Origin of the sequence: Flammeovirga agarivorans (assembly GCF_012641475.1) — a bacterium.
In the GTDB taxonomy this organism is placed as follows: Bacteria; Bacteroidota; Bacteroidia; order Cytophagales; family Flammeovirgaceae; genus Flammeovirga; species Flammeovirga agarivorans.
The window spans coordinates 980,415-1,038,085 of sequence record NZ_JABAIL010000001.1; the positions used below are offsets into that span (position 1 = coordinate 980,415).

Consider the following 57,671-nt stretch of genomic DNA (forward strand, 5'->3'; position numbering starts at 1 on the left):
TCCAAAGAGATAATGGAGGAGGTAGCTTTGTGGATATTGCTATCGATGATGAAATTCCTGTTGGAACTGATATTCGATATGAAGCAACTTCTATGGTTGGTACTGACCCTATCAACTATGATAGCATTCATTTTAAAGTGGTAGATAATCGAGATATCCAGAGTGTTGATGAGTATACTTTTACAGTTAGTTTATTAATTGATTTAGTCATTTTAGACTTTTATAAGATTGGGCAAAAAAATACAGACCTACCTTTCAATAGTGATGAATTCAATAATCATTATCACAACATTACACCAACAGTTGATATACAAAATGTTATTGTCAAATCATTACCAGCGAATGGCACATTAGTTTTTAATGGTTCAGACGTTGCACTAAATCAAAGCATACCATTTACTTCCATTGATCAACTACTCTTCAGACCAGATACGTATTGGCATGGTTTAACCAGTTTTAATTATGCTGTAGAAGACGAAAATGGTGATATGTCTTCTGAAGATGCAAGAATATTTATTTTCATAGAAAACAATAGGCATAATCCAGTCGCTTTAGACGATTTCTCAACAACAGTCGCCAATCAATCAATATTCGTTGATGCTCTAGTTAATGATACAGATGCTGATGGAGATTCCATTTACATTAGGAGAATTAATGCTACTTCACATGGTTCTGCATCTATTGTAGATGGGCAAGTTTATTTTGTTCCTGAAGATGGTTATGTAGGAAGTGATGTTAATGGAGGTAGAGTTAGCTATACGATTACTGATGGTATAGATGGAGAAAGTACAGCAATTATTAGTATCAATATTCTAAATGATGCTCCTACTGTAGGTGACTTATACTATGGTGGTTATGTTGGAGATACAATCCATTTCACTTATAATGATTTCAATGCTAGATTTTCTGATAGTCAGGATTTGGATAAGATTAAATTCACATCATTACCTTCTGAAGGGACAATCTACATGGAACCCTCTACAGCGATTACTGTCGGTCAGGAAATTGATGCCGCAGATATAAGTTCACTCTTTTATATCGATGACTTAAGAAACTTGGAGGTGTTAGAAAACTTCAATTGGAATGGTTCAGATGGAATACAATATGCAGATGTTGATGGAAACGTTCGTATCCAATTATATACAAAAACACACCCTCCAACAGCTATCGATGATCAAGCACAGACATTTGATAATACCCCTGTTTTAATCGATGTATTGGACAATGATTTTGATCAAGATGGCGACAGCTTGATTGTGACAACAGCTTATATGGCTGAAAGAGAAGAGGAAAATGGAGTAGTAAAAATCATCAATAATCAAGTTGAATTTACGCCAACAAGAGACTTTAGAGGCCTTACCTATGCAAGGTATTATATTACAGACGATAGGGACGGATACTCAGAAGCACTAATCAGAATTATAGTATCAGACTCCCCTGACTCACCAGAAGCAACACCGTTTGAAAAATATGGACAAGTGAATGAAGATTTACCCTTATCATTAGTTGATTTTGAAAATCATTATTCTGATCCAAATAACCTGGCATTGGATAGTGTTGGCATAGAGCAACTATCTAGAGATGGACAGATGTTTTTGGGAACTACTGCTGTGACTTTAGGACAAAGGATCCATAGAAGTCAATTAGATCAGTTGTTGTATAGACCTAATACCGATTATGTTGGGGATGATCACATTTTGTATAGTGTAAATAATGGTTCCCATTGGAGTGGTACTTCTAGTCGAGTTACATTCCATATTGTCGAAAACCTAGATGATATTATACCTGTAGTAGTTGATATCAGTAAATCAGGAGATGAGAACCAAGATATTCCAATAACATTATCGGATTTCCAAAATGCATTTACCGACCCAATGGATTCAGCCATGGTATCCATTGTTGTATTAAGTCTTCCAGAAAATGGTGAACTAACTTATAATGATGAACCTGTAGAGATAAATGAAACATTCTCAGTAGATAGTTTGGATCAGTTGATTTATACTCCTGATTTTGATTTTGCCGGTGATGATCAATTTGAATGGAATGCTACAAATGGAAGATTATATGCAGAAGAATCCGCTTTTGTATTAATTGACATCGGTCCTGAATTAGTGATTTATTCATCATTTACTCCTAACAATGATGGCATAAATGACTATTGGCACATTAAGGACATTGAATTTTACCCTAATAATGAAGTAACGATTTATAACCGTTGGGGTAATGTTGTTTATAACTCAAATGGTTACAATAATGCTGACATAAGCTGGGATGGCACCAATAACGGAAATGGGGCTGGAAACAACGTATTGCCAGCAGCTACATATTTCTATAAAGTGGATTTAAAAGATGGTAGTCCTGTTCGTTCGGGATATGTAGTTCTTGCAAAATAACCTAAACCTAGAATACTCATTTTATGAAAACTATACATCAAATATTGTTGCTTTCAGTGGTGTTTATGGGAATTACGTTTACAGTTAATGCTCAGCAAAATACACTATACTCACAGTATATGTTTAACGGTATGACGATAAACCCAGCATATGCTGGTAGTCAGGGAGGTATCAATACATCATTAATTTACCGACAACATTGGACGGGTGTTGGAGGCTCTCCACATACGTCTACAATAGCGATAGATTCCCCTTTAGGCAATAAGCGATTGTCAGTTGGAGGATTGTTTTCGCAAGACAAAATTGGAGCAACAACAACACAAAATTTTAATGTAGTTGGGGCTTATCGTATTAATCTTGGTGAAGGCACTCTATCATTTGGATTACAAGGAGGTTTAAATAGTGTAGCTGTTAATTTTGCAGACCTTACCTCTCATGTACCAGACCCGTCTTTACCAAATGAAAGAGTAAGGAGGAATGCTCCGAATTTTGGAGGAGGTTTGTTCTATAATACGGACAATTACTATGTGGGATTTTCGGTGCCAAGGTTATTGAATTCAGACTTGGGAGATGCTAATTCGACGCTTGTTGTAGAAGAACAACGTTATTATTTTGTGACCGCAGGTTATGCATTTTTTATCAACCCTAATTTAGTATTAAAGCCCAATGCATTAATTAGAGTAACTGAAGGTGCACCGGTTCAAGCAGATATTAATGTAAATGCTTTATTGATGGAGTGGTTGTGGTTAGGAATGACCTACAGAACTCAAGAATCGGTAGGGTTTATTACAGAGCTCCAACTGAATAAGATATTTAGAATAGGCTATTCTTATGATTTAATTACTAACTCAGCATCAAACATTACCAATGGATCGCATGAGTTCATGATCAATTTATTTTTCGAGAATAAAAAGAATAAAATCAAAACACCGAGATATTTCTAACAACGAATGAAAAAGTATATATACATAGTATTTCTGTTGATATCATCAATGACCTTAGGTCAGACAATGCAAAATCAAAAAGTTCAGAATATCGATGAAAGAAATGATGAACGTTTTGAAAATATGGACTATGCATCCGCACTAAAGCATTATAAAAAGCAATATGAAAAGGAAACTGATTTAGAAAAAAAGCAAACGTATGCTATTCATGTTGCAGAGTGTCTTCAGAAACTAAATAAGCCACAGGAATCAGTTCAAGTTTTTCATGAACTAGATAGCGCTGGAATTGAAATTTCAGGAGAAATAGCGGAGATTTATGCAGATGCGTTAAGTAATACCGGAGAGTATAAGGAAGCTAAAAAGTGGTACAAGGTAGCGTTTAATGAGCCAAATGGTCAGAACTCTGCAAGGATATATGGAAAGATGAAAAACCTTTCAATGATTGATACTCTTCAGCTAGATAAGGACTTATTTCTTGTGAATAATGCTCCATTTAACTCCGAGAATGATGATTTTAGTCCATTGGTATATAATGGTGGAGTTGTCTTCGCCTCTAATCGCCCCAAAGGAACGGGTGCAAAAAAATATGCATGGGATGGTGGATCATTTCTGGACCTTTTCTATTATGATTCTACTGGAAACATTAAAAATTTCTCTAAGAAGATCAATAGTAAATTTCATGAAGCTTCCGCTGCTATAAGCCCTGATGGGAACATGATTGTATTTACAAGAAGCGATAAAAAAGAAAAAACGGAAGACAAGCAAAGTAATTTACAGTTAATGGTCTCTTCTAAAAATCAAGATGGAACTTGGGGCAAACCTTCTGGTTTTTTATGGAACTCTGTAGATTTTTCTACAGGGCACCCTGCTTTCTCAACAGACGGTAAAAGGCTTTATTTTGTGTCAGATAGACCTGAAGGTGTAGGAGGTGCTGATATTTACTATTCTGAGGTTTCAGACGGAGGGAAGTTTGGTTCTCCGGTGTTGATGGGTAAAGAAATTAATACAGTAGGGAATGAGGTGTTTCCTGTGATTATTAACGATAAACTATATTTCTCATCCAATGGTTGGGGAGGTTTAGGGGGATTGGATATTGTGATGCAAGACCTCAATAATATACAGTCTAGACCAGTGCACTTAAAAGCTCCGATCAATTCTAGTTATGATGATTTCGGGGGTGCACAAATCGATATGAATACCTATTATATCTCTTCAAACAGAGCAACAACATCTTCATCAAATGAGAATGATAATATTTTAGAAATCAAAAAGAGCTTTTTCAAAGGAATTGTTATTGATAAGTTCACAAGGGAACCTATCGAAATGGCCGATGTTACAGTTCTTGGAAAAAGAGTAGCTATTTCAGATAGTGCTGGGTTATTTAAAGTGAGTTTTGAAGATTGGAATCAACAAGATATTATTGGTGGTAAAGATGGGTACCAACCCGATTCAGTTTTAAGCGAAGAGGCTGTGTCAAAAATCAGTACTGGAGAATTAATAGTTCTTGAATTATCCAGACCAATTATTGAAGGGGTTGTATATGATTCTTTGTCTAAAGAACCATTAATAGCAAGAGTTACGATTGCAGAAAGGTCTACAGGAAAAAAAATAGAAGTATTTACTGATTCAACAGGGTATTATCGAATTCCTGTGATGGCAAACGAACATTATGATTTTCTTTCAGAGAGGCCAAGGTATTTTACTCGAAGACAAGCTGCCAATACAGGAGTTCAAGTAATTACAGAACGTAATATTGCAATGAATCCTATTGTAGGTCAGAGAGTAAGAATCTACTATGATTTTGATAAGTTTGATATTCGTTCAGATGCATCACATTCTTTAGATACTGTAGTTACGGTAATGAAGTACAATCCTACAATTACCATTGAGTTGTCTTCACACACAGATATCAGAGGTAGAGAATCTTATAATCAGAAGTTATCTGATGAAAGAGCAAAAGAGGCATTTGATTATGCTGTATCAAAAGGGATTTCTGCAGATCGTATGACGTATAAAGGGTATGGTGAGACGATGCCGGTTATTGAGTGTAAAAACAAAAGGTGTTCTGAAGACGAACATCAGATGAACAGAAGAACAGAGTTCTATGTGACCGGATATATTAATGAAAAAGGGTATTTCGGAGATGATTATAACAAGTTCTATCCAGATTCATTATCGGAAGTATTAGTAGATAGTGATGGGGAATTGATGCGATCAACTCAGAATACGATTACAGGTATTTTTGAAAGTATGATAGGTGGTGTTGAAGGGTATGATGTTTTCGCTTATGATGACCAAAATAAACCTTTGGCAAAAGATAAGACGACTAAAGAAGGAGTCTTTAATTTAATTGTTCCTAATCAGTATAAATATAAAGTGGTGATAGAGAAAGAAGGTTTGGAAGTAACTCATCGATATATTAATCTCGAAGAGTTTGACGGAAAGAGTTCTTTTGATGTAGTCATTTATAAATAGAAATTATCAATAACAAAAAAGCCTAAGACCTTATTTCTTAGGCTTTTTTGTTATTGAATGATTTCTGATAATATTTAGTTTATCAGTACAAATGCTCCCCAATAATAGGGGTTAGGATATTCTTTCTTTAAAGCCAATTGAGCATTTTTGAAAGCAATATCTTTGTTTTTTGTCTCAAACCATTGCTTGTAAAATTCATTCATCAGCTTTTGAGTAGCTGCATCATCTACACTCCACAAACTCATGATAATTGAATTAACACCTGCGATGCTAAAAGCGTATTGAAGACCAGAGATACCATCTCCTGCAGAGATCTCAGATACACCTGTCTGACATGCTGATAAGATCAATAACTCTGTATTTTTAAGGTTTAGACCTTTCACTTCATAAGCAGTTAAGATACCATCATTACCAGAATCATAGATATCAGTCAGCTCTCTATTTTCTTTTTGTGAAACTTCAGTAAAGAACAACCCAGATTTTAATAGTGGGTTATTCAAAATAGGAAACTGTAATTCATCCAAATAGAAACCATGAGTAGCCACATGCATAATGTAAGGTGAGGTTTTCATTCCTTTTATGTTCTCTTCAGTTGCTTGGAATTGTGATAAAGAAGTCACATTCCACCCCTGTTTTTTGAACATTGTTTCAGCATTTTTTATTTCAGTATCCGTACCCGGTAAGTTATTAAGGTAGAAATAATAGCCACCGTCAGAATCTGAAGTAGCTTCTTCTGTCACTCCTCTGGATACACCTTCTCCTGAAGTACCATCATGTTGGAAAACGGGGTTGCCTACAAGAAGGATGTCTTTGGATACTAACTTCTTTTGTGTCTTGGTTTTGATATCAGCTGTACTTATTACTAAATGAATATTTTCTTCTTCAATAATATGTTTACCTGTAGCAGAGTTCTTCATGATATTTAAGTTAATACCATTATAGATACCATCTTTACTTAGGTAAATTTTAGTAGTAGTGATATTTAGAGTGTCTAAAACCTTACGAATAGGCTTCCAGTAGTAATCGTATGGATTCACCTTTTTCTTGGGTTTATTCGTAGACATAACCAAAGATCGACTATGTGGTGTAGTCAGACGGTTATAGATCGCCAAAAGATCAGTTTCCATAAGTCTTGCGTTTCCGATAGGAACAAACTTAGGGGACTTCAGTTCTTTCGAAATAATGATAGCGGCATAGGATTCTTTTGCTTTATTGATATTCTTCAACTTGATAATTTCAATAGCCACTTCTCCTTCTTCAAGGCTTTTTTGTGTATCCTGCCACTTTATAGACTTTTTGATACCTAATGAATCTTGTTTGGTATTGGTGGCATATACCAACGATTTTTCAAGATTATTGATTCTGTCCGTAGTCATGTAGGTATCAATACCGAGTGCCTTTCTTTCTGACTTAGACATAAAGTTAACAGTGGCTAACTTCGATTTTAAATGCTTAAGGTTTTCTGCATAGTTCGTAAACATTACAGAGTTTCTATACTCATTTAATTGTTCAATCTTATTCTTTCTCGTCATCGCTTCTTTTAAGAAGTACTTACGGTAGTTCGTATGAATATCGTAAGCCTTCGCTCTCATTAGAGGAGACTTTATGCCTCTTTCAGAAGCCATCATGCTGTAGAAGTAAACAAAAACCCCACTAGAGTAATGTATGAAGTTAATTTTCTCGTCTTCACTCGTAAACTTCAATTGCTCATCATATTGTTTAAAGCGAAGGTCTACTGCTTCCAATATCAGTTGTTCTGCTTCAGGCCATTTATTTTGAAGGGAATTGACATAAGCAATTCTGGCCATGATTCCAGGTTTGTAAATAGAGGTGTTGTCGAATGTGTTGACTACCTTCTTGTATTCGGCTAACGCTAGTTCGTACTTCTTCTGAGCGAGGTAAATATTCCCTTTGCAGTCAATGATCTCAATACGTTGGTATTCTTTTTCATCAATACCTTGTTTCTCTGCAAATTGATCTGCTTTTTCAAAGTACTCCAAAGCTAAATCAAACTCTCTATTTTTTAGGGCAGCTTTTCCAAGAATATTATTTCCTTTAATCAATAGGGTGTGATTAGGATTTAAATTGAGGATAACACTATCAATAGACTGTTGAGTTTCCTGAACTATAAGATTTATATCCTCATCACCTTCACTTAATTGAGCATTGAGAAGACTAAGTTTTACTTTAAAGTAACTCAAACCTCCCTGCATATTTCTTTTCTTGATGAATCGAAGCTCACTAGAACAGATATTTACAGCATCATTTACCCTACCTAGAGTTACGAAAAGAGAGCCTAACACCGCAACGGCATCACTGTAATGCCTAGTGAAGAATACTTTCTCTTGGCGAACAAGTGATATCAACTCCATTAGCTTTAACTCCGCTGAGATATAATCACCATTGATGAAATCTAATTCTCCGGCCACTTTTAAATAGAAGAAATCAAGATCCCTTTTGTTGTAATTATGCTCCTGAGATTTTGCAAGGTAATTGGTGGCATTTTTTGTATCACCTTTCATCATGTAGATATCTGCCAATTGGAGTAGAGATTCTACGTATACGTTGTTATCGCTATTATTTACATCAAAGTTTGAAATGATTTTTTCATAGAAACTGATAGCATTCTTAAAGTAATTTTGTGCTTTTAGTGTATTGGCGATCTTAAAATAAGCAACTAAAGTGGCAGGGTGTTTTGGTCCTAATGATGCTTCTAATAACTCTTTACAATCATCGTAATGAGTATAAGCCATTCGGTATTCGTTTTTTAACAAGAAAACATCACCAATTTCGAGAAGCATATCAGTAAATAAGGGGCTTTTTTCGAGATGTTGTGCAATAAGTGAACTTTGAACTTCTTCTAGAATTTTATTGGCCTTTTCAGGTTTAAACCATTTGGTGTACAGTTGAGCTTGGAGATTCTTAATCCATTCTATTTTCACAGTACTCTCCACTTTTGATTTCCCGAAGTTGGTATTGTAAGAAGATAGACTTTGATTAAAATATTCTTCACTTTTTTCAAACTCATTGAGATTGAGATGGATGATAGCCCTGTTGATTATACAAAGGTTATAATCAGGATGTTGCTTAGTAAGCGTTTTGGTATAAATCATCTCCGATTCATTGACGATCGGAATTGCTTTATAAGTATCTCCCAAGCTTAATAAACAGTAGGCCTTGTAGTTTAAGGCAAGCCCATAGTCTGGGTATAACCAGCCCGAAGAATTATCCATGATTTGGATACTCTCGTCTAGAAATGTTTGTGCGGTTTGATACTCTTTTCTAAGTATCGCTAGTTCTGAAGAAACAATAAGAGGAATTACTACTTCTACACTTTTGGATCCAAACTTACTTTTAACTTGTGAAACCCAGGCTTTCGACAGCTTCTTAGCATCAAGTAATTTACCTTGAAATTGGAGAGAATAGATAGAATCCGGGGTAATGATTCTTTCTGCTTCTTCTGCAATTGATAAATAGGTAAAGTTTAGGAATAAAGTAAGAAATAAGAATGCCCTTTTGACATTTTTATAGCTTAGCATCATTAGATATTCGTTGAAATGGAATTGAGTTAATAAGTGCAAAGATAGTGAATGATTACTTATTTATCATTAGGATGCTACTTTTTTCTTTAAATAATTAAACTTTACATGTGTAAGATGTATGAAGTGTTAGGAGTTTTCTTCTTTTTGTGTTTTGTACTCTTTTCGATACTGTGAAGGAGAAACATTGTACTTCTTCTTGAAACTAACTCTAAAGTACTTTGCATCAAGAAAACCCACTCTTAGCATTACTTCTGAAATAGGAAGGTTACTTTTTTCGAGTAATTTCTTAGCGTATTTAAGTCTGAAATTGCGGAGAAACTCAGTAGAAGACATTCCTGTTTGTTGTTTTATCTTTTTGTATAATGAAGACTGACTTAATCCCATTTCTTTTTGAATTTTCTGAACATTGAATTCAGGGTCAGCAAGGTGTTCTTCTATCAGGTTGGTGATCTTTTTGATTAATTGTTCATCCTCATTTAAAGGAACGACTTCTTTAGATTCCGATAGTACTTCTGCTCTGTATATATTCTTAAAATACTTTCTACTATTAATGAGGTTCTGTAAGTGAGTTTTAAGAATAGAAATGTGGAAAGGTTTAGAAATACACAAATCTGCACCAGCTTTTAATCCACTTACTTTAGTTTTTTCAGTAAGATTTGATGCGATTAAGATGGTAGGAATAATAGCCAGTTTAGCATCTTTCTTAAGCTTTTTAATCACTTCAATGCCATTATTGCCTTCTAAAGTGTGATCTATAATGATGATATCTACTGGGGTCTTACTTAAGAATCCCATCATGTCTAATGGGTTATCAAAAGTATGTAGGTGGTATTCGCTTAATATATTACTTAAAAAAGTGACAGCATCTTTATTGTCATCCAAAATCGCTATATGTTGATCTACTTTTATCACCTGTTCTGAAGTAGATTCGTAGATCTCAGAGTTAACAAACAAAGCACTACTTTCCTCAACATCCATCTTAATTTCTGATGTAGAATAACTCTCTTTATTGATTGGGAAACTAATTCTAATAAAATCGTTTCCTGTTTGTGGTAATTGAATACTTCCTTTATGTTTTTTGAGATAAAGTTCACTCATTGGAATACCTACAAGCGATGTTTTCCTTTTAGTTAAATCGATATGTTTTTGATGCATATTGGTATTTAAAAGGTGAATATCGATATGACAAAGCTCCTGTAACTCTTTAAATTCAGTATCCAACATTATCATAATATGGTCTGAAGAGGAAGAATTTTGCAATACAGAAAGGAATAAAAAGTGTAATACAGTTTCGATCTTTTCTAAATCAAACCAGCCTGAAACATCTTCTTCAGGTAGTTTTACTTCAATTTGAATACTTTGCTGTTGTGCCTGTAATTGGAAAGATTCCTTAAAGTTTAATAAAAATGTATTGAGATTGTATTGGTAAACTTCTAATTGTAACTCCCCTTCATCTTGAGTTTTATTAGTTAAGATAAATCGAAGGATATTATGCATTTTAGACGCATTAAAGAAAAGCATCTGCAACTGTTTTTTCAATTTTGAATTAGTGTTGCGTTTATCAAGAATCATGTTCTCTAATGGCATCAATAATTGATTAATAGGAGTATTCAGTTCATGGATGATATCCTTATAGACTTGCATGTTTTCTTGCTGTAGTTTATTCTGTTGAGCTTGAAGTTCTAATTGAGAATTAATTTTTGCTCTATTGTCAATAAACTTCTTCCAATAGTAAATCATCAGAATAAAAACTAAGACATAGATAAACTTCGCCCACCAAGTTCTCCAGATTGGAGGCTCTATCTGAATGGATAGAGAATAAGGAGTACTCCAAGGTCCGCCAGCTACTTTTGTGGCAATAAGTAGAGTGTAACTTCCTGGGGCTAGATTACTAAAACTTGCCACATTGTTTTTGCCTACATTATTCCATTCCTTATCCCATCCATGTAAATAGTACTTATACATTAAAGTTTCGGGGTGTTTATAGTCGATCCCTTGGTATTTTACAGAAAACTGATTTTGACTGTAGGATAAAATGATTTCATCAGTATCCGTAATACTATTGGTGAGAATTTGATTTTCCTGATGAGGAATAATTTTTTCATTCAACACCTTTAATTCAGTGAGTACAATGTTAGGAGAGTATGTTTGAGGAATGATTTCACTAGGAGTGAAGTAATTTAGACCTCCTGCACCGCCGAAATAGATATCACCTCTTTTAGTCATAGCTTTGGAGCCATCCATAAAATCGCTGGACTGTATTCCAACATCAATACTATGTTTGTTGACAATTTTTAATGGATAATCAAATTCTATAATACCATGGTTAGATGATAGCCATAATTTTCCGTTTTGATCTTGTTGTATAGCATGGATAATATTAGAAGTGAGTTCCTTGTGGTCCTTAAATTCTTCAAGTCTTTTTTCTTGGTAATGATAGGCAAGAAGTCCTTTGTCGTAGGTACCAATCCAAAGAATATCTTTTTCTTGATCAAATAAGAGATCAAAAATGATCTCAATATTTACAGGTAATTTGATGGGTTGTAGAACTTTTGAATCAATGTTATAATTAAATAAACCACCATCATCGAAAGTACCCAACCATAACTTATTGCCTTTACTACAAATAGATCTGATATCCATAGTTCTTGTTCTATCAATACTTACCGCTTTTTGCAAGTCTTCGTCATAGTAATGCAAACCACCTCTGTTCGTACCAAACCAAATTGTACCATTTTTATCTTCTCCAAATGATCTGATATCTTGGACTAGTAATCCCTGATCCATACCAATGCGTTGAAACCCATCTATTCGAGGTAAGTATAAATTGACACCCCCATTATAAGTACCAAACCAAAAACGGTCTTTTGAATCTTTAAAAGCACTAATAATATTATTATCAGAGAGGGAGGTCGTATCGTTGGGTATATGAATATATCGATGAGATGTTTTGTATTTTGTATTGTATGTGGTGATGCCTTCTCCATCTGTTCCGGCCCAAATTGTTTGATTATCATCCACAATAATACCCCAAATGATATTACTTTGAAGTTCTGTTTTACCTAATAATTTGAAGGTATGAAACTGATCCTTTAATACATAAATTCCATTTCTTTGAGAGCCAATCCACAGGTTTTGTTGAGCATCTTCAAAAATACAGCGTATGGTGGTGCTACGATCTGAGATATCAATTCTTTCTAAATATTGATTTTTTGAGGGAGTAATCTTCCATAAGCCATTTAGTTCAGTACCAACCCATATATTATTCTCACTATCTGTATGTAATGCAATAATTGGAGTATTAGAAAATGCTCTTTGGTGTACACTGTAGATAGTTTTGTTTTTAGAATCGTATTTAGAAATTCCTTTTTTTGTCCCAATCCAGATATTTCCATCATGATCTTGCGTAAAACTATGAATCACTTTCGATGGTATTTGATTAATACCTCTACCTATAGGAAAAGTAGTGACATACTTATTGGATAAGTTGATGAGGTCAATGCCAGCATCCTTAGTTCCCACCCATAATAATCCAGTTTTTTTATCGATTAAAATAGTTTCAATTAGGTTCGATGATAGAGGTAATGTTTTGCTGTCTTTATACCAATGCTCAATCACTTCATTATTATTATTGATGATATATAACCCAAAACCATTTACGGTAACTATCAAATTATTATTAGGTAGAACAGCGATATCTGAGATGTTTTTATTCGCTAATTCTCTAACAGGGTTTTCAATAATCTCTTTTTCTTGGTTAATTCTTCTTAGTCCTTTTGTTGTTCCAACCCAAATAGTTTCATTCTTATCAATTTCTAAAGTATTGACAAAGTGGGAAGGAAGTTGATCTCTGTAAGAACCTTGTGCTGTATTAAAATTTTGGCCATCAAAGTTACTTAAACCGCTTTCTGTTCCCATCCAAATAAAGCCATGTTTGTCTTGTAGAATCTCATATACGGTATTGTGAGACAGACCATCTATGGATGTGAAGTTTTGAGCTTTGTTTTGCCCCTTAATATTTGAAGAAATAAGGAGTAGTGTGAGTAATATTCGAATGATAACGGTATTATTTATGGAAGGCATTGGTAGAATACTTTAAGGAAAATAGTTTGTGCTTCTTTCTTTTGCGTGAAATTAACACTTAAATTAATATCTTTACAGCGGGGTGAAATGAATATAATTGTATTGTTTGTTAAGTTATTGATTTATAGTGTTTTAAAATTAATTTGAAAATATTTAATATTTAAATAGCCCTTTTTGTTTAACTAGAAATGAATAGGGTGAAATGATTTGACCCTTCTATAAAATTATTTATTAGACCCTTATTTCTAATTCACTATTTCATATTTGTTATCGAAAGCAACAGTAAAAGGAAACTTTTTTGTGAACTATTAAATTTAGTATGAAATAATGATGACTAAACTTTACTATTACCTATTAGGACTATTACTTATTATATCAGTACAGTCTTGTAAGGAAAAAGAAATTAATGATCCAACTAATCCTCAAATCAACTTAGAGGAAGAGGTGGAGGCCTTTAGAGGGGAAACCATGCAAATTCAGGCAGTGGTAACTCATGAGATGGGTGTTAAAGCAGTGAGGTTGTATCAACCTGATTGGAGTTTGGACAGAACAATTAACCTTGAAGAGGAAGGTTCTCCAAAAGAATTCAATTTAGATTATATGTTTGCAGTACCTACAGATGCTGCCGACGAAGTGACTATTGAAATTACAGCAACAAGTGTAGGGGATAATACAACTACAGCTTCTCAGAAAGTAATGACAAAAGCTTCTGAAAGTATGTATTTAATGGCACACAATCTTGAAGGAAGAGATGCCAATTGGGGAGATCCATCAACAGCGATTAAGATGGAAAAGTCTTCAGATAACCCAAATGAATATTCTACTGTAGTCACTTTTATGAGTGGTGGTGGTTCAGATGCTTGGGGTAGTGTACTTGCAATTATTGGCCAAACTACAGGAGTTTTGCCTTTCAATGCGGTTGTCGACTTTGAAAATGTTCCTGAAAAATATAAGGATTCAGAATGGTGGGGAAGCGATAACAATTACGTACAAGAAAGTAATTACCCAGGTTATGTAAAGTTTGATGATGAAGCAGGCACAATGGAGTTTGACATGGTTACACAAGAAGATGCATCAACTCCAATAGTAGAAGAACCGGGTTTCTATAACTTACATCCGTTAGCCTTTTATGATAATGGTGGAAAATATGAGGTGAAGTTCAATAAAGAAACAATGAAATTAACGATTTCATTAACTGAAGCAGTAGAGCCTCCTGTAGAAGCAGATATGTATATTGTTGGTGGTGGCTTCCCGGAATCTGGTCAATGGTGGGATCCTTCTAACGGAATTCCAATGACAACAACTGAAGAAGGTGTATACACAAAAACAAATATTGAAATTGAAGCGGGTGCTGAAATGAAATTTGTAGGACAAAGAGATTGGAGTCCTGATAATTTTGGTTGGATTGCTCAAAACGAAGAAGAGAATAATACTACAGATGAAACTCGAGCGATGCATAATGATCAAGGTTCTATTCCTTATCTATTTGAAGAAGCAGGTTATTATGATATCGTATTTAATAAAAACAACCTAACAGTTACAATTACAAAAGTAGGTGATGTGGCTCCGCCAGAGTTCCCAATTGCAGAAGAATTGTATATTATTGCTGGTGGTACACAAGAACTAGAAGACGGTTCATGGTATGATCCATCGCAAGCGTTACAAATGAACAAAGTAGCAGATGGAATTTTTGATGTAACACTGAACTTTAATGACTTAAGTGAAGATGATTGGGGAGTATATTTCTCTTTCGTTGGACAAACAGATGCTTATACACCGATCAATTTTGGATTAACGGGAGGGAATGATGATCCAACAGATAACGAAGTGTTTGATCTTACTAAACCAATTGAAGACCTGAACTATGAAAATATTGATAGTAAGCAGAGCTTTGTGTACTACTATAACAAGCCAGGTGAATACAAAATTACAGTCAACATTAATGATCAAACTGTATCGGTAGTTTCTACAACTGTTGAAACTTACTACCTAATGGGACATAACTTGGATGGCAGTAGTGCCAATTGGGGAGATCCATCAACAGCTATATTAATGACTCAATCTGAAAGTAATGCGAACTTATTCTCTACTACGGTAACATTTATGGCTGATGGAGGAAATGACGCTTGGGGATCAGTTTTAGCAGTTATTGGTCAAAATACAGCGGTAACTCCTTTCAATGCTGTGTTAGATATTGCTTCAGTAGACCAGTCTCATTATGATACAGATTCATGGTGGAATGGTAATACGTATGAGCAAGGAAATAATTATCCTGGCTATGTAGTTTACGATAATTCATCAGACGAAATGATTTTTGATTTAGTTACTGATGCAGCTGCCACAACTCCAATCGTTCAAGAACCAGAATTTTATAACCTTCAACCTTTAGCATTTTATAATTCACCAGGAACATATGTTGTTACCTTCGACAAAGCAAGCATGACATTAACCTTGGAATTACAATAGAAAAATCCTTACTCCCAACAGGCTGCACTAGTTTGTTGGGAGACTAATAAAGCAAGACTTAACATCGAATACCGGAATGAAAAAACAATTATTATTACTTATCAGTCTGTTGTTCAGCCTAACAGTATGGGCACAAGAGCGTCAGATATCAGGTACAGTGACTTCATTGGGAGAGCCCTTAATTGGAGTGACTGTAGTAGTCAAGGGTTCAACAATAGGAACAACGACAAATTTTGAAGGTCAATACTCTTTAAAAGTAAAGGAGGGAGCTGTACTACAGTTTTCTTACATCGGCTACACTACCAAAGAAATTACAATTACTACTCAATCTAAAATAGATATCGCATTGATTGAAGATGCAGAGCAATTAGAGGAAATTGTGGTAGTGGGATATGGTACTCAGAAGAAGAGTGAACTAACCTCAGCTATTTCTTCAGCAGACGGTGAAGATTTAAGAAAAATCTCTACTGGTGATGTTGTAACGTCACTTCAAGGTAGAGTAAGTGGTGTTCAGATTTCTCAGTCAGGTGCTGCTCCGGGTGAATCTCCAACAATTAATATTAGAGGTATTTCAACATTAAACGGTAACACACCACTATATGTAGTAGATGGAGCTCCAGTTGAAGATATTACATTCTTATCGCCAAAAGATATTGCTGATATTCAGGTATTGAAAGATGCTTCAGCATCAGCTATTTATGGATCAAGAGGTTCAAATGGTGTAATTATCGTTACGACAATTAAAGGTACTGAAGGTTCAATGAAAGTGAGTTTTGATGCTTCTGCAGGTGTTCAAAATATAGCGAAGAAACCAATGACGGCTGGTTCTGAAGAGTACCAACAAGCAAGAGCGTTAATTGATCCAAGTTACCAGTACATAGAAAATGCTCCGAACTCGAATTGGTTTAATGAAATCCAGAACAATGGGGCTCCAATTCAAGATTACAGTGTGAATATTACTGGTGGTTCTGAAAAAATCAGATACAATATGAGTGGTAACTACTTCTCTCAAGAAGGGGTTTTACAAGGGTATGACTATGAAAGATTCACAGGTAGATTTGGAGTAGACGTTCAATTAACGGATAAAATCACAGTGGGTCAAAGTGCTTCAATTACACCATCTACAAATGTAAGTGGACCGGGGTCTATGCCTTTTGATGCAGTACGTCTACGTCCTACGGATGCAGTATATAAGCCGGAAGATGAAAGAGAAGGATTAAATGAATACAGTATTTATGCTCCTTCGTCTAACGATGTAGCCAACGTAGCGGGTAGAGTAGCAAGAAATGATTATTCTCAAAAGGAAAATAAAATTTTCTCAAATACTTATCTGAACTATGATATTATCGATGGTTTAACCTTCAAAACTCAATTTAGCTATTACTACACCACTTGGCGTTCTGATACGTTCTCACCAACCTATTACATCGGACCAAACGATCTAAACAATGTAACTAGAGCAGAGCGTAGACAGAACATTAGAAGTAATTATGTATGGAATAATACTTTAACCTATCAGAAAGTAATCAACAAACATAGCTTCTCTGTAATGTTGGGTACGGCTACCGAAAGACTAGTACATCAGACATTAGGAGCATCAGGACAAAACATTCCTTCAAATGCACCACATTTAAGATATCCAGAAGCTGCACAAGATGGTTATTTAGGCTGGGGTACCAAAGAATGGAACTCTTTAGCTTCAGGTTTTGGTCGTTTCACTTATGCATATGATGATCGTTATTTTATGACTGCTAACTTCCGTATGGATGGTTCTTCTAGATTCCCTGAAAGTAATAAGTGGGCTGCGTTCCCATCGATTTCTGCTGGTTGGAATATTTCTAACGAAAGCTTTATGGAAGAGGCGACTTGGTTAAGTAACTTAAAAATTAGAGGTGGTTGGGGTACTATTGGTAACCAAGCTATCAACGATGGAGCTTATACGACAACACTTTCAAACTATGACTATGTATTTGGCCCTGATGGTCAAAGATATCCAGGTCTTGCACCAGATGTGATTGGTAACAGTAACTTGATTTGGGAAACTGTGGAAGATAAAAACATAGGCGTAGACTTTGGTTTCTTGAATGGTAAAATCACAGGTTCGGTAGACTTTTTTGAGAGAAATACGAAAGACATGTTGATGCAGAAAAATGTTCCTCCTCATTTAGGTTACCCTGGCTATCCTGGTGAAATTTGGGCGAACGTTGGTAGTATGACAACAAAAGGTTGGGATGCTACAGTAGCTTATAACATAGATAAAAAAGATTGGAGCTTTGGAGCTGTATTAAACTTATCACAAGCAAGATCTACAGTTACTCAACTGGCCAACGAAGGTGAAGTGATTTGGGGAGGTAACTCACAAAGAGTAAATAACATGACTCGTACTGAAGTAGGTGGTACAGTAGCAGGTTTCTACGGCTATGTTCATGATGGCATCTTCCAAAATCAAACAGAAATCAACAGTCATGCAACAAAAGAAGGTCAACTAATTCAACCAAACGCTAAGCCAGGTGATATCCGATTTAAAGATCTTGACGGTGATGGTCAAATCACAGATGCAGATAGAACATATATTGGCAATCCAGAGCCAGATTTGGTATTTGGCTTAACATTAAATGGAGCTTACAAAGGTTTTGATATTTCAATGACCTTCCAAGGAACATATGGAAATGATGTGATCAATGCTATGGCTCCTTATACTTACTCTGGTGATTTAGGAAATTCGAATGTTCAGGCAGGAGTAGTAAACAGATCTTGGTCGGGTGAAGGTTCAACCAACTTCTACCCAAGGTTAGCTGGAGAAAGTCAAACTGAAAACTTCCATAGATTCTCAAGTTTATATATTCAAGACGGTTCATTCTTGAGATTACAGAACATTCAAGTCGGTTATACTTTCAGCAAATTAAAGAATGTAGATAGATTAAGAATATTTGCATCAGCTCAAAACCTATTTACAATAACAGGTTATGATGGAATGGACCCAGATGTATCGGGTGGCTATTGGGGAATTTTCGATAGAGGTATCGATTGGGGTGATTACCCTACACCAAGAACTTACATGATGGGATTAAACTTCACTTTCTAATCAATTCAAAAGAGCACAAAAGAATGAAAAAATTAGCAACATATATATTAGCAGGAGCCTTGGCATTCGGGACAGTAGGATGCAAAGACTTTCTTGAAAACCCAAGACAAGGGGTACAGAACTTAGACAACTTTTATAATACTGAAACAGAGATCACTCAAGGTTTAATGTCTGCTTACTTCTGGTTAAGCGGGGACGATTGGTGGTATAAAGATAACTTTCGTTTTGTAGGAGACATTTGCTCAGATGATGCCTTTGATGGTTATACAGATCAATTGAGCTTCACTTTACTCTCAAAATTTGATATCACACCACAAAACGAGTGGTTAGAGTACGAGTGGATTTATAGCTATAAAGGAATTTTCCATGCTAATATTGTCCTTGAAAAAACGGAAGGATCTCCAGTCGAAAATCAAGAATTTAAAGAACAAGTGATCGCTGAAGCAAAGGTACTTCGAGCTTATCAATACTTTGGTTTAGTAAGAAACTTCGGAGGTGTGATACTTTTAGAAAGACCTGCTTTAACTGATGAAGTTGCAGATGAGCAAGCTTCTTTGGGAAGAAGTACTGAAGAAGCTACATGGGCATTTATTGAAAGAGATTTATTGGAAGCGATCGAAGTTTTACCAACTAGAGGCCTTCAAGATCCTAATGAAATTGGTAGAGTTACTAAAGGGACTGCACAGGCATTATTAGCCAAAGCATATTTATATCAACAGAAATATCAAGAAGCACTAGACCAAGCTAATGCGATTATTCAAGATGGCGATTATTCTTTGGTACCAGATATAGAAGTTCTTTGGGATAACTCACAAAGAAACTCAGCAGAATCTGTTTTTGAAATTCAAACTTCAGGTGATATAACATTTGCGTTAGGAACATCATTCCCAACGGTAACAGGATCTAGATCTTCAAAGAATAGCCCTAGTTTTTACGGAGGTGTTGTTAATGGATGGGGATTTAACACTCCATCTTCTCACCTTGATAATGCTTTTGAAGAGGGAGATGCCCGTAAAGGAATGACCATCATTAAGCATTTGGATTTATTGGATGCCGATGGTAATCCAGATCCAGATGAAGGAACTCCTTACTATGCATTTGCTGATAATGAAACCGATGGATCGAATGCATCTGGACGTATTAACAGAAAAATGTTTTTAAAACCATCAGCGCGTAATGACTGGTATGGAAATGATCCTTACCAATATAAAATTCTTAGATACGCAGATGTACTACTTATAGCTGCAGAATGTGAGGTAAGAGTAGGTGCTGCAGGTAGAGCGGCACAGCATGTTAACTTACTTCGAGAAAGAGCATTTGGCGATAACAGTCACAACTATACTTCGGTAACATTAGATGATGTATTAAACGAAAGAAGACTGGAGCTTGCGATGGAAGGAGAACGTTTTTATGACCTGAAAAGAACAGGAAGAATGACGCAAGCTATGACAGACTTTGTGAATTATAATATGAATAACAATACAGATTATGATGCTGGTAATGACAAAGGAACACTTTGGGATGAAAGCAAGCATATGTATTTTCCTATTCCACAAACACAAATAGACTTATCTAACGGGGCAGTAGAACAAAACCCTGGATATTAATCTAAAATCAATAGTCAAGGTGGTTTTACTGCCTTGACTCCACTTTAATAAACTTAACTAACTCAAATAGAATAGAGAAATAAAATCAATATGAAGAAGCTGATAACAATAGGAGGTCTTCTAATGGCATCTTTAGGAGTTTCTGCCCAACAAATAAATGATTGGGAGAACCCAAAGATGATCGCTCAGAATAAAGAAGAGGCAAGAGCCACTTTTACTTTATATAATTCTGAAACAGAGGCCCTAACGAATAATAAAGAAAATTCCGATAATACCTTATCACTCAACGGAACTTGGAAGTTTAACTGGGTTATTAAACCAGCAGATAGGCCAAAAGACTTTTTTAAAACGGACTACAATACATCATCATGGAATGATATTGAAGTGCCTTCAAATTGGGAATTACAAGGTTTTGGAACTCCAATATATACGAATGTTGAGTATCCATTTACGCCGGTAGATCCCCCGAATATTCCTCATGACGATAATCCGGTGGGTTCATATAAAAGAACATTCAATTTACCTGTAAACTTTGAAGGAAAGCAAGTGTTTGTACACTTTGCAGGAGTTCGTTCTGCGATGTATTTATGGGTAAATGGAGCAAAAGTAGGTTACTCTCAAGGATCAAAAACTCCTGCCGAATTTGATATCACAAGCTTTGTCAAAGAAGGTGAGAATCAGATTGCAGTTGAAGTTTATCGCTGGTCTGATGGTTCTTATTTAGAAGATCAAGATATGTGGCGTTTAAGTGGTATTGATAGAGAGGTCTATTTATATGCTACACCTACATCATATGTAAAAGATTTTGAAGTAACATCAATACTAGATAAGTCATATAAACATGGTATGTTCTCTTTGGAAGTTGATATAGAAAATACAACAAAAGAGTCAGTAACAAATACCATTGAGGCAGTACTTTATGATAAAAACCTAAGAAAAGTACTTACAAAAAAATCAAAGATTCTATTACCTGCGATTTCATCAAAAACCACCAAGTTATCAGGAAAGCTGACTAATGTAAACAGATGGAGTGCTGAAGATCCTTACTTATACACTTTGGTATTAACGCAAAAAGATAGAAAAGGGAAAGTAGTTTCGAGTACTTCATCTAAGGTGGGTTTTAGAACCGTTGAAATTAAAAATGCACAGCTGCATGTAAATGGTATGCCTGTATTGGTAAAAGGTGTCAACCTACATGAGCACCACCCAACAAGAGGGCATGCTAATACGGAAGAGATGATGTTGAAAGACATCGAAACGATGAAACGAAACAATATCAATGCAGTACGTTTGAGCCATTATCCTAATGATACCAGATGGTATGAACTTGCTGATGAATATGGTTTGTACCTTGTGGATGAAGCCAATATTGAATCACATGGTTTGGGGGCAGAACATCAAGGAACCTTTGATACACTTCGTCATACTGCATATAATCCAGATTGGTATGATGCTCATTTTGATAGAGTAAAATCGATGGTAGAAAGAGATAAAAACCATCCTTCTGTAATTATCTGGTCTATGGGTAATGAATGTGGAAATGGTGAGACTTTCTTTAAGATTTATGATTGGTTAAAAGAGCGTGATAAAACAAGACCGGTTCAGTTTGAACAAGCGGGTGAGTTGAGAAATACGGATATCGTTTGCCCAATGTATCCATGGGTAGCGGACATGAAAAAGTATGCTGAGGCAACAGATAAAACAAGACCGTTTATTATGTGTGAGTATTCTCATGCCATGGGTAATTCGAATGGTAATTTTAAAGATCTGTGGGATATAGTAAGAAGCAAACCACATATGCAAGGTGGTTTTATTTGGGACTGGGTAGATCAAGGTATTCAGACGCATGATGAGAATGGAAATATGTACTGGGCATATGGAGGGGACTTCAATTCGTATATGTACCCGAATCAAGAAAATTTCTGTTTAAATGGTTTAGTTGATCCAGACCGTAAGCCACATCCGGGGTTATATGAGGTGAAGTATGTACACCAAAATGTACAGTTCAAAGCAAAAGATTTAGCGAATGGAATCATTACAGTCACTAACGAATTTGATTTTACTAATCTTTCAAACTATCATATGCGTTATGAAATTTTGAAAAATGGTAAGGTCATAAAATCGGCAAGCCATCCATTAAATATCGAACCACATCAGAGTAAAGATATTTTTGTTCAACTTCAAGAAATGCCTCAAGAAAATGGTGTTGAGTATTTCTTAAACTTCAATGTGATTACAAAAGAGGCAACTAGAATGATTCCGAAGGGTCACTCTATAGCTCATGAGCAGTTTATGCTAGGAGAAGGGAAATTCTTTGCTAAAAAGGAAGAAAAAACAACCCTTCCTAAAGTTCAAAAAGAAGGTGATTGGATTGGTGTAAATGGTAAAGATTTCCAAGTGTGGATCTCTAAGTGGGGTGAAATTGCAGAGTGGACATTCAAAGGTCAGAAAATTATTAATGAAGCACCAAAACCTAGTTTCTGGAGAGCACCTGTTGATAATGATTTCGGAAACCATATGCAAAAAGAATCGAACGTATGGAGAATGGCACATAGAAACAAGTCGGTGAAATCTATTGATGTGAAAGAAGATGGGAATTCTGTTTTGGTTGATGTTGTCTATCATTTAAAGAATGTAGATGCAGACTATCACCTGACGTACGCAATTAATGGAGAAGGAGCTATTTCAGTAAGTGTGGAAATGGATATTGAAGGAAGAAAAGACCTACCAGAGCTACCAAGATTTGGAATGAATATGATTCTTTCTAATGAGTATGATCAATTTACCTATTACGGTAGAGGACCAGTAGAAAATTACCAAGATAGAAATAATGCAACATTGGTTGGTATCTATGAGAGTACAGTAGCAGAGCAATATCATGCTTACTTAAGACCTCAGGAAAACGGTAATAAAACGGATGTACGATGGTTGACTTTACTAAACGATAAAGGGTTTGGTTTAAGAGTCATCGGACAACAACCTTTGAGTGTTACGGCATTGCATAACCGTATCTCTGATTTTGATCCAGGCGAAGAGAAAAAGCAACGTCATATTAATGATATTTACCAACGAAATTTGGTATCACTAAACATTGACTTAAAGCAAAGAGGTGTTGGAGGTGACAATAGTTGGGGTTACCTACCACATGATGAATACCGATTGATGCCTGCGAAATATTCGTATGGATTTACAATGATGCCTTACCAAAAAGAAGCCCAAAAAGTTGGTTTGGGTAAATAAGGCTTGAAGCTTCTTGGTGGATAAATTTCATCAAGAAGCTTTTCTAAACTTAACGAACAAAATGTAATTATTATGAATCACTTTTACATCAGTTATATGAAATGGACGACAATAATTCTTTCCATTTGTTTAGGACTTACTTCTTGTTCTGAAGAAACAACTGGAAATGAAGATAAGACCTTGGAAGATACAGTATTGAGTATAGATTTAACACAAACGTATCAACAAATGGAAGGTTTTGGAGCTTCCGATGCATGGTCGGCACAATATGTTGGTAATTGGCCGGATGCGACAAAAAGTGCAATTGCTGACTTACTTTTTTCAACAGCCGTAGATGATGAAGGCAACCCTGAAGGTATTGGTCTTAATATATGGAGGTTTAATATCGGAGCAGGTTCAAAAGCACAAGGAGCAGGAAGTGATATTAATGACCTTTGGAGAAGAACGGAAGGTTTTTTACAAGAAGATGGTACGTATGATTGGACACAACAATCAGGTCAGCGATGGTTTCTTCAAGCAGCAAAACAAAGAGGAGTACAAAAGTTTATAGGCTTCTCTAATAGTGCTCCAGTACAAATGACAAAAAATGGTAAAGCCAATACTTCTGCAGCTCAACAGTCCAATTTAGATCCAAGCGAGTTTGAAAATTTTGTAGAGTTTTTAACTGATGTAACAGTACAATTACAAACAGAAGGAATTACTTTGGATGAGTTAAGCCCTGTCAATGAAACACAATGGGATTGGGATAAAAGCTCCGGACAAGAAGGGTGCCCTTTTACTAACGAAGAGGTAGCCAACTTAGTAAGAAAATTAGATAGCAAACTAACTGAAAAAGGGCTGTCGACAAAAATTGAAATTACTGAGGCAGGGCAGATAGATTACCTCTACCAAAGTGGAACAAACCGCCCTGATAAAGACAATCAAATTGCTGAATTTTTTGGTAGTGGTTCCAATTATGTAGCTGATTTATCACATATGTCAGATTTTGTTGCAGGGCATAGCTACTGGACTACAGAGCAATCTAATTTGGCTCCAATGAGAAAAGAATTATGGAGTAAGATTAAAGAGGTGAACCCTAACCTTAAATACAATATGTCTGAGTATTGTATAATGGGAGATAGTGAAGAGGGCATTGATGGTAATGGAAAAGACTTAAGTATTGACATGGGATTGTACCTGGCTAGAGTGTTACATTATGACCTTACTGAAGCCAATGCATCTGCTTGGCAATGGTGGATTGCAATGAGTCCTTATGACTATAAAGATGGTTTGGTATACATTGATAAATCAGAGGTCAATGGTGGTTATCAAACATCTAAAATGCTGTATACTTTAGGAAACTACAGCCGATTTGTAAAAAATGGTATGCAGAGAGTTCATACTAATCAATTGTTCGGAAAAACGAATGATGATCCTTTTACTCAAAAAAGAATTATGGCCTCTGCTTATATGAATAATGATGAAGTGGTGGTGGTATTGGTGAATTACAATAACTATGAATATACAATTCAGTTTGATTTTGATGGGCAGTTAGCTAATAATGAAATGAAAATGTACCGCACATCTAGAAGCGAAGATTTATCATTTATAGGTACTCAGGAAGTAAGTCAAGACATTGTTGTGGCTCCACAATCGGTAACAACTTATGTGATAAAGAAATAATATGAGGATACTAAATTTTATCATACTGTTTTGTTTCTCAGCTGTAGGTTTTGGTCAATCTGTAATTCAACCCAATGATCATGCAATTCAGTATCGAGGGAGAGTAGAATTTTCGGATCCTTTAGTTCCTCGTTTTAGTATGCCTTCGAGTAGTATTAAAGTAAAGTTTTATGGGACAACATTAAAAGGGACTTTTTCTGCTAAGAATTTTGATGGGAACGGTTTAAGTTACCTTTATGTGATACTTGATGGTAAAGCGAGCCCCTTTGAACGAAATGTTCTTGAAATCAAGACATCAAAACAAGAGTATACTATTCTTGAAGGACTAGAAAATAAGGAACATACCGTAGAACTTGTCAAGTTAAATGAATATTGGGGAATGATTGAGTTTCATGGCTTTGCTACTGACGGTAGTGGTGCATTAGCATTACCCAATAGAAAGTCTAGAATGATAGAGTTTTATGGAGATTCTAATCCATCGGGTTGGTCAGCTTGGAATGATAAAGATCAGGGAGGAGATGGTGAAGCAGGAGGGTATTTTACCTACCCTGGTTTTACAAGTAGAGCACTAGAGGCAGAGTTTACTAATTTTTCAGCGGGTGGTTTTGGAATTACACCCAAGATGGGAGATCGAAACCTTACGGATTACTTTGAAAAGATTCATATCAAAACAGATAATGCAGTCACCAACCTATGGAATCCAGAAGAAAACTATCTAAATACTACTCCTGATGTGGTTGTAGTAAACCTTGGAGCTAATGATTATTGGTCAGGAGCTACAAAACAAATGCAGAAAAATGGATGGAAGAACTTTGTAGAAGATCAACTGAGAAAAGTATATCCAAAAGCACACATTGTTTTGGCCAATTCTGAAGGTTGGGCAGTAGGAGAGCCTACAGATTACATTGATGAAATGGTTGATCAGTTTCATGAATCAGGGGATAAAAATATATCTTATGTCAAATTCCCTTGGTTGTGGGGACAAGACCATGCGGTTGTAGGGGAACATGCAGGATTTGCACAAGTCTTAGTAGAACATATTTCTAAAGAGATGAATTGGAATATCTTAGATGACGCTGACTATAAACTGTACAACGCGTTTCCAATGAGCAATGAACTTTTAGGAAACAGATCCTTTGAAAGAAGTATTCTTACCCGTCCTGATGGTTGGAGAGCAGGGTCATTACAAAGTACTGCAAAAACCATTGTTGAAAGTAGTAACGCAAAAGATGGAGAGGCGGTAGTAGAATGCTATGGAAATGGAGGTGTACACTATGCAGTAAAATCTCAAAATGGTATGCAATACAGTATATCAGTATGGGTAAAAGGTTCGGGAAGTTCAAAACTTAGATATGCATTTAGGTCTCAAGGGCAGGCTGTGATTACTGAGGAAACAAAAAGTTTTGAAGTAGGAACGGATTGGCAGAACATTTCAATTACCACTCAAAAGGCGCCACTAGACACTTGGCAAATTGATGTTCAATTAGATGCTGAAGATGGTATTGTTCAATTTGATCTTATTGAAATGGAAGAAGAGAATGTGACATCCAACAGTAATATTCCAAAGAAGAAAATGGGTTTTCAAGTGTACCCTAACCCAGTACAAAATACATTGTATATAGAAAATATTGATTCCAATAATGAATATGTGATATTTAATGAAATGGGACAGCTGAAGCATCAAGGAAAAGAGTCATTTTTAGATGTATCGTTGTGGAGTTCGGGAATGTATTTTCTGAAAAACCCTTTAAAATCTGAGACTTATAAAATCATCAAAAACTAGGTTCTAATTTTTAGAAAACTGATAGTAAAAACAATGAAAAGGTATTTTTGTACATTATTTTTCGTAGCGTTTTGTTTGGGTCTGACTGCCCAAAATAAAGAATCTCTACAGGTGAGTTTAGTACCTTCAAATGATGGTTTTTTTCCAAATAGGGTATTGCAACTCCATGCTGAGGTACTCAATAAAAATAGCGTAGATCAGGAGTTTACTATTAATTGGCAAATTACCAATGATGAAGGGGTGGTTCTGAGAGAAAAAGAGTTTCCTTATAAAGTAAAAGGCGATTCGGAAGTATGGGCTTATTGTCCAATTTATCGTTTTCAATCGGATGGATTTTTTGAAGTTAGGGCTACAGTACAAACAGCAGAAACATCACAAAAAATTAAAACAGTAGTTACTGTTAACCCCGAAAAGATTACTTCTCCTTTAAGGAAAACAGACGATTTTGATGCCTTTTGGAGCAATGCAAAAGAAGAGTTATCTCAAGTCAATCCTGAATATAAAGTCAAAAAGATCAAAAGAGAAAAATCTGCCAAAACACATTTGTATGAGGTAGAAATGAAAAGCATTGGTGGATTAACAGTAAGAGGTTGGTTAGAAGTGCCTAAAAAGAAAGGAGTATACCCAACATTACTGCAAGTGCCTGGCTATACTGTAAACCTTGAACCTGTGGATAAATATGATGATATGGTGATTTTCTCTTTCAATGTTAGAGATCATGGTAATAGCGACAATACAGGTGAGAGAAACTACAAGATGTGGGCAAGAGGGCTCGACAATCCAAAAGCATTTTACTACTATGGCATCTATTTGGACTGTCTAAGAGCGATGGATTTCTTAATGACAAGAGAAGAAGTGGATCAATCGAAGATTGCCGTATGGGGAGCCTCACAAGGGGGAGGCTTAGCATGGGTGACTGCTTCTCTAGATCAAAGAGTAAGTTTATGTATTGCTGATATACCATTTTTAACGGATTGGGAAAGGTATTTTAGTATTTCAAATTGGGAAGAAATTGATGAATGGATGGCTCATCATCCCAATGTTTCATGGGATGAAATATTAACGACATTAAGTTATTTTGATACAAAAAATATGGTCGATAAAATTCAGTGTCCAGTGTATATGGGAATTGGTATGCAAGATGAAGTATGTCCCCCCGCAACCAGCTTTGCAGCCTATAATCGAATTACCACTCCTAAAAAATATTTTATTGATCAGGATCAGGGACATTGGGTAAGTGATGAACGCTGGGAGGAACACTACCAAGAAGTGAGATCTTTTTTTAAAATGGATAAAGAGAACAAATAAACATGCAAAAGCAATTAATATTTTGGTTGATTCTACTCCTTTCAAAATCACTTTACGGGCAAGAGGTGTATCCTTTATGGGAAAAAGGTGAAATCCCATTTTATAAGGAGAATGACCTAAAAGAATATGAAAAGGAGGCTTATGGTACCCTCTGCGTTTTTGATATTACTCATCCTACAATTACCGTATATAAGGCAAAAGGAAAGCACAAAACAGACAAAGCTGTGCTGATTATGCCTGGCGGAGGATATGGTTTAGTAGCCATGTATCATGAAGGGTATGATGTAGCCAAGAAGTTAGCAGAAAACGGAATTACTGCTGCAGTGTTAAAGTACCGTTTACCAAACCTTAAAAGCTGCACAGTACCAGAAAGTGTACCTTTAGCGGATGCAAGAAAGGGACTGTCTCTATTAAGAAGCTTTGCTGATAAATATTCCTTTGATGCGGCAAAAGTAGGAGTAATGGGCTTTTCTGCTGGAGCTCATTTAGCAACTGTTACTACACTTTGGGAAAGTGAAGCGGAAGATGAAAACCCTAATTTTGCGGCATATATTTATGGGGTAACTCAGATGACAAAATTGAATATTGAATGGTTAGAAAATGACCTTTACCATAGAAAATTATCTGCAAGCGAAGTGGAAGAGAATACTCTTATGAACCTTGTAACAAAGGATACCCCACCAACGTTTTTAGTACATGCTTATGATGATGATATTTGCTTTATTGAAGAAACTACTGTTTATGCTGAAAAGATGAATAAAGTAGGAGCTGAAGTCGAGACACATATCTTTCCAAAAGGTGGCCATGGTTTTGGTTTAGGTCGAGCAAGTGATGGAACAGATCAGTGGAGTGATTTATTTATCAATTGGGTCAAGAGAATGAACAGAGAAATCAACTAAGAATATTTAAAAAAGAAAAATGCCTCAAGTTATAAGTAAGCTTGAGGCATTTTTTATAGCGATTCTATATTTAATAGAAATGTAATTATTTCAAATATGAAGGAACCTTTACCATAGGTGTACCTACTTCTGCAAGGTTATACAGCCATGTTAGAGAAAAGCTTTTGGCTAAGTCTCTTTGGTATGGGTGAATGATATTAACGAAAGGCATATCTGGCTCAGAAACTAGTTCCATTACCTTACGCATAATCATAACATCTTCCGCACTTAATTTTGCTTCTTGAGCACCGACATGTGGGCAAAGTTTATCAAGAGCAGTTTGCGCTTTCTCTTTATGGTTTTCAATCAGCAATGACATATAATCAGAAATAAAACCAAACTTCATAGATTCTCGGAGACTGGTTTTAATCACAGATATAATATCTTGTTCTCTTTTTGATAGTGGTCTCATGGTAGTCGTTAAAAGTTATATAAGTTACCTGTTAATTAACACACACTTGTAAATGACAAAGTCATTCCGCGTCTAACATGCATTATATTGAAAATTTATGAAAAAAGCATATTTATTAATGGTTATTTGCATTGGATTTCAATTATTATTAGAATATATTTAACGAACAAAATTGCTGTAGATAAATTGATGAGATTGAACGAATTAAAACTTCATTAGACCAATCCACGTTCAAACAAATAAGAAAACAATTAACCCATATAATACTACTATGAAACACTATCATGTTCTTAACGGAGACAGTAGCTTCCAGCTGTGGAAAACACAGGATTTTGGAGGTGATCCGATCATTTTTAGGGAAATGTTGGTCGAAGGAGATCAGCATCCATTACTATGGAGCGAAGGTTTCTTCGATACAAGAAGAAAGTTCTTTTTAGTGAATTATAAGATCACTAACGAAGAGTATAATGCGATATCGTTTCATGAGCTTTCAAGACTTCAAGAGTTGCAATCAGCTCAAATGATCACCCTATGGTTTGAGAATGATCTCTTTTGTTACATCAACTTATTTGCTGTGTTGTCTTACATTAACTCGCTAGACAAAAAAGATATTAAGGTGTCTTTAGTGTTAGGAGATCAGAAGAAGGGATTAGGCGAATACAAACCTGAAGATTATCCATCACTCTATAATAATAGAGTAGATCTTAAACCTTCCGATATTCAGTATGCAGGTAATTTCTGGAAATATTATGTCAATGCTGATTTTGAAAATCTTATCCCATTAATTAAAAAGTCACCAAGCTGTTTTCCATATATTGATGACATCATGAAAGCATATATGGAACAATTCCCTTGGTTAGAAACAGGCTTAAGTAAAATTGAACGTCGTATTTTAAAATTTTTATACGATGAACCATGTACAGAAAGGAAGCTTATTGGTAAGCTTTTAAGAAGACAATCAATTGAAGGTTTTGGAGACTTACAATACGAAAGGATCATCAAACAAATGAAAAAGGACTTACTAGAAGTCAATGAAGATGGATATCTTATTTTAACCTCTGAAGGGAAAAATATTCTTAGAGGTGTAAATCAATATAACGACCAAAATCTGTCTTACCAATACATTGGAGGGGCATTGAGAAGTGAATATTACTATGACCAAGAAAGTTGTTTTTTAATCGAAAGAAATTGACGTTATTTGTAGCCGATTTTTATAAGACAGACGATCACATCAACATGAAACAATACCACGATTTACTCAAACGTATTTTAGAAGAAGGAGCGGAGAAAGGAGATAGAACGGGTACAGGTACTAGATCTGTATTTGGTCATCAAATGCGTTTTGACCTTTCGGAAGGATTTCCTGTATTAACAACTAAAAAGCTTCACTTACGCTCAATCATTCATGAGTTATTGTGGTTTTTGAAAGGAGACACAAACGTCGCTTACCTTCAAGAAAATGGTGTGAGAATTTGGAACGAATGGGCAGATGAAAATGGTGAGTTGGGACCAGTTTATGGGAAACAATGGAGATCATGGACCAATACAGATGGTGAAGTGATCGATCAAATTTCTTGGTTAATTAATGAGATTAAAACCAACCCTAACTCAAGACGTCTAGTGATTTCTGCATGGAATGTTGGAGAACTTTCTAAAATGGCCTTAATGCCTTGTCATGCTCTTTTCCAATTCTATGTGGCAGATGGTAAACTATCTTGTCAGTTATATCAGAGAAGTGCAGATGTATTTTTAGGAGTACCGTTTAATATTGCTTCATATGCCTTGCTTACTGTTATGATTGCACAAGTTTGTGATTTAGAACCAGGAGACTTTGTTCATACCTTAGGTGATGCACACTTGTATAACAACCATATAGAACAAGCAGAGTTGCAATTGACAAGAGACTTTAGACCTCTACCAACCATGTCGATTAATCCTGAAATTAAAGATATTTTTGGTTTTAAATATGAAGATTTTAAACTAGAAGGATACGATCCTCATCCTCATATTAAAGCAGAAGTGTCTGTATAGATATAGAACAGAATAACATGTAAGCCTAGGTCACATTTCGATGATCTAGGCTTTTTTATTTCCCTTAACTATCACTAAATTTAATTACATAGATTTATACCTAATGAAAACTTAAATCAAGACTATGGGAATCTTACAAAGAGGAGATAAAGTTGCTGTTGTTGCTGCTTCTGGTGTAGTAAATATTGATGCTGTATTAGATGGAATAGAAGTACTGAGAGCTTGGGGATTGATAGTGTCTGATGATCAACAGTGGGCAGCTGAATGGGGCTCATTGGCGGGTGCAGATAGTCGAAGAATAAGTCGTTTACAAGAAGCTTTAGACGATCCTGAAATTAAAGCAATATTCTTAGCTCGAGGTGGGTATGGATTAACAAGAATAATAGATAGAGTAGATTGGGCAAAGTTTATAGATCACCCTAAATGGGTAATTGGCTTTTCTGATGTAACTACTTTGCATACATGTATAAATAATATTGGTTTTGCGAGTATTCATGGACCAATGGTTGCCCAATTCAATAAGAAGGAGTTGGAAGTGAGTATTTCTCAATTAAAAGGAATGTTATTCTATGATGAGGTTCCCATGTTAAAAGGCGATATAAAAGAAGAGTATTCTGATAGGGAGATCACAGGAACAATGGTCGGTGGTAACCTATGTATGATTGCCGATCAGATAGGAACCTATTCAGAGTTGGATATTGAAGATAAAATTCTTTTCCTCGAAGAAGTTGGCGAAAAGCCTTATCAAGTTGATCGTATGATGACTCGCCTTAAAAGGAGTGGAGATCTAAATAAGGTAAAGGCAATTATTATGGGGCAGTTTTCTATGGTTCCTGATGAAGAAAGACCATTCCCATTAACCGTTAAACAAATTATTAAAGAAAAAGTAGATGTTCCTGTTATCACAGGAGTAACCTGCGGACATGAGTATCCTAATACGCCAATCATTTTAGGTGGGCAATACACCATTAAATGTATTGATGATAAGGCTTTAATCGAATATGCGAGCAACTTATAAAGTAAGGGTGTATTCGAGTTATTAATAAGGTTAATCTTATCTAAAAAGATAAACAAAAGCTTTGAGGTGTCACTCTTAGCTTTTTTTATCTTCTGAATAATCTACATCTTTGTTTAAACAAAAATTAAGACAATGAAACTTATATATATAATGGACCCCCAATGCGGGTGGTGTTATGGTAATAGTGATAACATCAAAAAAGTTGTAGAAGCTTACCCTGAGTTGGATTTTGAACTTATGGTCGGAGGAATGTGGGTTGGTGAGCAAGCACCTGCAGGAGGAGAGGCTTTACATGGATTCATTCAAAAAAACTCTCCTGTAATGGAGAAGAAAACAGGGGCATTGGTTTCTACAGAATTTTACGAGCTGACAAAGGATGAATCGTATACCTTCTCTAGCTTTGAACCTTGTTTAGCGATCTCTTGGGTAAAGAAAAATGCTCCTGAAAAGACTTTGGAGTTTGCCTCGGAATTACAAAAAGCTCAATTCTATTTCGGTCAGCGTTTTGATGATTTTAAAACGTACATTGCCATTTTACAAAAACTGGGCATAGATCCTCAACCATTTATGGATTCTTGGGGTAATGAAGAGAATCAGAAAGAGACGATCGAGGAAATCAATCAGTCAAGGAAAATGGCAGCAGGTTTTCCAAGCTTGTTTATTGATACTACAGCTACCATCGAAAAATTAGCTGCAGGGTACTTCGATGCCGATGAAATGATTGATCAAATTTATGCATTCACAGTATAATGAGTTTAGAAGGTAAAAAAGTGGTGATTACGGGTGGTACTTCTGGTATTGGCCGTTGCATGCTTTCGCAATTCTTGATGTCAAAAGCAGAGGTTGTTTTCTGCGGACAGGAAAAAGACCTTGTTAATGAGATCAATAAGACGACTTTAGCAAAAGGTATTACAGTAGATCTAACATTACAGAATGATATTGATACTTTCTGCCAGTTTGTTGATGAACAGTTAGAGAGTGTTGATATTCTTATTAATAATGCCGGTTATGTAATTGTTGCACCATTAGAAGAACTATCCAGGCAAGACTTTGAGAAAATGTATGCAATCAATGTCATTGCACCTGCCATGATCACAAAATACTTTTTACCTCAATTTCGATCAAGAAAAGAAGGTGATATAATTAATATAGGAGCGACAGGTGGTGGATATGGTTTTCCTCAAGGAGCAGCTTATGCTTCTAGTAAAGCCGCTTTAGCTAATTTCTCTCAAACTTTGATAAAAGAAGTTCGTAAAGAAGGAATCAGAGTTTTTCATGTTGACCCTAGTTGGACGACTGGAACTAATAACAATAATAAAGGAGGGAAAATACCTTTGGATGAAGAACAACTCACAGCGGAGGATGTTGCATCAGCCGTTATAAATCAGTTGTTGTTACCTCGGAGAAGTTTCATTCCCAATATGAGTATATGGGCAACGAATCCCTAACGAAAAAGGAGATGATTAATTCATCTCCTTTTTTTGTGTAATATCAATAATTTATCGCAACCGATTGAAACACTTTTTTAATGATATTGTTCCTTTTTGATGACGTAAATCACTATAAAATGTTACATGATTAAAGTTCTTTTATGTTAAAATAGATTCGTATTTTATGATAATTTTAAGAATATCAACAACCGTTTGCTTTTATTTTTTTAACTAAATAACACTGCTTTGATGATTGTTGGTGAAGTTTTAAGTATTTTTGGTAAAACAAATTTGTTAAAATTTGATCTTTAATTTACCAATAATTAAACTCTTATTTCTTTTTAAAGTGTTTATATTGCACTTGTATTTAAAGCGGAAATAAGTTGTATATTTTTTAACCATAAAAAATTTCAATTTTAAATAGTTAAACTTAATCTAAATAAGAAGTATAGAATTGATTTGATAGTTATTCTAACCTATTAATCGAAGCTAAATTTTTATTATCATTTTATTACTTATTATGATCAAACTTTTACCTCTAACAAAAGAGTCTTTTGTTGGTGCCCTGATCGTTATGTTCTCATTTTTCTTGAGCACTTCGGTAATTGCACAACAAAGAACTATTAAAGGAACAGTCGTAGATGAGACTGGAAGTCCTTTACCAGGTGTAGCAGTAGTTATTCAAGGTACTACACAAGGAACAACAACTGATTTTGACGGAAAATTTGCTATTGACCTTAATGAAACAGCTAAATTTTTAGAGTTTAGTTATATTGGTTATCAGAAAAAGGTAGCAGAGATTGGAACAACTACAAACTTCGATATCGCATTAGATGTTGATGCTGAGCAGTTGGAAGAAGTACTAGTAATTGGTTACGGTAGCACAACAAAAAAGGACGCTACAGGATCAGTTGAAGCAGTTACAGCAGATAGCTTTAACAAAGGTGCGATTAACTCACCTCAAGGTTTATTACAAGGTAAAGTAGCTGGTGTTCAAATCACAACAGGTGGTGGTGCTCCAGGTTCTGGATCAACTATTCGTATCCGTTCAGGTTCTTCATTATCAGCTTCTAACGATCCACTTATCGTTATTGATGGTGTACCGGTAGATTCTGATGGTGTATCAGGTATGCGTAACCCATTAAACGCAATTAACCCTGCGGATATTGAGTCAATGACCGTATTAAAAGATGCTTCTGCAACTGCTATTTATGGTTCAAGAGCATCAAACGGTGTAATTATCATCACAACAAAGAAAGGTGCTACTAACGAGTCATCTATCAATGTTAACTACAATGGTTCAGTATCAATCAATACATTAAATGATCAAGTTGATGTATTATCAGCGGACCAATACAGACAAATGATGTCAGGTAGACCAGGTGAGCATTTATTAGGAGATGCGAATACTAACTGGCAAAGCGAAGTGATGAATACTTCAGTAAGTACTGACCACAACGTAGGTGTTTCAGGTAACGTAAAAGGATGGTTACCATATAGAGCTTCAGTAGGTTATACATTAGATAATGGTACTTTAGATGGTTCTTCAATGGATCGTACTACGATGAACTTAAACTTGTCACCATCATTATTAGACGATCACTTAAAAATCAATGCCTCAGTAAAAGGTATGTTTGTGAATAACAAGTTTGGTAATACAGGTGCAATTGGTTCTGCAGTATCTTACGATCCTACGCAACCAGTATACGATGATAGATTCCCACAATATGGTGGATACCATACTTGGACAAACACAAGTGATCCAGCATCAGGTAGATCGGTAAATGCCCCTTCTAACCCAATGGCAATGGTACACCAAAACTCAAATACATCGAATGTAAACAGAAGTATTGGTAACGCACAGTTTGACTATAAAGTACACGGTTTCGAAGACCTTACTTTTAAAGTAAACGCTGGTTATGACTACTCATCTTCTAAAGGTGGTGTTTATGAAGGACTTGAGACTTCATGGAATGAAAACAACGGCCCTGCAGGTAGCGATGAGAAAGGTGGTTATGTATCTGATTACACTCAAACTAAACGTAACGAGTTATTGGATGTTTATGCGCAATACAATAAAGAAATTGGTAAGCATAAATTTGATGTAATGGGTGGTTACTCATGGCAACACTTCTACGAAGATGGTACTTCGGTAGAAAGCAACGCTTACGGTTATAAAACAAAAGATCAAACTTGGGCAACTGAGTACTACTTAGTTTCATTCTTTGGTAGAGCAAACTATACTTTCAATGAAAAGTATATGGCAACAGTTACAGTTCGTCAAGATGGTACATCTCGTTTCTCTCCAAATAACAGATGGGGTACTTTCCCTTCATTAGCTTTGGCTTGGAAAATTAAAGAAGAGCCATGGATGCAAGGAGTTACTGCAGTATCTGACTTGAAATTAAGAGCAGGTGTAGGTGTTACTGGTCAGCAAAATATTGGTGCAGGTAACTACCCTTACATGCCAACTTATACAGTAGGTGATGCTAACTCAAAGTATGGTTTCTATAACCCAACTACAGGACAATGGGAGTACATCAATACAACTCGTCCAGAAGGTTATGACGAAAACATCAAGTGGGAAGAAACAATCACATACAACGCAGGTTTCGACTACGGTTTATTTAACGATAGAGTAACAGGTTCATTAGAAGGTTACTACAGAGTAACAAACGACTTATTGAACGTTATTCCGGTACCAGGTGGTTCGAACTTAACAAACATGTTATTAACGAACGTAGGTTCAATGGAAAACAAAGGTGTTGAATTCTCTGTAAACACTAAAATTATCCAAAAGCAAGATATGCACTGGGACTTCGGTGTGAACATGACTTGGAACGATTCGAAAATTACAAAACTTACGTTAGTAGATGATCCTAACTATGAAGGTGTGAAAGTAGGTGGTATCGCAGGTGGTACTGGTGAAACTATCCAAATTCATAGAGAAGGTTACACTCCATATTCATTCTTAGTATATGAGCAAATCTATGACGATAATGGTAAGCCAATTGAAGGTGCATATGTAGATAGAAACGGTGATGGTGTTATCGATGAAAAAGATAAGTACATCGCTGGTGACCCTATGGCCAACTTCTACTTAGGTTTCTCTACTCGTTTCATGTACAAAAACTGGGAATTCAGTATGTCAGCTCGTGCACAATTTGGTGCTCAGGTGTACAACAACGTAGATTCAAACAACTCTGCATATGACCAATTGTATGTATCAGCAAACAACAACACAAACAACGTGACTACTGATATTTACAACACAGGTTTCCAAACTAGACAGTTACACTCTGATTACTATATCCAAGATGCTAACTTCTTGAGAATAGATAACATCATGGTAGGTTATAACTTCAATAACTTATTCGGAGGTAAAACAAGTGCTCGTGTATTCGGTACAGTAAATAACCCTTGTGTATTCTCAAACTATAAAGGTGTTGACCCAGAGATTCAAGGTGGTATCGATAACAACATGTATCCACGTCCAACGACTTACATGTTAGGTTTCAACGTGAACTTCTAGTAACGACTTAAATAAGACATTAAGATGAATTTTAAATCAATCAAAAAATATATAGCAGTAGCATCAATTGCTGTTACTGCAGGATTCACTTCTTGTGTTCATCAGTTGGACACAGTGCCAGTAGATCCAAATGTTGATACTAAAGATAAAGTATACCAAAGTGTTGAAGATTATAATCAAGGTCTTGCAAAGTTATATGCTGGTTATGCAGTAACAGGGCAGCAAGGACCTGATGGTAACGGTGACCTTGGTGGTATTGACGAAGGTGCATCACAATACTTACGTAGATATTGGGAAGCACAAGAGTTACCAACAGATGAAGCGATTAACTGTTGGGGTGACCCAGGTCAACCAGATATGTCTACAATGACTTGGTCAACAAACAACACGCTAAATGAAGCGTTATATTACAGAATTATCTACCAAATCTCTTTAGCAAACCAATTCTTAAGAGATGCAGCAGATTCTGGTTTTGACCTAACAAGGCAAAGAGCTGAAGCAAGATTCTTAAGAGCTTATTCTTACTGGCATGCTTTAGATTTATACGGTAATGGTGTACCTAAAGTAACTGAAGAAAATTCAGTAGGGTCAGACTTACCTGAGCCTTGGGGAGCACAAGAAGGAAGAGAATTATTCGACTACTTAGTAGCTGAATTAAAGTCTATTCTTGATGATGCTAACGATGAGCACTTAGTTGATATCGGATCTAGCATGTTTGGTCAAGCAAACAAAGGTGTAGCACACATGTTATTGGCTAAGTTATACTTAAATGCTGAAGTGTATATCGGTGAGCCTCACTGGGAAGATGCTAAAAAGTATACAGATTTAGTTGTAAACAACTACATGATTTCTGATTCAGAGAAAAATGCTGTTTCTGCTTACCAATCATTATTCGTAATGGATAACTACGAAGAGTACAATGAGATCATCTTCTCAATTAACTACTTCGGTAACCAAACTCGTACTTGGGGTGGTATGACTTATCTAATCAATGCTGCGACTGGTGGTGATATGGATAGAGATATGATGGGTGCTCCAGGTTGGGGTGGTAACAGATCTATGACTTCATTACAGAAGTACTTTGATGGAGCTACAGATGAAAGATCATTATTCTTTGTACACACAGATGATAATGGTAATGAATTAACAGAAATTGTTGATTTCACTCAATTTGTTCAAGGTGTTCAGGTAACTAAATTCAGAAATGTAGATTCAAAAGGTAATCCTGGTGATGCTACTTTCGCAGAAACAAACTTCCCTGTATTCCGTGTAGCAGATGCATTATTAATGCAAACTGAGATTGAATGGAGAATGTACGGTTCAGCTAAGAATGATAACATCAGACTTTTATGGGAAAGAGCTGGTCGTCCGACGTCTGCAGTTCCAACTGTAAGTGCTGAAGTATTATTAGCAGAAAGAGCAAGAGAATTATACTGGGAAGGACATAGACGTCAAGACCTTAGAAGATTTAATACTTTTACAAAAGGTACAGTTGTTCCAACATGGCCATACAAAGGTGCTCAAACAGCTCCAGGTGGTTTAACAACAGTTGCTGAAACTTATGAGGTATACCCAATTCCTTCATCAGAAATTGGAGCTAACCCTAATTTGACGCAAAACAAAGGATACTAGAAAAAATATCACAGCGGTATTTAATGCCGCTGTGTATGAAGATATTTCAAAAACTTTATACTAAAAAAGTAATGAAAAAAACATTATCAATCTTAATGATCTTCATGGCATTCTTTTCTTGCCGTGAGAGAGAGTTAACTCAAACTGGTAATCCAGAGGATTATGTAAGTCCTGAGTTTACAAAAGTTCCTGACACAGAAAAACTGTACATATTTACAGAAGAAACTTCAGGAGATGCATTTGAAACATTGGAGTGGTCTGCTGCTGATTTTGGTGCTGCAACAGAATACAACTACCAAATTATAGCTTCAATTGAAGGATATGATGCAGAGTCAGTAGTTACGCTAGTAAGTGGTAGTGCTACTTCTGTTGAGATTTCTCAAAAAGAGTTGAATGATGCCATCATGTATATTACAGGTGCGTTGTCAGAAGGTATGGTTACAGAAGAAAATGTAACATTAAATATTAAAGCATTTATCGGTGATTTCCCTACAGGTTCTGGTGTAGTATCTTCAGCTAAGCCTGCAAATGCTAATGTTTACCCTTATTTTACTCCTTCATTACCTGGTAACAGAATGTATGTTCGTGGTGATCACCAAGGTTGGACTGAAGGTGATGAAACAACAATTTTAGGTTCAGAAGAAGAGGAAGGTGGACCATATACTGGTTACATGTACTTAAATGAAAACTTTAAGGTGTCAACAGGTGCAACTTGGAACGGTGGTGATAACTACGGTCAAGATGGTGAGTGGGATAACCAAGGTAATGGTATCAAAACTGCAATTTCAACAGATGGAGGAGATATTAAAGTAACTCCAGGTCCTGGTTTCTACTTCATGAATACAAATGGATCTTCATCATTATTTATTGAGCAACTAGTATTCTCAGTGAAAGGTACTGCAGTTCCAAATGGTGAAATTGTAATGGACTATGATGCGACAAACCGTTACTTATATGCAAATGTAGACTTCGTAGATGGTTCATTTACTTTCTATGCTACAGATGAGCACAACTTTGGTAAAGGCGACATGGATGGTATTACTGTAATTGGTGGTGAGCCAATTGAAGTAAAAGCAGGTAACAAAATGGTTATTCTTGACCTTAAAAACCCAGGTACGTATATTTACTACTACCAAGGTGCGATTGAAATCACTGCTCCAGTTCTTACTCCATTAACAACAACTGAGTATGTTCTTGCGAAAGAAGACAAAGATGAAGCAATTGAAGCTATTTCTTGGTCTGCAGCTGTATTTGGAGAAGAGGAACTTGATAAGTACCAGTTGTTATTAGGGTCACAAGTATTGTATGAAGGAACAGACTTAACAACTACTTTGACTGTAGCTGAATTAAATGCAGCAGCACTTAAAAATGGTGGTGAAGCAGGTAAATCTTTAGTTCACTCTTTACGAGTAGTGGCAATGTTTACTGAAGGCTCAAAACTAGAGTCTGAATTATTAGAATTGACAATCACTCCTTACTTAGCTTTTCAAGAGTACTTATATATGATCGGTGGTTACAACGGTTGGAGCTTTAATGAAGATGATGTTGTTAACCTAAAAGATCAAGAAGGTAATTACTCTGCATGGGTATGGCTAGATCAAGCAGATGCTGATAATGGCTTTAAATTTACTACAGTAGATAACTGGAATGATGGTACTAACTATGGTTATGCTTCTGACAATAAATTATCAACTGATGGTGGAGCTGGTAATATCCCAGTAGGAGCTACAAACCATTATGATGTTAAAATGAACACTGAATCATTAACATATGAATTAGTTCCATTAAAATGGGGATTAATTGGTGCAGCAACTCCTGGTGAGTGGGATACTGATTCAGAAATGACATTAGATGAAGGTACTAAAACTTGGACTTGGACTGGAGATTTAACTCATGGTGAGTACAAGTTTAGAGCTAACAATGAATGGGCATATAACTTAGGTGCTTCAGACACTGATGGTGTTGTTGTTTTTGACGGACCAAATATGGTAAATGAAGACCCAGGTAACTATACTATTACGTTAACTTATGATGTTGATACTGATACATTCAGTATGACAAAAGTTCAGAACTAATAGTGATAGATAAAATATATAAGAAGCAACCTCAGAAATGGGGTTGCTTTTTTTTATTTTTGAGCCTAAATCAATTTCAATTATGATAAACATAACAAAAGCAACCACTAATCAACAACTCAAACATATAGAGGTCTTGGCAAAGGAAATTTGGAATGAGCATTATGTCAAGATTATCGGGCAGGAACAAGTTGACTACATGTTGGACAAGTTTCAGTCTTTTTCTGCTATGGAAGTACAAGTAGAAAACGGATTGGAATATTATACCTTATCATTCAATAATAAACTGGCAGGGTATCTTGCTTTTAAAGAAGAAAGTGATCAATTGTTCCTTTCTAAAATTTATGTATTAGCAGCTTTGAGAGGGAATAAAATTGCAAAACATGGAATGAACTACGTGGTTTCCCAAGCACAGCAAAGAGGTAAAGGGGGAATACGACTAACCGTCAATAAATATAACGAGGGAGCGATAAAAGCCTATGCAAAAATGGGGTTTGAAAAAATAGATGATGTCGTTGCAGACATAGGAAAGGGCTATGTTATGGATGATTTTGTATTACTTAAGAAAATTGATTGATGTGGGTTTGTTAATTAACTCACGTTAAAAATCACTTAAAGTTATTTAATGAAAATGTCATCAAAAAAAGGTGATTTATCTTAGGATTTCACTTCCTAAACATTAGCTTTGTGTGATATTAAATTATATTCATTTAACTAAAACTTTAGTAGCTATGTCATTAGTGAACAAACCAGCTCCATTATTCACTGCAGGTGCTGTAATCAATGGTGAAGAGATCGTTGAAGACTTCTCATTAGAGCAATATATCGGTAAGAAGGAAGTAGTATTATTCTTCTACCCGAAAGACTTCACTTTCGTTTGTCCAACTGAAATCTTAGCATTCCAAGAATTATTACCAGAATTCGAGAAAAGAAACGTACAAGTAATTGGTGTTTCTACTGATACTGAAGAAACTCACTTAGCATGGTTATTAACACCAAAAGCTGAAGGTGGTATCGAAGGTGTTACTTATCCATTAGTAGCTGATGCTGCTAAAACTATTGCTATGAACTATGGCGTATTAGGTGGTGAGTATACTTTTGACGAAGATACTGCACAATGGTCTTTCGAAGGTGCTCCTATCGCATTAAGAGGTACTTTCTTAATTGACAAAGCTGGTAACGTTAGACACCAAGTAATTAATGATTTCCCTCTAGGTCGTAACATCGAAGATACGTTACGTATGGTAGATGCTTTACAATTCACTGAAAAGCATGGTGAAGTTTGTCCTGCAAACTGGGAAGAAGGTAAAGATTCAATGAAACCAACTCGCGAAGGTGTAGCTGATTATTTATCAAATCACTAAGAAATATATTTATTTAGGATTAGAATTATCTTAAATTTGAGCTTCTCTCTATCTAATAGGGGGAAGCTTTTTTTATTGAGTTATAACAATACACTTTTTGTAGCGTTATATTGATATACGTAAATTTTATTGATTCAGTGATTAACTAACAACAAGATGGTTAAAACGATTTTACTAACAGTATTGGCATTCCTGTTAAATACTTACGTCTTTGCTCAGGATTATTATGTACTGCATTTATCTGGGAAAATAAAGGAGACATCATCACAAAGAAATTTAATCGTGGGTGATGTGTTAGCAGCAAATACTCAATTGACGTTTTTGACGGAGAATGCAAAAGCTGTGGTTATAAGCAAAGAAAAAGGACGTATGCTTCTTGATGGTTCTGAAGGTAAAAGAAATTATCAAGGTGAGTTTATTACGATGCTTCAAAATGTATTGATGCCTGTAGCGGCGAATGAAGGGCTAAGCACTAGAGCAGTTTTTAAAGAAAATAAAGACATTGCGGATCTTCAAGCGTATTTTGGTTCCGAGAAACTTCAAAGAGCAATCATAGGAGAGAAGTATACGTTAAACCTTAATCCGGAAGTTTTCAAAAAGAAAGGAGGAAGTACGTATATCTTTAAATATAAGATCGGAGACGAGGTGGTTAATAAAGTTATCAAAATCTACGAAGGTAAGCTGACATTAGATAAAAAAGCATTGTTTCCTGTAGGATATCATGACTTAGCAGAGAAAGGCACAAAAGCAGAATTCTTTTCGATGAATGTTATTTCTAAAAAGTCAGACTTACTAGCTTCAACACACATTTGTTTTGTTAACGAGAAGGTTTTACAAAAAGAAGTAAATACCATTATAAAAGGATATGGTATTGAAGGTGACGAAGCACAAATATTAGAGAAGGTCAATGATTATTTCATTCATCAATATGGAATTCCTTTTGAACAAGATTTAGAAGGCTGGTTATCTAAGAAAGGATATATCAACTCTTCTCAGAAATAATAGTACTTTACTTCAAACCGAAGAAAAAAATGGTGAGTCTATAAATGTATAGGCTCACCATTTTTTTATAAAATGAAAAAGGTACGCGAAAAATTCACATACCTTTAACCTTAACCAATAAACAACACATAAAATAAACACATGCTTGAAGTCATGTGAGGACTCGAACCTCAAGATATCCCATAGATTTTTCTATTGATACACACTTTTTAATCGCTTTCGAAATACAAATTTACAGGATATTTCAAAAATTTGAAATCTTTTTAAATTTATTAATCCAACTTTTCAATAATTGTAATAAATTTGAGTAATTGATGAAGTTAATTTAAAAAAATCGCATAACTAATGGAAAAAATACCTGAAATTGATCATGTCGATATTAAAATTCTCTCAGAATTGTTGAAAGATGCGAAAACTCCTTACACAGAAATCGCTGAGAGAATCTTCGTTTCGGGCGGAACAGTTCATGTTCGTATGAAGAAAATGGAGAAGATGGGAATCGTAAAAGGTTCGACATTAGATCTAGATTTTTCTAAACTTGGTTACGACATCACTTCATTCTTGGGAATTTATTTAGAGAAAAGTAGTTTGTACGAACAAGTTTGTACAGAGCTAGCAAAAATTCCTGAAATTTTGAACTTACATTATACTACAGGTGACTGGAGTATTTTTGTTAGATTAGCTTGTAGAGACACGAATCATTTAAGACAAGTCATCCAAGATAAGGTTCAAAGTATTGGAGGGATTACAAGAACAGAAACGTTTATATCATTAGAAGAAAAGTTCAATAGACCACTTGCATTCGACGAGATCGATATGATGGAAGAAACAGAAGAATAGTATTTTTCTGAAATGAATTATTTAATAGATTGACAAACTAATGTATTAATAAAAAAGCGAAGAAGTATCTTAAATATTTCTTCGCTTTTTTATTTAGACTCCAACACTCCACTCTTTCATCATTTTCTTAATACATTGTTTGATGGGATCATTACTCTCTGCATTGTTCATCACAATACCAATAATAGGGAGGAAGTTTTCATCATAATTCATAGTCCATACAGGCCTACCATAACAGGCGTTTGGACAAATAAGCCATAAGAAGTCGGGCTTTTGATGATCTCTCTTCTCTCCAATTACCCTAACACAAGTATAATACTTAAATGAGGCTTCTTTTAAGTCTTGTTCTAATACTGTTTTCGCCATCTTATACTTCGCGTCAAGAATACCATATCGTAAGGATAGGTGAGGATCCATATACTCTACAACAAAGTCAGGAGTATAGTAGAAACTGTCTCTATGCGGCTTACCATGTAATACCAGGTGTGTATCTTTTGGTTCTCTGCCAATCTGAGGTTGGTATAAGAAATTCATCATCCATTTTCCTTTTACAGGGATAATAGAGATTCTTTTAGGAATAAATTCACCTTCCTCCACTTCATCTTCCTCAATACGTACATTGTAATCCTTGAAGCACTCTAGCAGGGCATCTTTTAGCTGGTAATACGTATACATCTCGTAAATCTGATCTAGGAAAGAAGTCTTCATAGAAGAAGCACTACTATCCGTATCAATTTTTAAGTTATATACCTGTAATAAGCTTAAGAAGATATTTGAGTACAAATTGACAGAACTAAACTGCTTCGTTAATTTAGGAGGATATACATTTGGTTTAGTATTCGGAAGAAGCTGTCTATATTTCCTCTCTACGCGATATAATCGAGTTTTGAGTTCATTGACATCTTCAATAGCCTGAGCATTGATAATAACCTGTGCTGATTCAAAAGTTGCATATCCATTACCATCTGCTTGAAAATAATTTTTCTGTTCATTAAGATGGTCGATATGGGTAAATAAATCATCGATTAACTTTCTTGCCCAATAGAAACCACCAAGAATACATTCGTTTTCGTAAGTGGCATACTCCATCTTAATCACAGGAGCATCAATACGATCAATAACAGTGTACTGTCCATTGATCTCTATGGCATCAGGATGATCCTTTAATGAATCGTCAAAGTATAACTCGTCAAGATGTTCTATCAGCCAGTCGATACTTTGATTATCAATATTTGCCGTAGCGAAATCTTGAATTTCTCTTTTTTGTACTGTGGAATACCTTGGACTATGTGCTAACTCTGGTAGCATGGCCTCCATGTTATTGATAAAAGTATCTAATGGAGACAGCCTAGTGATTGATAGTACATTGTTGTTCGGGGACCCATCCTCGAACTCTTCATCATCTTTGGTGAAGAGCTTCATGATCACAGACTTGTTCTTTTTATACAAGTAGGTGATCATACTTTCAGCATCCTCGCTACTAAGCTTGGAGGCATCTACTCTTACCTGAAATGATTCACTTCCACAAGATACCTTCACAACGCCTAATTGATTAGAGAAGTGTTGCCCTAAACCAATGGTGATTACTCCATTGTTGATGTCGTTCTTGACGAGAGAATCTTCAATCTCGACGCCATCAATACGTACTTGTACATCAACAGGAAGTTCAAAGTAGTGAAATTCAAGCTCATAAAAGTGGTGTTCCAATACAACGAGTAACCCGTCCATTGGAAGCACCTCTTCTCTTTCAGTATTGTAAGGTGGAGAACTGTCTTTTCGAATATGAAAAATCTTGAACTCCATGATATTAACCGTCTATTGAGAAGTAATTATAGAAGTGATGATTGAATCCTTCTTTTCCTCCTCTTTCTAACATTTTTTGTAACGTCCATTCTGCATGAGAATCTTTCAGACCAAAGCCTTTGACAATTTCTAACAAAGCTTTAATACCTTCACGTACTTCTGCACCTTGTAAATTGATTCTTGTAAAGATTCTTTGTGCTAAACAGTAATCTAATGGACGGAACTGCTCATTCATTGCCGAATGGGCGAGGTTACAATATTCAATTACAGATTTTCTAGTTCTTAAACTGATTTGTATCCCTAAATTTCTTAATTCAATAGCAATTTGTTCAAAACGCTCTTCTAATTCAGAGTCAATAAACTCTAATTGGTCAGGAGCTAATTCTTGTTTGAAATCTTTCAGGTCAAAAAGTTTTCGAACAGTGTCAAAGCTGATTTCATAAGGCTCAGGCATAATAATCTCTGAGCTTATTAAAGGAGCATCGACTTTTGGTAAGTCCAAACGGATGATATGAGATCTATCCAATAATCTTGGGGAAATCTGTTCCGTTGTAGAATCAAGGTTTAGTGTACCTAAGAATCTAAGGTTGTTGGCATATTCAATCATCTCATTGTTACCTAATGAGATTTTTAAGCCATTATTCACTTGTGCTTTGGAATCTGTCAGCGAATAGAATGATGCCCAATAATGTTCAATTGGACTTAAGTTGGCTTCATCTAACAAACAGTACGCCATAGGAGCCTGTTGGTAATTCAACTTAATAAATTCACCATCCAATTGCTTTAGAAGGTCATAAAGATCTGTATTTGCTCTTTGGAATCGCTTCGATAAAGGGTTGGCAAAACCAATTAGGTCCTTTTGTGATGACCAACCTCTTGCAACAGATATTTCAGAAAAACGCTCTTTTCTAGTGATAGATTGCATTAAGAATCTAGCTAATGATGTTTTACCTGAACCTGGAGGGCCCCAAAGTAAGGATAGAGAATTCTGGTGCATCGCAATCAAGATATTTGCAATAAAGTGATCTGGATAGCTACGACCTAGTCTTCCTAAGCGTTTATGGATCTTTTGAGATAGGTCCTTTAGCGAGTTGATTTGTGTTTCATTCTCAATAGAGTAGTCCTTCACAACAACTTCATCAGGTCCTAAAGCTTGACCATTTTGTTTATTTGAATTATTGAAAACATCGAAACTCATCTTTGTTTTCAATAGGTTTTTCAAGGCTTTGTCGGCATCTTCTTGTGCTGTAGTAAACTCTTCCTTTAATGCAGAAATAGCTACTTCAAGATTATGCTTTTCACTCTTCGAGTTATCGATTTCTTCGTTTAATCGAGCAAGATTATCAAAAGTATGGGCTAATTCGATAGCTTCAGCTTTGTCCGAAAGTTCTTCTCTAACTTTGTCGAGCTTCTTAAGTCCTTCTTCAATTTCTTTATTGATGGCAGACTCCCTTTCTTTTTGAAGACTTTCTCTAATTTTTTGCTCGTTAGCTTTCAAATTATTGATTCCATCTTCAAGGTCTTGTCCTTCTTCTTGAAGTCGGGCAATGTTTTTACGAGATTTCTCTTTTTCTCTTTTTAGCTGAGCAATTTGATTATCAAGATCAAGCTTTTCAGTTTGTAAACCGTCCAAACTTGCCTTAAAGAAGTCATTTTCAGCAAGGGAAGTGATAAACTGTTGTAAGTAAGTCAAGTTTTCCTGAGGCTTAGAAAACAGTTTTTCTAAACGTTGATAACGCTCCTGAAAAGAGTGGATAGAATTATCCTTTGAAATAGCAGTCCATACTTTATCTGCAATTTCTAATGACTGTTTCTTATTTAATTGTTCTTCTGCCCATTTAAATAAGTCTTGTCGGCTAATGAAATCTACAGTATCTACGATATTGTATTCTATATCATGTGTAGAGCGAATCAGTTTACGTTTTAAACCTTCTTCTGGCATATTAAATTCTAAAAATGCATCAGAAGGCAATTCGTAAGCTTCAACACTTTTACGAACACCTGTAGCAGATAATCTTACGGCTTTAGCTTCAGAGCTTGTTTTTACTCCCACAAAAGGCCCATAAATGAGTCCTTCTTTTGTTTGAGCAAAGAATTTTCTTTCCTGAGCAACATATATTTCATTAATAATGTCATAATACTGCTTATCAGGATGGAAAAGGTGAAGTTCAAAGTCTATTTCACCAGGGAAAATTTCTAAAAGTTGATCTTCAGATAAAGTACTTAAGCGATCAGCATGAGTGATATGTTTGGTTAAAGAATTCTCTTTATTGTAGGCATCATCATCCGTAAGCTGTTTATTTGGACGGACACCTTTAACTTTAATTAATTCTTCTAATTTGAAATCAGTCGTTAATGTGTATGGCGCACTTGCTAAAAATATAGTTTCGCCTAACTTGTTGATATCTAATTTAAACCATTCTTCACCATCAAAATAAAATAAAGGAATTATAAATTTTTTATGCTGCTTAAAATTCTGAGGGTGCTGAGCACCAACTATATAACTTTCTTCACCTAATGCTTTATAACTTTCATAATCATCAAAAATTTCGTCTAAATCTTTAATTTTCATTTTTAATATTTTAATTACATTTCGAAAATGATTAGGAAAAATAGTCAATAGTACGCATTAATAAAAGTGATTTTTTTTAGTTTGTTTAATATGTGTTGAATAAGTTTGTACACTATAGACCATAGCATGATTGTTTAAATGAAAAAACTTCCAGATACACTCGTTATCGCATCAAGTATTTTATTACTATTCATAGGATTAACTTGGATTATTCCATCAGGAGAATATAGTAGAGAACTCTTGAACGGTAGAAACGTTTTAGTCCCTGGTTCCTACCAGGAAGTACAGAGTTCACCTCAAGGGTTATCCGCTTTCTTTGAAGCACCACTAAAAGGCTTTATTTCTGCTGCAGAAATTATTGCATTTATCTTTATAGTAGGGGGAGCTTTCGGAATGATGAATACTACTGGTGCAATAGAAGCAGGGCTACAGAAGTTGGTGTCATTCAGTAATAAGCATGCGTTGTATAAACAGATTATTATTCCTTTAATTATTGTTGTTTTCTCTATTGCTGGGGCCACATTTGGGATGTCAGAAGAAGTTTTGGTCTTTATATTAATCACAATCCCTATGGCCAATGCGATGAAGCTAGATCCCATTGTTGGTGTTGCTATTCCTTTTGTTGGTGCCGGTGTTGGTTTTGCAGGAGCTATAAGTAACCCTTTTACAATTGGTATTGCTCAAGGGATTGCCGAAGTACCACTTTTTAGTGGTTGGGAATACAGAATTTTTATATGGTTTATCTTCACCACAATAGGTGTAGTGTATATCATGAGATATGTAAATTTAATCTCTTCTGATCCTCAAAAATCATTAATGAAATCACATATTAGTGATCGAATGAAATTGGATAATACCAAGGAAATTCCATTTACCATAAGAAGGTCATTAGTACTGATAATTTTTGCTTTAGGTATCATAATGCTTGTGGTCGGAGTGGCAAAATATGCCTGGTACATGATAGAAATTGGAGCCTTATTCTTCGGTATAGGTGTAATTTCAGCACTTATCTGTGGAATTCATGTGGATGAAATCAGTAATGGCTTTGTAAAGGGAGCGAAAGAAATGATGACGGCAGCATTGGTTGTGGCATTTTGTAAAGGTATTCTTATTGTTGCCTCTGATGGGAAAATAATTGATACCGTATTACATGGTATTGCAGGTGTTGTAAATGGTTTACCAAAGGTGGCTTCCGTAGAAGCAATGTTCTTATTTCAGAGTGCTTTAAATACGTTCTTACCTTCAGGTTCTGGACAGGCAGCTTTAACCATGCCTATTATGGCTCCTTTAAGTGACTTATTAGGTATTTCAAGACAGTCTGCAGTACTTGCTTTCCAATTTGGTGATGGTTTAACCAACTTAATTATCCCTACAAGTGGAGTGACAATGGGAGTGCTTTCAATAGCAAAAATCCCTTATGAAGTTTGGGTGAAATGGATGGGACCTCTTTTAGCAATCCTAATGTTTGCAGCTGCATTACTACTATTAGGGCCTGTGTACTTTAACATATGGTAAAAAAGAAACAGTTTAATATTTTCTTGAAAATTATTGCAGCCTTTTTAATACTAATTGCCTGCTATGAATTTTTTAATCGTTCACCTTGGGAGAAGATTACTTTAGAAAAAAAAGAATATATTCTTCTTGCAGGTCTATTAATGCCCTTCAATTGGCTGATGGAGGCGTATCGCTGGAGGTTATTAATCCAACCGTTAGTAAAGTTAAGTTATATTCAATCCCTAAAAGGTGTTCTGTCAGGCTTAGCTGGTTCTTTTTTAGCAGGCAGAACTATTGGAGGAACATTAGGACGGTATTGGTCCTTACCTCCTGAAGTAGATCGAAAGCAATCTATTGCAGCATTATTTGTAGGGAATTCTATACAGGGAGCTTTCACTTTTTTCTTTGGAGCTCTAGCATTGCTCATACTTTTTAAACATAAGATCCATTTACAATTACCTTTTAACCTATGGCATAGTTTACTTGCTTTCTTATTATTTGTTGTGATAGGCTTTTTAGCTGTGAAAAAAGCCGACAGGTTAAAAGTTTTAGTTGAAAATTACCTACAAGTAGTCTTACGCTATTCGTTAGAAATTATTGCAAAAGTAACGTTAGGAGGGCTTTTTAGATATATTCTTTTCACAGCTCAATTTGTATTAGTGATTAAAGCCTTTGGAGTTGAGGAGTCGTGGGGATTGATGTTTTTACTCGTCCCTATCATTTATTTCATAAAAACGATGACACCATCATTAACGGGTGTCTTAGATCTTGGAGCAAGAGAGTTATCAGCATTATATATTTTTGAAGTGATGGATGCCAATACCAACGTAGCATTAATGGCAAGTCTTATTATTTGGGCAATTAATATTTTAATACCATCTTTAATAGGGCTTTCGGTGCGATGGAAGCTTTAAAAATAGATAACTCATGAAAACATATTGGACAAACTTTCACAGCCATACTTACTATTGTGATGGTAAATCTTCATTGGAAGATCATGTAATTGCAGCTATTGATCAGAATGTGAAATCATATGGTTTCTCTTCACATTCGCCTGTTCCATTTCCTACAACATGGAATATGAAAAAAGAGAAATTAGAAAACTATCTACAAGACGCAAATCTGTTAATAGAAAAGTATAAAGGACAAATACAGTTATATAAAAGTCTCGAAGTCGATTTTATTCCCCAAAAGAGTGGTCCTCATCAATATCCCCAACTGGATTATACAGTTGGTTCTGTACATTTTGTCGATCAATATGAAGATGGGACATATTGGGAAATTGATAATACCAAAACAATATTTCGAAAAGGTTTAAAAGAAATTTTTCATGATGATATTCAGGCTGCTATTCAAAAATACATTGATTTGAATGTAGAAATGATCACAACAGATAAACCTGATGTATTAGGGCATTTAGATAAGATAAAAATGCACAATCATACAGAAAAACTCTTTAGTGAAGAAGACAACTGGTATCAAAAAATAATGATGGCATATGTTGAGGAAATTGAAAAATCAGGAGTAATTGTCGAAGTAAATACTCGAGGCCTTTACAAAGGATGGGCCGATGATTTATACCCAAGTCCTTGGCTGTTGAAAGAATTGATACAACGAAATATCCCAATTGTCCTCAATTCAGACAGTCATGTACCCCACGAAATCACTAAAAAGTTTTCTGATACCGCAAAAATGTTGCAACAGTTAGGCCTTAAAAAATTATATGCTTTTTGGAATAATGAATGGCAACCGTTTGATTTTAATGAAGATGGGCTTTATTTACCTAATGCTTAAAGCGCTCTTCTTTCCATATGAATTTTCCAGAAAATGTTTCCGTTGCTTCAGGAAATTCAATTAATTTCTCCAATGTAAAAGTTGTAGATTCGAAGGCAATGTCTTCCCACGGAATATTATCAAGGTCATAAAATGCTACTTCTGTGCTTTCAGATGTAGGAGTAGCATAATCACTTTCTAAATCCACAAGGTAAAGCATGTATACTTGGTTAAATTGTGGTAATGAAAAGATAGTATGCAATCTTACGATTTTACCTTTGGCATGAGTTTCTTCATATAATTCTCTTAATGCACCTTCTTCTGGAGTTTCTCCACACTCTAAAAAACCTGCAGGTAAATTCCAGAATCCATAACGGGGCTCAATGGCTCTCTTTCCTAAAAGTACTTTTCCGTTATACATAGGAATACAACCCGCAATTACCCTAGGGTTTTGGTAATGTATTGTATTACAATCGGGGCAAACAAAACGCTCCTTATGGTCTCCCTCAGGAATAATAAATTGGAGTCTATCGCTGCCACAATTACTACAGAACTTCATGTTTTTTACAGTGTCTAGTTTGGTTCAAATAAGATATTTCAACTAAAATATGAAAATCTTAAGAGAAATTGATATTTAGCCCTTTTTTGAGAGTAGAAAGAACACTACTTTTGTGACAATTTAATCACTCAGTTTTATAACGTATACTTTTTCATAAAAATATACTGCCATTATCAACACATAGTAAACGGTAAATGATTTAATGTATAAAGTATACCTCCTTAAAGATCTTAAAGAACATAAATAATCAAGTATGTCTAAGAACGTCATCCGTAAGAAGGACGCTTTGGAATACCATGAGAATCCAATTCCTGGTAAAATTGAAGTAGTACCAACTAAGAAAACCAAAACACAAAGAGATTTATCATTAGCCTATTCTCCAGGTGTAGCAGATCCATGTTTGGAAATTGCTGAGAAACCGGAGGATGTTTATAAATATACAGCAAAAGGAAACCTTGTAGGTGTAATTTCCAACGGTACAGCCGTTTTAGGTCTTGGTGATATAGGACCAGAAGCCTCAAAACCTGTAATGGAGGGTAAAGGTGTACTTTTCAAAATTTTTGCTGGTATCGATGTTTTTGATATCGAAATTGATGCAAAAGACCCTAAGAAGTTTATCGAAGCAGTAAAAACATTAGAGCCTACTTTTGGTGGTATTAACCTTGAGGATATTAAAGCTCCAGATTGTTTTGAAATCGAGCAAACACTGAAGAAGGAAATGAATATTCCTGTAATGCATGATGATCAGCATGGTACAGCAATCATTTCTGGAGCGGCATTATTAAATGCAGCAGAGATTATTGGTAAAGATTTAAAAGACTTAAAAGTAGTTGTATCAGGAGCTGGAGCATCTGCAGTATCTTGTATTAATATCTTTTTTGAGCTTGGTGTCGACCGTAAAAACGCTATCGTTTGTGATAGTAGAGGTGTAATCCGTTCTGATAGAGAAGGATTATCAGGTAACAAAAAAGATTTAGCTACTGATATTGATGTTCATAATTTAGAAGAGGCTTTAGTTGGTGCTGATGTATTCCTAGGCTTATCAAAAGGTAATTTGATGACTCCAGAGATGTTGAAGTCTATGGCAAAAGATCCTATCGTATTTGCTTTGGCCAACCCAACCCCTGAGATCGATTATGAATTAGCGATGAGCACAAGAAGTGATGTGATGATGGCAACAGGGCGATCAGATCATCCTAACCAAGTGAACAACGTTTTAGGTTTCCCATATATCTTTAGAGGAGCTCTAGATGTAAGAGCTACTGAGATTAATGAAGAGATGAAGTTGGCTTGTGTTAGAGCTATTGCAGATTTAGCCAAAGAGCCTGTTCCAGAAACAGTAACACAAGCATATAATGTGGATCGTTTGGTATTTGGAAAAGAATACTTTATTCCAAAACCACTTGATACTCGTCTTTTAACAACTGTAGCTCCTGCCGTTGCAAAAGCAGCCATGGAAACAGGTGTAGCTAGAGCAACTATCGATGATATGGAAGCTTACAAGGATGAGCTAATCCGTAGAATGGGTTCTGGTAATGATATCATGCGTCGTTTAAGTGTTAAAGCGAAAAACGAACGTAAGCGTATCGTATTTGCCGAAGCTGATAACCCACACATTCTTAGAGCTGCTCGTATTGCTATGGATGAAGGAATTATCGAACCAATCTTATTGGGTCGTAGATCAAGAATCAAAGCAATGATTGAAGCTTTAGAGTTGGATGAATTATTAAATGTGCCAATCATTAACCCTCGTTCTGAGGAAAGTGATGCATACCGTTCTAAATACGCTCAATCTTTCTATGAAAGACGTCAGAGAATGGGAGCAACGCTTTATGAAGCGAATGACTTAATGAATAAAAGAAGTTATTATGCTGCCATGATGGTGGAGAAAGGAGATGCTGACGCATTAATCTCAGGTGCACATAGAAACTATATTTCATCTTTAGCTCCAGCACTTCGAGTAATCGGAACTGTTGATGATAAAGCAGTAGCAACAATGTATATGGTATTAACTAAGAAGGGACCATTATTCTTAGGTGATACAACAATGATTGAGAACCCTACTGTAAATGAGATTGTAGAAATTACAGAATCTGTAGTTTCAAGAGTGAAAGACTTCTTTAAAATTGATCCTCGAGTGGCATTGTTATCTTACGGTAACTTTGGTTCTTCTAAAAAAGGTATCGATTCGAATAAAATGAGTAAGGCTCGTCAAATCATCAAAGAGAGAAATCCAAATCTTCCTGTAGATGGTGATATCCAAGCGAACTTTGCATTAAATTCGGATATAACAAAAGAAAGTTTCCCATTCTCAGATTTAGCTGATGCACCAGCAAACGTTTTAATTTTCCCTAACCTTTCTTCTGCAAACATTGCATTGAAAATGGTAGAGCAATTGGCCGATGCTACTTCGGTAGGTCCAATTGTAATGGGCATGAAAAAACCTGCTCACGTTCTACAAATGGGAGCAAATGTGCAACAAATCTTAGATATGATTACTATTGCTAACTTGGATGCTCAACAGCAATAGAATATAAAAATTATAAAGAATAAGACTTTTTTTAGGGTGATTTGTAAAAAATCACCCTTTTTCTTTTTAAATCAATTAATTAATAATTAAAATTGCAATAAGATCATTTGTCAATGGTCTTTTTGTTTATGTTATTACTATAGTAATTCGATAGAGTAAAGGATAAAATAAATCATAACCACTGTCACGAAATCATGAGGAGTTTTAGAACTGAACTAGAGAACCCAACGGTTGAAAAAGATATTCTCGACTTAGAGAAGAAGATTAGACTTTTCCACGAGGGTCAGATAGACGACGATAAATTTAGAAGTTTGCGTCTAGCGAGAGGGGTATACGGACAGCGTCAGCCAGGTGTGCAGATGATTCGTATCAAAATCCCTTACGGTAAACTTACAGTCAGACAATTAGATAGAATATGTGCGGTATCGGATGAGTATTCAAACGGTAAATTACATATTACTACTAGACAAGATATTCAAATCCACTATGTAAGCTTGGACGATTCTCCAAAGCTATGGCATGAGTTGGAAAAAGATGAAGTAACACTTCGTGAGGCTTGTGGTAATACTGTGCGTAATATCACAGCATCAGAGTTGGCTGGTATCGACCCCGCTGAACCATTTGATGTTACTCCATATGCTCACGCAGCATTCGAATATTTCTTACGTAACCCTATTTGTCAAGAAATGGGTCGTAAGTTTAAAATTGCGTTCTCATCATCTGTAGAAGATACTGCATTTGCTTTCATCCACGATGTTGGAGCAATTCCAGTTGTGAAAACAATTGATGGTGAAGAAAGAAGAGGTTTCAAAGTACTTATTGGTGGTGGTCTTGGAGCACAACCTCGTATGGCTGAAACTGCTTATGAATTCTTAGAAGAAGAAAAATTAATTCCATTCACTGAAGCTTTAGTACGTGTATTCGACCGTCATGGTGAGCGTAACCGTCGTATGAAAGCGAGAATGAAATTCTTACTTCAAGATATTGGTTTAGAAGAATTATTACGTTTAGCGGAAGAAGAGCGTTTAGCGTTAAAAAATAAAGAAATTTGGGTTGACCGTTCGAAAGTTGATCAAGTGATCCTACCTAAAGAAACTTCAAATGTTGAGGTTTCTATTGAGGATCAAGATAAATTTGAGAAGTGGTCAAAAGCCAACGTATTTGAGCAAAAACAGGAAGGTTTCTATGGCGTTCTTGTAAGATTGAAATTAGGTAACTTCGATACTACTATCGCAAGAAAACTAATTGATATCGTAAAAGATTATGCTGCAGACGATATTCGTTTAACAATTCGTCAAGGTATCTTATTAAAATACGTTCGTAAGGAAAACCTTAAGGTATTATTCAATGCTTTAAATGAGATCGGTTTTGCAGAGCCTGGTTATGATTCTACGGCTGATATTACTGCATGTCCAGGTACAGATACTTGTGTATTAGGTATCTCATCTTCTACAGGTATTGCAAGAGTATTAGGAGACTTAATCAAAGAAGAATATCCTGATTTACTTACTGAAGATACATTCAAAATTAAAATCTCAGGATGTCCAAATGCATGTGGTCAACATACGATCGCACAATTTGGTATTCATGGTTCATCATTAAGAAATAAGGCCAATAAAATGTTGTTGCCAGCAGCACAGATTTTATTAGGTGGTGGATTTGATGGTGAAAACAATCCTCATATTGCAGATAAAGTAATTAAGATTCCTAGTAAGAGAATTCAAGATGCTTTTAGAACTGTAGTAGACGACCATGAAGAAAATTCTACTGAAGGCGAATACTTTGTAGATTACTACAAGCGTCAAGGAAAAGATTACTTCTATGAGTTATTGAAGCATTTAGCAGACCTAGAGTCACTTGAGCCTCAAGACTATTTAGATTGGTATACTGAAGAAGATAAATTCCAACTACATAAAGCTGTTGGTGAATGTGCGGGTGTAATTATTGACCTTGTACAAACACTAATTTTCGAAGCTGAAGAAAAAGTAGGTTGGGCAAATGAAGCTTTCGAAAACGGTTTATATGCTGATGCCGTTTATCATACTTATGCCGCTTATGTAAGTGCTGCTAAAGCTTTA

At 35.5% G+C, this 57,671-nt stretch carries 34 protein-coding genes (2 of these 34 cut by a window edge); 28 read left to right on the top strand and 6 right to left on the bottom strand.

Annotated features, from left to right (window positions below):
- From HGP29_RS04055 to HGP29_RS04065, 3 genes are all read left to right on the top strand, one after another.
- Positions 1–2,393: the 3' end of an Ig-like domain-containing protein gene (locus HGP29_RS04055; RefSeq protein WP_168881064.1), read on the top strand. It extends 3,082 nt beyond the left edge of the window; only the last 2,393 of its 5,475 coding nucleotides appear in the window; its start codon lies off the left edge, out of view; its stop codon occupies positions 2,391–2,393.
- A gap of 23 nt (positions 2,394–2,416) precedes the next feature.
- Positions 2,417–3,337, top strand: coding sequence for a PorP/SprF family type IX secretion system membrane protein (locus tag HGP29_RS04060; protein ID WP_168881065.1), 921 nt, complete (start codon positions 2,417–2,419; stop codon positions 3,335–3,337).
- 66 nt (positions 3,338–3,403) lie between these two features.
- Positions 3,404–5,812, top strand: a complete 2,409-nt coding sequence (locus HGP29_RS04065) for an OmpA family protein (protein ID WP_211093194.1) — start codon at positions 3,404–3,406, stop codon at positions 5,810–5,812.
- Positions 5,813–5,886: 74 nt separating this feature from the next.
- Here the strand turns inward: HGP29_RS04065 and HGP29_RS04070 are convergent, their stop codons facing one another.
- Together HGP29_RS04070 and HGP29_RS04075 are read right to left on the bottom strand one after the other, a co-directional pair.
- On the bottom strand, positions 5,887–9,354 hold the full coding sequence (locus tag HGP29_RS04070; RefSeq protein ID WP_168881067.1) for a CHAT domain-containing protein: 3,468 nt from the start codon (positions 9,352–9,354) through the stop codon (positions 5,887–5,889).
- Positions 9,355–9,480: 126 nt separating this feature from the next.
- Positions 9,481–13,437 carry a two-component regulator propeller domain-containing protein gene (locus HGP29_RS04075; protein WP_168881068.1) on the bottom strand — a complete coding sequence of 1,319 codons (3,957 nt, stop codon included), beginning with the start codon at positions 13,435–13,437 and terminating at the stop codon, positions 9,481–9,483.
- Between the two features lie 327 nt (positions 13,438–13,764).
- On the opposite strand from HGP29_RS04075, the gene HGP29_RS04080 reads away from it, so the two are divergent.
- The 8 genes from HGP29_RS04080 (at position 13,765) to HGP29_RS04115 (ending at position 29,487) form a co-directional block, all read left to right on the top strand.
- Positions 13,765–15,903, top strand: coding sequence for a cadherin repeat domain-containing protein (locus tag HGP29_RS04080; RefSeq protein WP_168881069.1), 2,139 nt, complete (start codon positions 13,765–13,767; stop codon positions 15,901–15,903).
- Positions 15,904–15,979: 76 nt separating this feature from the next.
- Entirely contained in the window at positions 15,980–18,988 is a 3,009-nt protein-coding gene (locus tag HGP29_RS04085) for a SusC/RagA family TonB-linked outer membrane protein (RefSeq protein WP_168881070.1), read from the top strand.
- 23 nt (positions 18,989–19,011) lie between these two features.
- A complete protein-coding gene (locus HGP29_RS04090; protein WP_168881071.1) occupies positions 19,012–20,595 on the top strand; it encodes a RagB/SusD family nutrient uptake outer membrane protein in 1,584 nt (527 codons plus the stop codon).
- Between the two features lie 90 nt (positions 20,596–20,685).
- On the top strand, positions 20,686–23,835 hold the full coding sequence (locus HGP29_RS04095; RefSeq protein ID WP_168881072.1) for a glycoside hydrolase family 2 TIM barrel-domain containing protein: 3,150 nt from the start codon (positions 20,686–20,688) through the stop codon (positions 23,833–23,835).
- Between the two features lie 72 nt (positions 23,836–23,907).
- The gene (locus tag HGP29_RS04100; protein ID WP_168881073.1) at positions 23,908–25,497 is read left to right on the top strand and encodes a glycoside hydrolase; all 1,590 of its coding nucleotides are present in this window, start codon (positions 23,908–23,910) and stop codon (positions 25,495–25,497) included.
- 1 nt (position 25,498) lies between these two features.
- Entirely contained in the window at positions 25,499–27,280 is a 1,782-nt protein-coding gene (locus tag HGP29_RS04105) for a GDSL-type esterase/lipase family protein (protein ID WP_168881074.1), read from the top strand.
- Positions 27,281–27,313: 33 nt separating this feature from the next.
- On the top strand, positions 27,314–28,588 hold the full coding sequence (locus HGP29_RS04110; protein ID WP_168881075.1) for an acetylxylan esterase: 1,275 nt from the start codon (positions 27,314–27,316) through the stop codon (positions 28,586–28,588).
- Positions 28,589–28,590: 2 nt separating this feature from the next.
- Positions 28,591–29,487: an alpha/beta hydrolase gene (locus tag HGP29_RS04115; RefSeq protein ID WP_168881076.1), complete on the top strand. Its 897-nt coding sequence runs from the start codon at positions 28,591–28,593 to the stop codon at positions 29,485–29,487.
- A gap of 85 nt (positions 29,488–29,572) precedes the next feature.
- On the opposite strand, the gene HGP29_RS04120 is transcribed toward HGP29_RS04115, so the two are convergent.
- Positions 29,573–29,938 (bottom strand): hypothetical protein, encoded by a 366-nt coding sequence (locus tag HGP29_RS04120; RefSeq protein WP_168881077.1) that lies wholly within the window; start codon positions 29,936–29,938, stop codon positions 29,573–29,575.
- A gap of 271 nt (positions 29,939–30,209) precedes the next feature.
- Between HGP29_RS04120 and HGP29_RS04125 the strand changes: the two genes are divergently transcribed.
- From HGP29_RS04125 to HGP29_RS04180, 12 genes are all read left to right on the top strand, one after another.
- Positions 30,210–31,130, top strand: coding sequence for a hypothetical protein (locus HGP29_RS04125; protein WP_168881078.1), 921 nt, complete (start codon positions 30,210–30,212; stop codon positions 31,128–31,130).
- A gap of 44 nt (positions 31,131–31,174) precedes the next feature.
- Complete coding sequence (locus HGP29_RS04130; protein ID WP_168881079.1) at positions 31,175–31,969, top strand: thymidylate synthase; 795 nt, start codon at positions 31,175–31,177, stop codon at positions 31,967–31,969.
- A 124-nt stretch (positions 31,970–32,093) separates the two neighbouring features.
- Positions 32,094–32,987, top strand: coding sequence for a S66 peptidase family protein (locus tag HGP29_RS04135; RefSeq protein WP_168881080.1), 894 nt, complete (start codon positions 32,094–32,096; stop codon positions 32,985–32,987).
- A 132-nt stretch (positions 32,988–33,119) separates the two neighbouring features.
- Complete coding sequence (locus tag HGP29_RS04140) at positions 33,120–33,737, top strand: DsbA family protein (protein ID WP_168881081.1); 618 nt, start codon at positions 33,120–33,122, stop codon at positions 33,735–33,737.
- Complete coding sequence (locus HGP29_RS04145; RefSeq protein WP_168881082.1) at positions 33,737–34,435, top strand: SDR family oxidoreductase; 699 nt, start codon at positions 33,737–33,739, stop codon at positions 34,433–34,435. Before HGP29_RS04140 ends, HGP29_RS04145 begins: the two co-directional genes overlap by 1 nt.
- A 502-nt stretch (positions 34,436–34,937) precedes the next feature.
- Positions 34,938–37,949 (top strand): SusC/RagA family TonB-linked outer membrane protein, encoded by a 3,012-nt coding sequence (locus tag HGP29_RS04150; protein ID WP_168881083.1) that lies wholly within the window; start codon positions 34,938–34,940, stop codon positions 37,947–37,949.
- Between the two features lie 24 nt (positions 37,950–37,973).
- Positions 37,974–39,581 (top strand): RagB/SusD family nutrient uptake outer membrane protein, encoded by a 1,608-nt coding sequence (locus HGP29_RS04155; protein WP_168881084.1) that lies wholly within the window; start codon positions 37,974–37,976, stop codon positions 39,579–39,581.
- Between the two features lie 71 nt (positions 39,582–39,652).
- Positions 39,653–41,656 carry a SusE domain-containing protein gene (locus HGP29_RS04160; protein WP_168881085.1) on the top strand — a complete coding sequence of 668 codons (2,004 nt, stop codon included), beginning with the start codon at positions 39,653–39,655 and terminating at the stop codon, positions 41,654–41,656.
- Positions 41,657–41,738: 82 nt separating this feature from the next.
- A complete protein-coding gene (locus HGP29_RS04165) occupies positions 41,739–42,233 on the top strand; it encodes a GNAT family N-acetyltransferase (RefSeq protein ID WP_168881086.1) in 495 nt (164 codons plus the stop codon).
- Between the two features lie 154 nt (positions 42,234–42,387).
- Positions 42,388–43,020, top strand: coding sequence for a peroxiredoxin (locus HGP29_RS04170; RefSeq protein WP_168881087.1), 633 nt, complete (start codon positions 42,388–42,390; stop codon positions 43,018–43,020).
- 156 nt (positions 43,021–43,176) lie between these two features.
- Entirely contained in the window at positions 43,177–44,022 is an 846-nt protein-coding gene (locus HGP29_RS04175) for a hypothetical protein (RefSeq protein WP_168881088.1), read from the top strand.
- A 345-nt stretch (positions 44,023–44,367) separates the two neighbouring features.
- Positions 44,368–44,862 (top strand): Lrp/AsnC ligand binding domain-containing protein, encoded by a 495-nt coding sequence (locus HGP29_RS04180; protein ID WP_168881089.1) that lies wholly within the window; start codon positions 44,368–44,370, stop codon positions 44,860–44,862.
- 93 nt (positions 44,863–44,955) lie between these two features.
- On the opposite strand, the gene HGP29_RS04185 is transcribed toward HGP29_RS04180, so the two are convergent.
- Positions 44,956–46,665 carry a hypothetical protein gene (locus tag HGP29_RS04185; protein ID WP_168881090.1) on the bottom strand — a complete coding sequence of 570 codons (1,710 nt, stop codon included), beginning with the start codon at positions 46,663–46,665 and terminating at the stop codon, positions 44,956–44,958.
- A 4-nt stretch (positions 46,666–46,669) separates the two neighbouring features.
- Complete coding sequence (locus HGP29_RS04190) at positions 46,670–49,237, bottom strand: AAA family ATPase (RefSeq protein WP_168881091.1); 2,568 nt, start codon at positions 49,235–49,237, stop codon at positions 46,670–46,672.
- Between the two features lie 138 nt (positions 49,238–49,375).
- On the opposite strand from HGP29_RS04190, the gene HGP29_RS04195 reads away from it, so the two are divergent.
- Genes HGP29_RS04195 through HGP29_RS04205 form a run of 3 tightly spaced genes read left to right on the top strand, consistent with a single transcriptional unit; the run spans position 49,376 to position 52,525 of the window.
- Positions 49,376–50,752: a YfcC family protein gene (locus HGP29_RS04195; RefSeq protein WP_168881092.1), complete on the top strand. Its 1,377-nt coding sequence runs from the start codon at positions 49,376–49,378 to the stop codon at positions 50,750–50,752.
- Positions 50,746–51,645: a lysylphosphatidylglycerol synthase transmembrane domain-containing protein gene (locus HGP29_RS04200; RefSeq protein WP_168881093.1), complete on the top strand. Its 900-nt coding sequence runs from the start codon at positions 50,746–50,748 to the stop codon at positions 51,643–51,645. The genes HGP29_RS04195 and HGP29_RS04200 overlap by 7 nt, the downstream gene beginning before the upstream one ends.
- A gap of 13 nt (positions 51,646–51,658) precedes the next feature.
- Positions 51,659–52,525: a histidinol-phosphatase gene (locus HGP29_RS04205; RefSeq protein ID WP_168881094.1), complete on the top strand. Its 867-nt coding sequence runs from the start codon at positions 51,659–51,661 to the stop codon at positions 52,523–52,525.
- On the opposite strand, the gene HGP29_RS04210 is transcribed toward HGP29_RS04205, so the two are convergent.
- Entirely contained in the window at positions 52,515–53,063 is a 549-nt protein-coding gene (locus HGP29_RS04210; RefSeq protein WP_168881095.1) for an NUDIX hydrolase, read from the bottom strand. The genes HGP29_RS04205 and HGP29_RS04210 overlap by 11 nt on opposite strands.
- Before the next feature lie 253 nt (positions 53,064–53,316).
- Between HGP29_RS04210 and HGP29_RS04215 the strand changes: the two genes are divergently transcribed.
- Together HGP29_RS04215 and HGP29_RS04220 are read left to right on the top strand one after the other, a co-directional pair.
- Complete coding sequence (locus tag HGP29_RS04215; protein WP_168881096.1) at positions 53,317–55,593, top strand: NADP-dependent malic enzyme; 2,277 nt, start codon at positions 53,317–53,319, stop codon at positions 55,591–55,593.
- Positions 55,594–55,787: 194 nt separating this feature from the next.
- A protein-coding gene (locus tag HGP29_RS04220; protein WP_168881097.1) for a HEPN domain-containing protein crosses the window boundary here: on the top strand, positions 55,788–57,671 show its 5' portion. 234 nt of this gene lie beyond the right edge of the window; the window shows 1,884 of its 2,118 coding nt (coding positions 1–1,884); its start codon is at positions 55,788–55,790; the stop codon falls past the right edge of the window.

Excerpts from the sequence above, each read along its gene's own strand:
- HGP29_RS04145 (WP_168881082.1), top strand. The coding sequence starts at position 33,737 with ATGAGTTTAGAAGGTAAAAAAGTGGTGATTACGGGTGGTACTTCTGGT.
- HGP29_RS04065 (WP_211093194.1), top strand. The coding sequence starts at position 3,404 with ATGCAAAATCAAAAAGTTCAGAATATCGATGAAAGAAATGATGAACGT.
- HGP29_RS04205 (WP_168881094.1), top strand. The coding sequence starts at position 51,659 with ATGAAAACATATTGGACAAACTTTCACAGCCATACTTACTATTGTGAT.
- HGP29_RS04075 (WP_168881068.1), bottom strand. The coding sequence starts at position 13,437 with ATGCCTTCCATAAATAATACCGTTATCATTCGAATATTACTCACACTA.
- HGP29_RS04095 (WP_168881072.1), top strand. The coding sequence starts at position 20,686 with ATGAAGAAGCTGATAACAATAGGAGGTCTTCTAATGGCATCTTTAGGA.
- HGP29_RS04110 (WP_168881075.1), top strand. The coding sequence starts at position 27,314 with ATGAAAAGGTATTTTTGTACATTATTTTTCGTAGCGTTTTGTTTGGGT.
- HGP29_RS04195 (WP_168881092.1), top strand. The coding sequence starts at position 49,376 with ATGAAAAAACTTCCAGATACACTCGTTATCGCATCAAGTATTTTATTA.
- HGP29_RS04160 (WP_168881085.1), top strand. The coding sequence starts at position 39,653 with ATGAAAAAAACATTATCAATCTTAATGATCTTCATGGCATTCTTTTCT.
- HGP29_RS04200 (WP_168881093.1), top strand. The coding sequence starts at position 50,746 with ATGGTAAAAAAGAAACAGTTTAATATTTTCTTGAAAATTATTGCAGCC.
- HGP29_RS04130 (WP_168881079.1), top strand. The coding sequence starts at position 31,175 with ATGAAACAATACCACGATTTACTCAAACGTATTTTAGAAGAAGGAGCG.
- HGP29_RS04090 (WP_168881071.1), top strand. The coding sequence starts at position 19,012 with ATGAAAAAATTAGCAACATATATATTAGCAGGAGCCTTGGCATTCGGG.
- HGP29_RS04115 (WP_168881076.1), top strand. The coding sequence starts at position 28,591 with ATGCAAAAGCAATTAATATTTTGGTTGATTCTACTCCTTTCAAAATCA.
- HGP29_RS04155 (WP_168881084.1), top strand. The coding sequence starts at position 37,974 with ATGAATTTTAAATCAATCAAAAAATATATAGCAGTAGCATCAATTGCT.
- HGP29_RS04120 (WP_168881077.1), bottom strand. The coding sequence starts at position 29,938 with ATGAGACCACTATCAAAAAGAGAACAAGATATTATATCTGTGATTAAA.
- HGP29_RS04105 (WP_168881074.1), top strand. The coding sequence starts at position 25,499 with ATGAGGATACTAAATTTTATCATACTGTTTTGTTTCTCAGCTGTAGGT.
- HGP29_RS04175 (WP_168881088.1), top strand. The coding sequence starts at position 43,177 with ATGGTTAAAACGATTTTACTAACAGTATTGGCATTCCTGTTAAATACT.
- HGP29_RS04150 (WP_168881083.1), top strand. The coding sequence starts at position 34,938 with ATGATCAAACTTTTACCTCTAACAAAAGAGTCTTTTGTTGGTGCCCTG.
- HGP29_RS04180 (WP_168881089.1), top strand. The coding sequence starts at position 44,368 with ATGGAAAAAATACCTGAAATTGATCATGTCGATATTAAAATTCTCTCA.
- HGP29_RS04190 (WP_168881091.1), bottom strand. The coding sequence starts at position 49,237 with ATGAAAATTAAAGATTTAGACGAAATTTTTGATGATTATGAAAGTTAT.
- HGP29_RS04060 (WP_168881065.1), top strand. The coding sequence starts at position 2,417 with ATGAAAACTATACATCAAATATTGTTGCTTTCAGTGGTGTTTATGGGA.
- HGP29_RS04135 (WP_168881080.1), top strand. The coding sequence starts at position 32,094 with ATGGGAATCTTACAAAGAGGAGATAAAGTTGCTGTTGTTGCTGCTTCT.
- HGP29_RS04070 (WP_168881067.1), bottom strand. The coding sequence starts at position 9,354 with ATGATGCTAAGCTATAAAAATGTCAAAAGGGCATTCTTATTTCTTACT.
- HGP29_RS04125 (WP_168881078.1), top strand. The coding sequence starts at position 30,210 with ATGAAACACTATCATGTTCTTAACGGAGACAGTAGCTTCCAGCTGTGG.
- HGP29_RS04080 (WP_168881069.1), top strand. The coding sequence starts at position 13,765 with ATGATGACTAAACTTTACTATTACCTATTAGGACTATTACTTATTATA.
- HGP29_RS04210 (WP_168881095.1), bottom strand. The coding sequence starts at position 53,063 with ATGAAGTTCTGTAGTAATTGTGGCAGCGATAGACTCCAATTTATTATT.
- HGP29_RS04185 (WP_168881090.1), bottom strand. The coding sequence starts at position 46,665 with ATGGAGTTCAAGATTTTTCATATTCGAAAAGACAGTTCTCCACCTTAC.
- HGP29_RS04170 (WP_168881087.1), top strand. The coding sequence starts at position 42,388 with ATGTCATTAGTGAACAAACCAGCTCCATTATTCACTGCAGGTGCTGTA.
- HGP29_RS04085 (WP_168881070.1), top strand. The coding sequence starts at position 15,980 with ATGAAAAAACAATTATTATTACTTATCAGTCTGTTGTTCAGCCTAACA.
- HGP29_RS04165 (WP_168881086.1), top strand. The coding sequence starts at position 41,739 with ATGATAAACATAACAAAAGCAACCACTAATCAACAACTCAAACATATA.
- HGP29_RS04140 (WP_168881081.1), top strand. The coding sequence starts at position 33,120 with ATGAAACTTATATATATAATGGACCCCCAATGCGGGTGGTGTTATGGT.
- HGP29_RS04215 (WP_168881096.1), top strand. The coding sequence starts at position 53,317 with ATGTCTAAGAACGTCATCCGTAAGAAGGACGCTTTGGAATACCATGAG.
- HGP29_RS04100 (WP_168881073.1), top strand. The coding sequence starts at position 23,908 with ATGAATCACTTTTACATCAGTTATATGAAATGGACGACAATAATTCTT.